Source organism: Pseudoxanthobacter sp. M-2, assembly GCF_046156265.1.
Classification (GTDB): Bacteria; Pseudomonadota; Alphaproteobacteria; order Rhizobiales; family Segnochrobactraceae; genus CAMDHY01.
Genome location: NZ_JAWDIR010000022.1, coordinates 624,068 through 673,215, shown reverse-complemented (window position 1 = coordinate 673,215; position 49,148 = coordinate 624,068). Strand labels below are relative to the sequence as shown.

The window sequence follows — 49,148 nt, the reverse complement described above, 5'->3', positions numbered from 1 at the left end:
AGTGCCACGCCGGCGTTTGCGCGCTGGATGGATCGCCCGGTCAAGCCGGGCGATGACGGATCGAAGGGTAAGCCGGGTCCGGGCGATGACAAATCGCGGGTGAGCGGGCGGCAGTCAGCCGCCGGCCAACAGCTCCGCCTTCGTCAGCGTGAAGTCCGAGGCGATCCAGCGGGCTTCGGCGTCGGCGAGCCTGCGGCCTAGCTCTGGTCCGGCCGGCAGGCCGGCGGCCATCAGGTCGCGGCCGGCAAGCGGAAAGCGCGGCGCCGTCCAGCGGTCCGGCAGCGACAGCAGCTGCCGCCACCGCACATCGTCCGCCGCCGCACCGGCATCGGCCCACGCGAGCAGCACGCCGTCGCGCCACGCCGCTGGTCCGAGGCGGTAGAGCAGCACGCGGGCGACGTGTCCGTCGGCCGCGCCGCTGCCACCGCCCGCCTCACGGGCCTGCTCGTCGGTGAGGTTGGCATCCGCGGATCCCCCTTCGGCGCCCGCCGGTTTCCCGACCGACGCCATCAGGCCAGCGATCGCCCGCCGCGCCGTCTCCGCCTCCACCATGCGGGTGCGCTCGGCGCCGGAGAGCTTCAGGCGCGCGGCCAGCCGCTCGACGTCCTCGGGTACGAAGGTCGACAGCGCCACCAGCGCCGGTGCGGGGGCGAGCGCGGTGTCGGTTGCGCGCACGAGATCCAGCCAGCGGGCGAAGCGGACGAGGCGCGGCACGCCGGCGAGCACGCGGTCGAGCACGCCGCATTCGGCCATGAAGCCGAGCGTTTCGGCCGCACCCGTGGCCTGCACGAGCTTGCGCATCTCCTGGGCGATGCGCTCGGCCGAGAGCTGCTGCAGGCCGGAGAGGTTGCGTGTCACCGCGTGCAGGCCCTCGCCGTCCGGCGCGCCGGTGCCGAAGCGGGCGTGGAAGCGGAAGAAGCGCAGGATGCGGAGATAGTCCTCGCGGATGCGCTCGTCGGCGATACCGATGAAGCGGACGCGGCGGGCGAGGCAATCCGCATAGCCGCCGACCGGATCGTGCAGCGTGCCGTCCGGTGCCAGCGACAGCGCGTTCATGGTGAAGTCGCGGCGGCGGGCGTCCTCCAGCCAGTCGCTGCCGAAGGCGACTTCGGCGCGGCGCCCGTCGGTGGCGACGTCGCGGCGCAGCGTCGTCACCTCGAACGGCCGCCCGTTCGCCACCACCGTCACGGTGCCGTGGTCGATGCCGGTCGGTACCACCTTGAGCCCGGCGGCGCGGGCGCGCTCGGAGACGACCTCCGGCAACAGCGGCGTCGCGAGGTCGAGGTCGCCGTCCATCGGCTCGCCGAGCACCGCATCGCGGACAAAGCCACCCACGAGCCGCACCTCGCCGCCATCGTCGGTAATCGCCTCGACGACGCGCCGCAGCGCCGGGTCGGCGAGGAAGGGCGCGCCGGCGAAGGAGGGCAGGGCCGGGTCTGCGCTCATTCGAAGCGGCCCGGCACGAGCACGCCGTCGCGCACCTCCGCCGGCCGGTAGGTGCCGCGCTCGGACTCGCCGAAGCTCGCGAGCAGCACGAAGCCGACGACCGTCAGGATGAGCCCGACGAGCGCCAGGACATAGACCGGTCCAGCGGTCCAGTTCGAGCGCGCGGCGCTGCCGCGGGTGAACCAGAGCCACGCCGCATAGATCGCGAAGGGGGCTAGAAACAGGGCGATCTCGATGAGGGCGAGGCGTAGCACCATCTAGTTTCCTTCTCAGCCGGCGCCGTAGAGGCGCGCATGCAGCGCATGCACGATGCCGGCGGTGACGCCCCAGATGCGGCGGCCGGCATAGGGCATCTCGAACGTCCGCCGCTCCATGCCGCGCCACTCGCGCCGCACCGCGACGTGGTTGGTCGCCGTCATCAGGAAGGAGAGCGGCACCTCGAAGACGTCGGCGACCTCGGCCGGGTTGGGCGCCAGCACCGGGTCGCCGGCGACCAGCGCCACCACCGGCACGACGCGGTAGCCGCTGGTGGTGATGTAGGGATCGCCATAGCCGAGCGGCGTCACCAGGAAGCGCGACAGCCCGATCTCCTCCTCCGCCTCCCGCAGCGCGGTGGCGGCGGGGTCGACGTCGCCGGCGTCGACCTTGCCGCCGGGAAAGGCGACCTGGCCGGCGTGGGCCGGCAGGTGGTCGGTGCGCTGTGTCAGGATCACGCCGGCTTCCGTGCCGCGCGCCACCACCGGGATCAGCACGGCGGCATCGCGCAGCCCGGTCGCCAGCGGCACGCTCGGGTCGATGACATGGTCTCCGGACGGCGGCAGCGACAGCACCGCCTCGCCGAGCCCGATCAGCCGGCCCCGCCGGGCGACGAGGTCGTCCGTCGAGAACGGCGCCGGGCCGCCGGCGCCCTCAGCGGAGAGAGGCGTCGAGCGCATCGGCCGCCATCATCGGAAAGAACATGCCGTCGCTCCAGACGCCGAGATGCTCGGTGCCGTCGACACTCGCCGTGACGGCGCGGGAAGCCAGCTCGTGCGCCAGCGCCCGCGTCAGCCGCGCCTCCAGCCGCCCGCGCACCAGTACATAGGGCACCAGCCCGCCATTGGCGGGATCATCGACGAAGCGTAGCGGCCGCTCGGGCCCGGCGGTGACGATGTCGCCGACATTGGTTCGGAAGACGAGGCGGGTCGCTTCCCCCTCACCCTCGGCGTGCATCTCGACGGCGAGGAAGGGCACGTCCTCGACGGTGATGCCGAGCTTCTCGACGGGCGTCACCAGCAGATAGCGGCCGTCCGCCTCGCGGCGCAGCACCGAGGCGAAGAGCTTGACGAGCGGCTCGCGGCCGATCGGCGAGCCGCCATAGTGCCAGCGGCCGTCGGCGGAGATCCTCATGTCGATGTCGCCGCAGAACGGCGGGTCCCAGCGCTCCACCGGCGGCGCGCGGCCGGCGGCGCCGGCGCGGGCGATCAGCGCGGCGAGCTGCGGGTCGGCCGCCGGCTCGTTCCTCTTGCTGGCGCGCGTCGTCTCGTCGGGCCGGCTCGTCACGGGGCGCACTCCTCGTCTGCCACCGGTCGCCGATGGCGCCTTCGCCACCGGGCGCCGCCGGGGGCGACCGTCTCCAAATGACGCGCGGGCGCCGGGGGTGCAAGGGCGCACGGCACCTTTCGGTTCCGGGCGCGTGTGGGCGCGGGAACGGGCCGGTGCTGCGTCGAATGCGCGCTGCGTGCGCCTCGCCGGCCCAGTGCGCCACGAAATAGCCGGTCTTCGCCGGTCCGATGGAACCACTGGTCGTCGTCGCGCTCGCCGCGATGGAACGAACATTGCACCGTTTTCGGGCAGCGGCGGGCGCCACAGGCGCCGCTCGGTTTCCGTGCACGGGGCGATTGTCGCGCGGGACGGGCGCGCCAGATAGCGTATCATCCGCTGGTCAGACGACGGGCGGGACGAGGCGAAGCGCAGGCGGAGAGGCACGCGAATGAGCGCCATGACGATCGAGGCGGTTGACCAGGACGCCATCGTGCGCGACGCGGAAGCCGCCGTCGCCCGCATCGCCGAGGCCCGCACCGAGATCGGTCGCGTCATCTTCGGCCAGGCGGCGGTGGTCGAGCGGACGCTGGTGACGCTGCTCTCGGGCGGCCACGGCCTGCTCGTCGGCGTGCCCGGCCTCGCGAAGACCAAGCTCGTCGTCACGCTCGGAACCGTCCTCGGCCTCGAGGCGCACCGCATCCAGTTCACGCCGGACCTGATGCCGAGCGACATCGTCGGCGCCGAGGTGCTGGAGCAGGGGCGCGACGGCAGCCGCTCCTTCCGCTTCATCGCCGGCCCGGTGTTCGCCCAGCTTCTGATGGCCGACGAGATCAACCGCGCCAGCCCACGAACCCAGTCGGCGCTGCTGCAGGCGATGCAGGAGGGCCACGTCACCGTCGCTGGGCAGCGCTACGACCTGCCGAAGCCCTTCCACGTGCTCGCCACCCAGAACCCGCTGGAGCAGGAGGGCACCTATCCGCTGCCCGAGGCGCAGCTCGATCGCTTCCTGCTGCAGATCGACGTGCACTATCCCGACCGCGACGCCGAGCGGCGCATCCTCGTCGAGACCACGGGTGCCGGCGAGGCCGAGCCGCGCGCCGTGCTCACCGGCGAGGAGCTCGCCCGCTTCCAGCGCCTGGTGCGCCGCCTGCCGGTCGGCGAATCCGTCGTCGAGGCGATCCTCGACCTCGTCCGCTCCGCCCGGCCCGAAGAGTCGCCAGAGGTGGCCGACGTCGTCGCCTGGGGGCCCGGGCCGCGCGCCAGCCAGGCGCTGATGCTCGCTGTGCGCGCCCGCGCCCTTCTGCAGGGCCGTTTTGCCCCCTCCGTCGACGACGTGGTGGCGCTTGCCGAGCCGGTGCTGCAGCACCGCATGGCGCTGACCTTCGCCGCCCGCGCCGACGGCAACACCGTGCGTGCCGTGATCGAGCGGCTCGTGCGAAAGATCGGGTGAGGACGGGCGGGTGGCGAGCCTCGCGCAGTCCACCGCCGCGAACCGATCGTCCTCCGCCCGCGGTGTGGCGCCCGCTCGCGCTGGCGGCGAGCTCGGCCTCGAGCGCCGCCTCGTCGACGCCAAGGGCCTCGCCGACGGCCTGCCTGATCTTCTGGTGGAGGCGAGCCGCGTCGCCCAGACGGTGATCGCCGGCTGGCACGGCCGCCGTCGTGCCGGCCAGGGCGAGACGTTCTGGCAGTTCCGCCCCTTCATCGACGGCGAGCCGGCCTCCCGCGTCGACTGGCGCCGCTCGGCGCGCGACGACCACCTGTTCGTCCGCGAGCGCGAATGGGAGGCGGCGCACACGCTCTGGCTCACCGCCGATCTCTCCGCCTCGATGGTCTACCGCTCGAAGCTGTCGCAGACGACGAAGCGCGACCGCGCGCTGGTGCTTCTCCTGGCACTCGCCGAGGTGGCGGCGCGTGCGGGCGAGCGTGTTGGCCTGCTCGGCCTGTCGCGACCGATCGCCAGCCGCAACGCCGCCGAGCGCCTCGCCGCGACGCTGGCGCTGGAGGCGGCGGAAGCCGAGGGCCGCACCGCGCTCCCCGAACCGAACGATGTCCGCCGCTTCTCCGACGTGGTGGCGATCGGCGACCTGCTCGATCCGCTGCCGGCCACCGTCGCCTGGGTCGAGATGCTCGCCCGCCGCGGGGTGCAGGGCACGCTGGTGCAGGTGCTCGATCCCGTCGAGGAAACCTTCCCCTTCGACGGCCGCACCGAGTTCCGCGATCCCGAGACCGGCGCGCGCATCGTCGCCGGACGGGCCGAGACCTGGGCCGAGGCCTACCGCACGGCGCTCGCCGCCCACCGCGACGCGCTGACGAACCTCTGCCGCCGCGTCGGCTGGTCGCTCGTCGTCCACCACACCGACCGGCCGGCGTCCGAGGTGATGATCGCCATCCACGCCCGCCTCGCCGGCGCCGCCACGAGGGCGGGCACATGATGGGATTCCTGCCGATCGGCTTCACGGCCCCCGCGGTGCTCGCCGCCCTGGCGCTGCTGCCGGTGATCTGGTGGCTCCTGCGGCTGACGCCGCCGCGCCCGCAGCGGGTGTCGTTCCCGCCGACGCGGCTGCTCGCCGAGATCGCCAAGCGCGAGGAGACGCCGTCGAAGAGCCCGTGGTGGCTGACGCTGCTCAGGCTGATCCTCGCCACCCTGGTCATCCTCGCCGTCGCCGGCCCGCTGTGGCGCCCGGTCGGACCGGTCGCGGCTGGCTCCGGGCCGCTCCTTCTCGTTGTAGACAACGGCTGGGCGGCGTCGCACAACTGGCCGTCGCGGCTCGTCGCGGCCGAGCGTGCGCTCGCCGAGGCCGAGGCGGCCGGCCGGCCGGTGGTGCTCGCCGCCACCGCCGAAGGCCCGCGCCAGCCACTCTCTCCCGATACCGCCGCGGCGGCGCTGGAGCGCCTCGGTGCGCTCAGCCCCCGGCCTTGGCCGAGCGACCGCGCCGGCCTCGTCGAGCCCCTCGGCGACGTGCTCGCGGCGACGCCGCCGGCGGCGGTGGTGTGGCTCTCCGACGGCCTCTCCGGCCGCGACGACGGTTTCTCCGACCTTCTCGCCGGCACCGGCGCGAGCGTCACCGTGGTCGAGGAGGCGACTCCGTCCACCGTCGGCCTCGCCGGTATCGACAACGGCGCCGAGGCACTCGACGTCGCCGTCCGCCGCCTGCCGTCGGCTGCGGTCGGCACGGTGACGGTGTCCGCTCACGATCTCCGTGGATTCCTGCTCGGCGAGGCGACGGCCACCTTCGAGCCCGGCTCCGGAGAGGCAACCGCCCGCTTCGAGCTGCCGGGCGGCCTGCGCAACGACATTGCCCGCCTCGATGTCGCGGCCAGCGAGACGGCCGGTGCCGTCCGCCTCGTCGACGAGCGCTGGCGGCGGCGCACCGTCGGCCTGATCAGCGGCGCCAACGCCGACCAGGCGCAGCCGCTGCTGTCGCCCTTGCACTACCTCTCCCGCGCGCTCGCCCCCTTCGCCGACCTGCGCGAACCCGTCGGCACCGACATCGCCGACACGGTGAAGCGCCTCGTCGACGAGGGCGTGTCGATCATCGTGCTCGCCGACGTCGGCACGCTGGTCGGCGAGGCCCGCGAGGAGATCGAGCAGTGGGTCGAGAACGGCGGCGTGCTCGTCCGCTTCGCCGGCCCGCGCCTCGCCGAGGGCGGCGACGACCTCGTGCCCGTGCGCCTGCGCACCGGCGGCCGCGTGCTCGGCGGCTCGCTGTCGTGGGAGGAGCCGCAGCCGCTCGCGAGCTTCACGCCGGAAGGGCCGTTCGCCGGCCTGCCGGTGCCCGACGACGTGACGGTGAACCGCCAGGTGCTGGCCGAGCCCGACGCCAACCTCGCCCAGCGCACCTGGGCGAGCCTCGGCGACGGCACGCCGCTCGTCACCGCCGCCCCCCTCGGCGACGGCACCATCGTGCTCTTCCACGTCACCGCCGACACGTCCTGGTCGAACCTGCCGCTCTCCGGCGGCTTCGTCGAGATGCTCAGGCGGCTGGTGGCGCTGTCGTCCGCGGCCGGCGAGACGGCCGGCACCGCGGCCGTGCCGCTGCAGCCGATGCGCGTCCTCGACGGCGAAGGCCGCTTCACCGCGCCGGGGCCGGAGGTGGAGCCGCTGTCGCCCGGTGCGCCGCTCGCCGGCGACGTCGGTCCCACCCGTCCGCCCGGCCTCTATGGCGCGGACGACTCGTTCCGCGCCGTCAACCTGCTCGCCGACGATGCCGTGCTCGCCCCGCTCGCCCTCGGCCCGCTCGCCGGCACCGCCACCCGCATCGGCTATGCCGTCGACGGGCCGGTCGATCTGAAGCCCTTCCTGCTGACGGCCGCCATGCTGCTGCTCATCGCCGACGCCATCGCCGTGCTGATCCTCTCGGGCGGCTTCCGCTTCCGCCGCTCGTCGGTGGCGGCACTCGCCGCCGGCGCGGTCCTCGCCGCGGCGCTCGGCGTCGCCGACCCGGCACGCGCGCAAACGGCTGACGCCGACGCCTTCGCGATGGAGGCCGCCAACGAGACGCGCCTCGCCTATGTCACCACCGGCGACGCCGCCGTCGACGAGGCAAGCCGGCTCGGTCTCGCCGGCCTGTCGCGCTTCCTCGCCGAGCGCACGGCGCTGGAGCCGGCCGAGCCGCTCGGCGTCGATCCCGGCCGCGACGAGCTCGCCTTCTTCCCGCTGCTCTACTGGCCGCTGACCGAAAGCCAGGCGAAGCCGTCGCCGCAGGCGATGGCACGCGTCGATGCCTACATGAAGAACGGCGGCACCATCCTGTTCGACACCCGCGACCAGCTGACCACCGGCGGCTTCGGCGGCGTCGGACCGGCGACGCTGAAGCTGCGCGAGATTCTCGACGGCCTCGACATCCCGCCGCTCGAGCCGGTGCCGGCCGACCACGTGCTGACGAAGGCGTTCTACCTGCTCGACGAGTTCCCCGGCCGCTGGTCGGGCGGGCCGCTGTGGGTCGAGGCGTCGGCGAGCGAGGCGGGCGAGGGGCGGCCGGTTCGCGCCGGCGACGGCGTCTCGCCGATCATGATCACCGCCAACGACTTCGCCGGTGCCTGGGCGGTCAGCGACGCCGGCGACTGGCTCTATCCGACGGTGCCAGCCGATCCCTTCCAGCGCGAGTTCGCGCTCCGGTCCGGCATCAACATCGTCATGTACGCGCTCACCGGCAACTACAAGGCCGACCAGGTGCACGTGCCGGCGCTGCTCGAGCGGCTCGGCCAGTAGGAGCGGCTGTTGAACTGGTCCCTCGCCTTCGATCCGCTGCTGCCCATCTGGGCGATCGTCGCGCTCGCCGCGCTGGCCGTGGCGCTGTCGCTGACGGCGCTGGCGCGGCGCGTGCGCGGCGCCGTGGTGCGTCTCGCTGCCGGCCTCTGCCTGGCGCTGGCCCTCCTCAACCCCTCGCTCGTCGAGGAGCAGCGGGCGCGGCTGACGAGCGTCGCCGCCATCGTCGTCGACCGCAGCCAGAGCCAGGGGATCGGCGAGCGCTCGGCGGAGACCGATGCCGCCCTCGCCGGTCTCGCCGAGCGCCTCGCCGCCGTCGACGGCATCGAGACGCGCATCATCGAGGCCCGCCCCGGCAACGGCGCGGCGGGCGACGGCACGCGCCTGTTCGAGGCGCTGGCGAACGGCCTCGCCGACGTGCCGCCGGACCGCGTCGCCGGCGCGGTGCTCCTGACCGACGGTCAGGTCCACGACATTCCCGAGGACGCCGCCCGCCTCGGCTTCCAGGCACCGGTGCACGCCCTCGTCACCGGTCGCGACGACGAGATCGATCGCCGCATCGTCATGGAGCAGGCGCCGCGCTTCGGTCTCGTCGGTACCGAGCAGAGCGTCGATCTGCGCATCGTCGACGACGGCCCGACGCCGTCCGGCGGCGACGTCCGCCTGACGGTGCGCCGCGACGGCGAGACCGTCGAGGAGATCACCGCCCCCGTCGGCACGGCCTTCTCGGTGCCGTTCACGGTGGCGCACGGCGGGCCGAACATCTTCGAGTTCGAGGTGGCGCCGCTCGAGGGCGAACTCACCACCATCAACAACACCGCCGTCGCCGTCGTCGAGGGCGTGCGCGAGAACCTGCGGGTTCTGCTCGTCTCCGGCGAACCGCACGCCGGCGAGCGCACCTGGCGCAACCTTTTGAAGTCCGACGCCTCGGTCGACCTCGTCCACTTCACCATCCTGCGGCCGCCGGAGAAGCAGGACGGCACGCCGATCAACCAGCTGTCGCTGATCGCCTTTCCGACGCGCGAGCTGTTCTCGGTGAAGATCGCCGAGTTCGACCTCATCATCTTCGACCGCTACCAGCGGCGCGGCATCCTGCCGCTCGTCTATTTCGACAACATCGCCCGCTATGTGCAGGAGGGCGGCGCCGTGCTCGTCGCCTCCGGTCCGGACTACGCCTTCGGCGACAGCCTGTTCGAGACGCCGCTCGGCGCCGTGCTGCCGGCCGAGCCGACCGGCAACACCCTCGACGAGCCCTACCGGGCGGAGCTTTCCGATCTCGGCCGCCGCCACCCGGTGACGCGTGACCTTCCCGGCGCGCAGTCCGAACCGCCGGAGTGGGGCCGCTGGTTCCAGCTCCTCGAGGCGGCGGCGAGCTCGGGCACGACGGTGATGAACGGCCCCGGCGAGCGGCCGCTATTGGTGCTCGGCCGCGAGGGCGAGGGCCGGGCCGCGGTGATGCTCTCCGATCAGGCGTGGCTGTGGGCGCGCGGCTACGAGGGCGGTGGCCCGCACGTGCCGCTGCTGCGCCGCCTCGCCCACTGGCTGATGAAGGAGCCGGAGCTCGAGGAAGAAGCGCTCCGCCTCTCCGTCCGCGGCGACCAGCTCGTCGTCGAGCGGCAGACCCTCGGCGACAGTGTCGGCCCGGTGACGCTGACGGGTCCCGACGGCGCCGAGCGCACCCTGACGCCGACGGAGGCCGAGCCCGGCCTGTGGCGGGCGACCGCCGATGCCACCGGCGTCGGCCTCTACACCGCCGTCGAAGGCGAGCGGCGGGCGCTCGCCCACGTCGGCCCGACAAATCCGAAGGAATTCCTCGACGTCCGCTCGACCGAGGAGCCGCTCGCGGCGCTCGCGGACGGGACCGGCGGCAGCGTCCGCCGCATCGTCGAGGACGGCTCCGTCGAGCTGCCCCGCGTCACGACGCTGCGCCGCGCCGGCCGCTATGCCGGCGACGACTGGATCGGTCTCAAGACCAGTGAGGCGACGGTGCTCGAGGGCCTGACGCGGGTGCCGCTGTTCGCCGGCTTCCTCGGCCTCGCCCTGCTGCTCGGCGCCGTGTCGGCGACGTGGATTCGCGAAGGTCGCTGAGGGCCCGGGCCCGCCTCGGGGACCGTTTCCCGAGGCGCTGGACCGGCCGGCGGGTCGGCCCCGCCGATCACGTCTGCGTCAGGTGATGGCCGGGGATATCCGGCTGGCAGCCCCGCGCGCCTCCGCCATCGCCTCCGGCACGAGGGCACAGACGAGCAGTCGTGCCGGATCGACGGGGCCCGGCATGGTGATCTGCCCGGGCGGCACCGGCTGGAAACCGAGCGGCCCGTAGTAGGGCCGATCGCCGACCAGCAGCACGATCCGGTGACCATCCACCCGCGCCGCGTCGAGTGACGTGCGCACCAGCTCGCGCCCGGCGCCACGGTTGGCGAAGTGCGGTGCGACGGCGAGCGGCCCGAGCAGCAGCGCCGGTTGGTCGCCGATGCGGATGCCGGTGAGCCGGACGGAGCCGACCAGCCGGTCGCCGGCGATCGCCACGAACGACAGCCGCGGATCATGCGGGACGCCTTCCCGCAGCCGATATGCCGTCTTGGCGAAGCGGCCTGGCCCGAAGGCCACGTCGAGCAGGCTCTCGATCTCGGGAGCGTCGGACGACGTCTCCGCGCGGACGACGAAGGGAAAGGACATCATGGAGGACAGACCCGTGGGAGTGGGCTCCCGCGGGGCGCGAGCGCGCGCTGTCAGGAGCCGGGGCAGGAACGTGCGGACACCGGCGGCAAGCCGCCCGTCTCGCGTCGTCGTCGCTGCCGAAGGGCCACGGTCGTCCTCCCGGAAGGGCCACCACGGGGGCCCCGACCTCGATCGCGTCGGGCGATAGCACGATGGCGGGTGTCGGACAAGCAGCGCGGTTGCGGCAGGGCCGGCGCACGCCGTCGCCTCATCACCACCGATGCGCGAAAAAGGAGATGCAATGGTCGATTGCCCCGCTTAAGAGGACGTTCACCGGCCCACGAAACCGCGAGGTCGGGCCGGATCCGGACAGGCTGGAGGGGCCACACCGCATGATGCTCGATGTCGGGACGATCCTCGTCGCGACGATCGCAGGTTGTGCCGTGCTCGGCTGTCTGATGCTCGTCGACTGGTGGCAGAGCAGGGACACCTACGAGCTCGCCTGGTGGGGCACCGCCTATCTTTTCGGAGCGCTCTCGCTCCTCGCCCTGATCGGCCGACGGACGATCGCGCCGGACCTCCTCTACTCCACCTCGGCCGCGCTGATGCTGTTCGGCTATGGTTGCCTGTGGATCGGCGTGCGCCGGTTCTTCCGGAGACGGCAGCCGATCGGGCGCGTGCTGACGCTCTGCATCCTGTGGCTCGCCCTCGCGCAGCTGCCCGTGGTGCAGGAGAGTGCGTCGGCCCGCACGGCCATCGTCTCCGGTCTGGTCGCGGCCCTCAGCTTCGCCATCGCCTACGACTTCTGGCGCAACCGTTCGGAGCGGCTCGCCTCGCGGGTTCCGGCGATGATCATCTGTAGCGTCCACGGGCTGTTCTTCGCCGCCCGCGTCCCGTTCGCAGAGGCGCTGTCGCTGCCGACCGATCTCGGCAGTGCTCCGGTGCTCTACGGCATCCTCGCCCTCGAGGGCCTCGTCTTCGTCATCGCCTCCGGCTTCACCTTCGTCGCGCTGACGAAGGAGCGCGCCGAGGTGGCGCAGCGGCGCGCGGCGACGATCGATTCCCTCACCGGGGTGTACAACCGGCGGGCCTTCCTCGACCGGGCGGAGCGGCTCGTCCGGCGGGCCGAGACCGACACCCGGCCGCTGGCGGTGCTGCTCTTCGACATCGACCGCTTCAAGCAGATCAACGACCGCTTCGGCCATCCAGTCGGCGACCGCCTGCTCATCGAGTTCACGACCCTCGCGACACAGTTGCTGCGGCCGACCGACCTGTTCGGCCGCATCGGCGGCGAGGAGTTCGCGGCGATCCTGCCCGGGGCGCCGCGCACCGCCGCCGTCGCCGCCGCCGATCGCGTCCGTGCTGCCTTCGCCTCCGTCATCGTCACCGAGGGCGAGGCCGACGTGCGGGCGACCGTCAGCGTCGGCGTCACCGTCGTCGATGGCGAGGAGGTCGGGCTCGACCGGCTGATCGCCATCGACGACCGCGCCCTCTACCGGGCGAAGCGCAATGGCCGCAACGTCGTCGAGGTCGAGCCGGGTACCGCCGACGCGGGCGCGTGACGGGCCGCGCGACTTGATCCGGATCAAGGCCTGATTGGACTCGTTCCAGTTAGCATCCCTGCGTTCTCCGATTGCAGAGGGGGTGCTGTCATGAAACCACTGGGACTGGCCGCGGTGGCCCTGGTCTTGGCGCTCGCCGCGCCGGCAGCCGCCGACGAATTGCGGGACGAGGCGGAGGCGCTGTTCAAGCCGCTGCCGTCGACCATCCCCGCCGTCAAGGACAACAGGATCACGGAGGAGAAGATCGACCTCGGCAAGGCGCTGTTCTTCGATCCGAGGCTGTCGGCTTCCGGCGTCTTCAGCTGCAATTCGTGTCACAACCTCGCCACCGGCGGCGATGACAACCTCGAGGTCTCGATCGGCCACGGCTGGCAGAAGGGGCCGCGCAATTCGCCGACGGTGCTCAACGCGGTGCTCAACGAGGCGCAGTTCTGGGACGGCCGCGCGGACGACCTGAAGGCGCAGGCGAAGGGGCCCATCCAGGCCGGCGTCGAGATGGCCAACACGCCCGCCAACGTCGAGAAGACGCTGAAGAGCATGCCGCAGTATGTGACATGGTTCGAGGGCGCCTTCCCCGAGGACGCCGACCCCGTCACCTTCGACAACATGGCCAAGGCGATCGAGGCCTTCGAGGCGACGCTGATCACGCCTGCCCCCTTCGACGCCTACCTGAACGGCGACGATGAGGCACTGACCGACGAGCAGAAGAAGGGCCTCGCGCTGTTCATGAGCAAGGGCTGCGTCTCCTGCCACAGCGGTGTCAATGTCGGTGGTCACGGATACTATCCGTTCGGCCTGATCGAGAAGCCCGGCGCCGACGTACTGCCGGAGAACGACAAGGGTCGCTTCGCCGTCACCGCCACCGCTGACGACTCCTACGTCTTCCGCGCCGCACCGCTGCGCAACATCGCGCTGACGGCGCCCTACTTCCACTCCGGCAAGGTGTGGGACCTGAAGCAGGCGGTGGCGATCATGGGCGCCTCGCAGCTCGGCGAGGACCTGAGCGACCAGGAGACCGACGAGATCGTCGCCTTCCTGCAGTCGCTCACCGGGAAGATTCCGGTCGTCACCTATCCGGTGCTGCCGGCGGAGACCGCCGACACGCCGCGGCCGAGTGGCGAGATCCTGCCGCAGTAGCGGTCACTCTTCTGCACCGCCCGAACCGAAGCCCCGGAGCGCACCTCCGGGGCTTCTTCGTCTCCCGCACCGCTACTTCAGCGCCTCCGCCGCCGCCCTCACCCGAGCGAGGAAACGGGCGCGGCTGTCGGCGGTCGAGCGGTTCATGTCGTAGTGGGCGTGATAGCGCACGCGGGCGCCGGGGCGGATCGTCGCCCGCAGCATGCGCGTCGCGAGCTTGCGCGGCGGGTCGCCGGCGAGGAAGGCGCGGACCCTGTCGGCGCCGTAGGTGGCCACCACCATCAGCGTGCCGATGTTGTGCAACGCCGGCTTCACCTTGCCCGCCACGATGCGGAAGGACACGTCCGGCAGGAAAACGCGGTCGAAGAAGCCCTTGAGGATCGCCGGGTAGCCGAAGTTCCAGACGGGATGGACGAGCACCACCGCGTCGGCTTCCTGGAGCCGGCGGACATAGTCCGCCACGCCCGCCTGGTTGTCGGGCGCCGTGTGATAGGCGAGGCGCTCGTCGCGCGACAGCACCGGCTCGAAGCCTTCGGCATAGAGGTCGCAGTCGTCGACGGTGTGGCCGGCGGCTGTGAGGCCCTCGAGCACGGCGGCGTGCAGCGCCGCCCCGTAGCTCGTCTCGACGGGATGGGCGTAGAGCACCAGCACGCGCATGACAGGCTTTGGTCCTAGCGCTGCTTCAGCTCGATCTCGACGAACGACATCATGCCCTCTCCGGCATTGATGACGTCGTGCTCGACGCCCTCGGGCCGGGCGTAGCTGCCGCCGGCGGTCAGCGGCACCAGCTTCTCGCCGTTGGCGTCGACGATCTTCAGGACACCGTCGACGAGCGGCACGACGACATAGGGCATGCCGTGGCGGTGCCAGCCGGTCGCCTCGCCGGGACGGAAGTCCCATCGGGTGATGCGGACCGCGTCGTCGTCGACCTGCAGCGTCGGCGTCGCCGAGCCGGCGCTACCATGTTCGTGGGCGTGGTCGGTCATCTGCGTCAGGCTCCGGTGGCGTCGGTGGTTTCTTCGAGGCCGGGGAAAAGATAGGTCCGCTGCGTGGCGAAGTCGAAGTCGGGGTCTTCCCAGGCGATCATCTTGCCGGGATTGAGCAGGCCCTTCGGGTCCGCCTCGCGCTTGAAGGCGAGCTGCACCGGGTCGGAGCGCTTCATGCCGCCCTCCTCCAGCGTGTAGCGGTGCGGGTTGAAGATCGGGCAGCCGTGCGCCTCGTGCAGGCGCATGATCTCCTCGAGCCGCTCCTCGGTGGTGTAGCGCACCACCGGCAGGCCGAAGCAGGTGATGGCGCCGTCGAAGCGGACGAACTCGAGATGCCCCGGCACCTCGTCGCCGAACATCGCCGTCATCTCCGCCACCCGCGCGAGATGGTCGGGCGCCGGATAGAGCACCTGCAGATAAGTGATCGACGGATCGACGCGCAGGCCGCGCAGCGTCGTGTGGTTCCAGGAGAGCTCGTAGGCCGGCGGCAGCGCCTTGCGGTCCTCGTCCGAGGCGAGGTCGGAGCGGTAGAGCAGGCTGGCGCGGTGGTGGCGGGCGACGAAGGCCTCGAGCGCCGGCATCGCGAACGGAGCCACCATCAGGATCGCCACCGACTGGTCGCGGCGGATGAACTTCTGGTGGCGGAGGAAATAGTCGTGCGGCAGCGGCGCGGCCACCGTGCCGATCTCCTTGGTCAGCAGTCCGTCCTGCTTGGCGAGGCCGTCGCAGAAGTGCGCGGCGTCGACGAAGTCGTCGAAGCCGACGAGCACGTCTACCCAGTCACAGGCAGCCGTCAGCGGCATCTCCACCTCGGTGATGATGCCGGTGGTGCCGTAGGCGTGCGCCGCCTTCTGGATCTCGTCGCCGACGAGCTCGATGACGCGCGGCTCCGCCTCCATCGTGACGAGGCGCAGGCGCAGCACGTTGCCGAGGTCGCGCAGGCCGCCCCAGCGGATCGAGCCGACGCCGCCGGAGCCGCCGGCGATGAAGCCGCCGATCGAGGCTGTGCGGTAGGTGGAGGGGTGCAGCCGGAGCTCCTGGCCCGACGGCCGTGCCGCGTCGTCGATGGCCGAGAGCAGCGCGCCGGCCTCGGCGACGACGACGCCGGGCTTCACCGCGGTGACCTTGTTCATCTCGGCGAGGTTGAGGATGAGGCCGCCCGACAGCGGCATCGCCTGGCCGTAGTTGCCGGTGCCGGCGCCGCGCGGCGTCACCGGCACGCCGTGGCGGAAGGCGGCCGCGAGCACGCGGATCACCTCGGCCTCGCTCCGGACGGTCACCACCGCGTCGGCCGTGACCGCCTCCAGCTGCCGCTTCAGCACCGGCGAGTACCAGTAGAAGTCGCGGCTCTTCTGGCGGACGAGGGCGGGGTTCTCCTCGAGGCTGAGGCCATCGAGATCGGACTTCAGCGCGGCGGAAATCGGCACGTCAGGCTCCTGTCGCGGCGCGGGCGGTGCGAGTGGCGCGGGATGGCACCGACATCAGGTCGTCGAGCTCGCGGTAGTCGGGCAGGCGCCGGTCGATCGGCCGGCCGTCGCGCAGCACGACGCGGTCCGACTGCGGCCTTGCGTGCAACTCCGTCCAGGTACGCGCGGGCGTCAGCACGAGGTCGGCCGGCAGGCCGACCGCGAGCCGCCCGCAATCCGGCCGGCCCATGATCTCGGCCGGTGCGGCGGTGACGACGCGCGGCCAGCCGCCGACGGGATGGTCGAGGTGGCCGATCCGCGTCGCCTCGCGGAACACCTCCAGCATGTCGAGATCGCCATAGGCATAGAACGGGTCGCGGGTGTTGTCGCTCGCCACCGCCACCGGGATGCCACGTGCCGTCAGCTCGTGCAGCAGCGTCACGCCCCTGCGACGGGGGGTGGCCGAGCCGCCGCGATCCTGCAGATAGAGATTGCACAGCGGCAGCGAGACGATGGCGAGGCCGGCGCGGGCGACCTTGTCCATGACGCGGCGGGCGTCGTCGTCGTCCATCACCGACAGCGAGCAGCAGTGGCCGCAGACGACCCGGCCGGTGAACCCCGTCTCCAGCACGGCTTCCGCGACCAGCGACAGGGTGTCGACGGAGGCGTCCATCGTCTCGTCGACGTGCAGGTCGACTCCCGCGCCGTGGCGGCCGGCGGCCTCGAGCACGCGGCGGATGTGGTGGGCGGCGTCGGGGGCGGGGATCGTGACGCCGCCGACCGCGCCCTGGCACGCGGCCGCATAGCCGGCGAGTTCGTCGAGCAGGGCATCACTGGTTCGCTCGTCGAGCGGCATGATCGAGCACGCCTGCAGGTCGATGCGGCCGGCCCAGCGCGCCCGCATGTCGAAGAACACGGGCCAGGAGATGCGCTGCTGCGGCGAGATGGAGTCGATGTGGGTGCGCAGCAGCCGCGTGCCGTGGGCGTAGGCGCAGCGCAGCGAGAAATCCATGCGCCGGGCGACATCCTCGGCCGTCCAGAACGCCTCGCGGTCGTCGCGGGTGGCGTTCAGGGCGCCATCGAAGCTGCCGTCGGGGTTCGGTCGGCGCGGCCAGATGTGGCCCTTGTCGAGGTGGGTGTGCATGTCGACGAAGCACGGCAGCACCAGGCCGTCGTCGAGCGCGATGCTCGCCTCCTCGGCACCGGCCTCGCAGCCCGAGGCCTCGATCGCGACGATGCGGCCGTCGGCGATGACGATGTCGGCCGAGGCGAGGCCATCGGCATCGGGCTCGAGTCCCGGCGCGTCGGTAACGCAGGCGACGACGGTGGCGCAGCTGAGCCTCAGCCGCGGCGCGAACGGGACGACGGTGAAATCGGCGGACATGGGACCCGTTGGTCTGGTTTCAGCGATCGCGGGATAGCGAGCTCTGTTTCAGCGGTCGCGCGGCAGCGCGCTTTCATGCCAGCGGCGGAGCAGCAAGTGGGAGACGAGGCTCGTCATGGCGAAGATGACGACGCCGGTGAGGGAGAGCAGGATCAGCGCCGCGAACAGGCGGGGAATGTTGAGGCGATATTGCGACTCGAGCAGCCGGAAGGCGAGGCCGGAGCCGGCACCGGCCGAGCCCGCGGCGAACTCGGCGACGACGGCGGCGATCAAGGCGAGGCCGCCGGCGATCTTCAGCCCGGCGAGGAAGAAGGGGAGGGCGGCGGGGATCTGCAGGTGCCAGAGGGTGCGCCAGCGCGAGGCGCCGTAGAGCTGGAAGAGGTCGAGCAGGTTGTGGTCGACGCTCTTCAGGCCCGCCGTGGTGTTCGACAGCACCGGGAAGAAGGCGACGATCCAGGCGCACAGCAGCAGCGCGAACTCGGTCGACGGCGCATAGATCAGGATCAGCGGTGCGATCGCCACGATCGGCGTCACCTGCAGGATGACGGCGTAGGGATAGAGCGCGAGCTCGATCCACTTCGACTGCGTCATCAGGATCGCGAGCGCCACACCCCCCGACAGCGCCAGTGCCAGAGCGGCGAAGGTGGTCCACAGCGTGTTGAGCAGCGAGCGCCCGAGGATCGGCCAGTCGGTGACCATGGCGATGGCCACGTCGGCCGGGCTCGGCAGGATGTAGCGCGGGATCTGGTAGGCGATGACGATGCCCCACCATGCGACGACGACGAGCGCCAGCATCACCACCGGCACGAGGATGCGCATCGTCCGCGAGACGCCGCCGGCCGGGGTGGCCGCTGCCTCGGCGGGCGCGTCGTCCCTCGCCGCCGCCGCCAGTGCGGGGGCCGTGCCGGTGTTGCCCGTCGCGCTCACAGGTGGCTGTCTCCGGCGGTGACGATCGCGGCCTGCAGGGCCCGCGAGGTCTCCTCGCAGGCCTCGTGATAGAGCGCGCTCATGCGGAAGTCCTGCCCGCGCGGCAGCGGCGCGGTGACGTCGATCGTCTCGAGCAGCCGGCCGGGCCGCGCCGCCATCACGACGATGCGGGTGGAGAGGTAGGCGGATTCGAACACCGAATGGGTGACGAAGACGACGGTCGTGCCGAGCCGGACCTTGATCGCCAGAAGATCGTCGTTGAGGCGCTGGCGGGTGATCTCGTCGAGCGCCGCGAACGGCTCGTCCATCAGCAGGATGCGCGGCCGGGTGACCAGCGCCCGGGCGATCGAGACGCGCATCTTCATGCCGCCGGAGAGCTCGCGCGGGTAGGCGTCCGCGAAGCGGTCGAGGCCGACGAGGGAGAGCGCGCCCATCACGTCGGAGCGGGCGCTGGCGCGCGACACGCCCTTCAGCCGCAGCGGCAGCCAGACGTTGGCGAATACCGTCGCCCACGGCATCAGCGTCGGCTCCTGGAAGACGAAGCCGATGTCGTGGACCGACGGCGCGCCGCCGCCGGTGTCGCGCGACCACTCCACGGTCCCGCTCGAGGGATCGGCGAGGCCGGCGATGATCCTGAGCGCCGTCGACTTGCCACAGCCCGACGGGCCGAGCAGCGACAGGAACTCGCCCTGGCGGACGGTGAGGTCGAGGCCGGCGAGCGCCGTCACGCCGTTGGCGAAGCGCTTGCTCACGCCGGCGAGCCGGACGATCGGCGCACCAAGGGGACCGTCCGCCGCGGCATGGCCCGCGGCGGACGGTGAAGACGCCAGGGCGGCGGCTTGACCGCCGCCTTGCATCACTTCGCGAGGTCCTTGCCGACGCCCTTGCAGACGAAGGCGAGCGTGTAGGACTTGGTGTAGTCGATGTCGGCCTTGACCACGTTCGCCGCCACCATCTTGTCGAAGAACGACTTCTGCCGCGCGTCGGTCATGCAGCCGATGCCGCCCTCGTCCGCCTCGCCGGAGACGACGATGCCGTATTCCTTCATCTTGGCGATGGAAAACGCGATCTGGCCGTCGGTGATCTCGGGGTTGTCGGCCTTGATCAGGGCGTTGGCGGCGGCGTTGTCGCCGTAGAGGTAGTTGTACCAGCCGATCGCCGAGGCATCGACGAAGCGCTGCACGAGGTCGGCCTTCTCGTCGACCATCGTCTGCTGCGTCTCGATCAGCGTCGAGTAGGTGTCGAAGCCGTAGTCGGCGAGCAGGAACTCCTTCGGCTTCCAGCCCGCCTGCTTCTCGATCTCGTAGGGCTCGGAGGTGATGTAGCCCTGCTGCGCCGACTGCTTGTCGGCGATGAAGGGCGCCGGGTTGAAGGTATAGGGCTTGTACTGCTCGTCGCGGAAGCCCGGGAAGGCCGACTTCATCCACTGGAAGTAGGAGGAGAAGCCATCCTTGCCCATGAAGATGGTCGGCAGCTTGGCGAGGTCCTCGAGGGTCTCCAGCCCCTGGTCGGGGTGGGTGAGGAGCACCTGCGGCTCCTTCTGGAAGATCGCGCCGACGACGAGCGTCGGGATGCCCTGCTCCACCGCCGAGAACGGCTCGAGCATGTTGCCGCCCATGTAGAAGTCGATCTTGCCGGCGATCAGCAGCGCCCGGTTGGCCGCCTGCGGGCCGCCCTGGCGGATCGTCACCTTCAGGCCGTGCTTCTCGTAGGTGCCGTCGGCGACCGCCTGGTAGTAGCCGCCGTGCTCGGCCTGGGCGAGCCAGTTGGTGCCGAACGTCACCTCGTCGAGCGCCAGCGCGGGGCCGGCGATCATCGTCGCGGCGAGCACCGGCGCCGCGAACAGCATCTTTCCTCGGTTCATGTCCACTTCCCCTCTCGATTCCGCCGGCCCGCGCCGCCGCCCGCCCCACGTGCCCCGACGCGATCGTCCGCCACCGGCGCACCTTGGCCGGAACGGAGCAGGCGAGGAGGCCGCGCCTCGGTTCGCAAGACATGTGCCATGGCGAAGCGGCGGCAAGGCCGTGTCGATCCCGTGACGGCAGCTTAGGGGATCGGCGCGGACCACGGAAGCGCCAGAGGTGGCCTGCGTTGCTCCCCCGCAACACTCGGCCCGCGCCGGAGGCAACACCGTACATCGGCCTTGTGGTGCAACCTCTGATCGTTGAATTTCGGCGTCGGAGACCCGGTGGGCGCTGCGGGCGGGTCCCGGAGGGATGGGGGAACACACGTGTTCAAAAGGCGTATCGCGGCGCTCTCGGCCGCATTGATCATGCTCGCGGGGCTGGCCGCTCCTGCGACGGCGGCCGACTTCAAGGTCGACGGCGAGCGGCTCACCATGTCCGGCCAGATCTACGGGCGTCACGAATTCGAGACGCTGTCGAAGCTCATCCGCGACAACCCCGCGGTGAAGATCATCGTCATGAAGAACTTCTATGGCGGCCGTGCCGGCACCGCCGGTTTCTTCAACTTCACGAAGTTCATCCGCGACAACAAGCTCGCGACCGAGGTCGACGGGGCGTGCGTCTCGGCCTGCGCCATCGCCTTCATGGGCGGGGTGAAGCGCGGCATCTCGCCGAAGGCCGATCCGAAGAAGAGCTTCGTCGCCTTCCACGGCCTCTACATCCGCGGCGGAAAGCTCGTGGAGGAATACGAGCCGACCTTCGTCGCGGCGCTGCAGCGCTATTCCGGCGGACGGATGCCCGCCAACGTGGCCAAGCTCGCCTACACGATGCCGAAGGACGGCTTCGTGGCCTTCTTCGATGGCCGCAAGGCCGGCGGCAAGGTTTCGGTGATCGTCTGCAAGGACGGCCGGAAGTTCAACTCCGGCGGTTGCACAGGCGTCTCCGACGTCGATTCCCACAAGGTCGGGGTCTACACCCACTGAGGCGACGGCGCCGCGCAACGACATCGCATCCGGAGGCCGGCTTGTGGCGCCGGCACCGCCCATGCGATCGTTGCACGAGGGCGCGACGGTGATGCCGGATCACGGCACCGATCCCGAGGGACTTGCATGATCCGACCGCTGGCGGTGGTTCTGAGTGGCGTCGTGTTCGCGCTGTCGGCGTTCGTGGCCGACGCCGCGCAATTCCGCGTCGAAGGCTCGCGCCTGTATGTTTCCGGCGAGATGCACGGTGACCGCGAGTTCGAGCGCTTCGCGGCGATGATCCGCAACAATCCGGCGGTGAAGACCATCGTCATGAAGGACTTCTACGGCGGCGCCGTGCAGTGGGGCTCCTTCACCACCATCACCAAGTTCATCCGCGACCAGAAGCTCGCGACCGAGGTGGACGGGCCGTGCGTATCGGCCTGCGCGCTCGCCTTCCTCGGCGGCGTGCGCCGCTCGACCGCTCCCGGCGCCGATCCGAAGCGCAGCTTCATCGGCTTCCACGGCATCTACAACAGCCTCGGCGGCACCCACGCCAGCGAGTTCCAGGGCACCTTCGTCAACGCTTTGCGTCGCTACACCGGCGGGCGGATGCCCGAGGCGGTGGCCCGCAAGGCGTTTTCGCTGCCCCGCGACGGCTTCCTCGCCTTCTTCGACGCCCGCAAGGGCAAGGGCAAGAACGGCGTCTCGGTCGTGCTGTGCGAGCACTTCGGGCGCGACGACGGCTGTATCGGCATCACCGGCATCGACGGTCTCTCGGCGGGCGTCTTCACGCACTGACGGACGCTGGCGGCCCCGGCGCCCGCACCGCGCCGCCGCGGTTCCTTCCGCACGGCAAATGCTCTAGCCTCCGGCGTCGTCCTCCTCCCCGGACCGCCCGATGCTGCGCCGTCACACGCCGCCGACGATCAGAGCGCCGTTCGCGAACTACGCCCACGCCGTCGGCGTGCCGGCGGGGGCGGAGCTCCTGTTCACCTCCGGCCAGCTCGGCATCGCGCCGGACGACACGGTTCCGGCCGACACCGAGGCGCAGGCGGATCTCTGCTTCGCCAACATCGCCGCGGTGCTGGCCGATGCCGGCCTCGGCGCCGCCGACGTCGTGCGCATCAACGCCTACGTCGTCGACCGGGGCGATTTTCCGGCCTACATGCGGGCGCGCGACCGCTTCGTCGGCGCGCTGCCAGGCCCCGCCTCGACGCTCGTCATCGTCGGCGGCTTCACGCGGGCGGAGTTCAGGGTGGAAGTCGAAGTGGTGGCGGCGCGTTTGCCCGCTGCTGGCTGAGGGGATCGAGGGGAACCGCATGCGGCTTTGGATCAGGGACCCGGTGGCGGTGCTCGCCGAGGGCGCCGAGCGCGGCCTCGTCGTCGAGGACGACCGCATCGTCGAACTGGTGCCGCGCGGCGCGCACGGCCCGGCCGCGCCGGTCGACGCCACGTTCGATGCGAGCCGCCACGTCGTGCTGCCCGGCCTCGTCAACACTCACCACCACATGTTCCAGACGCTGACGCGCGCCCATCCGGCGGCGATCAACAAGGAGCTGTTTCCCTGGCTGAAGGCGCTGATGCCGATCTGGGCGCGCAACGTGAAGCCGGAGCCGTTCCGGCTGGCGACGCGGCTGGCGCTGACCGAGCTGCTGATGTCGGGCTGCACCACCGTCTCCGACCACCAGTACCTGTTCCCCGCCGGCCTCGAGGACGCCATGGACATCCAGGCGGAGGAGGCGACCGCCATCGGCATGCGGATGACGCTGACGCGTGGCGCCCTCAGCCTGCCGCCAAGCGGCGACGGGCTGACGGTGAAGGAGGCGATCCAGGACGACGACGTCATCCTCGCCGACTGCGAGCGCGTCATTTCCCGCTACCACGACCCCTCCGAGGGCGCCTTCCTGCAGGTGGCGCTGGCGCCGTGTGCGCCCTTCAACGTGACGCGACGGCTGATGGTCGAGACCGCGGCGATGGCCGAGCGCTGCAACTGCCGTCTCCACACCCACTTGGGCGAGACCCACGACGAGAACGCCTACTGCCTGCACCACTACGGCATGCGGCCGGTCGACTATCTCGGCGAGCTCGGCTGGCTGAACGAGCGCGTCTGGCTCGCCCACGGCATCCACTTCAACGACGCCGAGGTGGAGCGGCTCGGCCGCCACAAGGTCGGCGTCTGCCACTGCCCGACGTCGAACATGGTGCTCGCCTCCGGCCACTGCCGCACCAAGGAGCTCGAGGCTGCCGGCGCCCCCGTCGGCCTCGGCGTCGACGGCTCGGCATCGAACGACAATTCGAACCTCATCGAGGGCGTCCGCCACGCCCTGATGATCGGCCGGCTCACCTATGACGCCGCCGCCGTCACCCACTTCGACGCCTTCCGCTGGGCGACGGAGGGCTCCGCGCGCTGCCTCGGCCGCGACGACATCGGCGCGGTCGCCGTCGGCAAGCAGGCCGACCTCGCGCTCTACACGCTCGAGGAGCTGCGCTTCTCCGGCGCCGGCGACCCGCTCGCTGCCCTCGTGCTCTGTGGCGCCCACCGGGCAGACCGCGTGATGATCGCCGGCGAGTGGAAAATTGAGGACGGCCTGCCCGTCGGCGTCGATGTCGGCCGGCTGCGCGCCGAGCACGGCGCGGCCGCCAAGGCCTTCCTGGAGAGCTTCTGATGCTGCCGCGCCGCCACTGGCGGGAAATGACGACGGAGGACTTCCGCGACCCCGACGTGGCGCGGTGGATCGCCGTGCTGCCGGTCGCGGCGATCGAGCAGCACGGCCCGCATCTGCCGGTTGCCACCGACACGATGATCGCCGAGGGCCAGATCGCCCGCGTGCTGGAGCTGTTGCCGGCGGACCTGCCGGTGACCTTCCTGCCGGTGCAGGCGATCGGCAAGTCGAACGAGCACGTCCTCTCGCCGGGCACGCTGACGCTGTCGTGGGAGACGGTCACGCGCGCCTGGATCGAGATCGGCGAGAGCGTCGCCCGCGCCGGCGTCCGCAAGCTCGTCATCGTCAATTCCCACGGCGGCAACGTGCCGATCGTCGACATCGTCTGCCGCGAGCTCCGGGTGCGCTTCGACATGCTCGCCGTGCAGACCCACTGGGCCCGCTTCGGCCAGCCCGACGACGTCTTCCCGCCGCACGAGTTCATCGACGGCATCCACGCCGGCGACATCGAGACCTCGCTGATGCTGCATCTCGCGCCGGAGCTCGTCCGCATGGAGCGGGCGGAAGTCTTCCGCTCGGCGCAGACCTCCTACATCCAGGAGTTCGTGCACCTGCGTGGCCACGGCCCGCACGCCTTCGGCTGGATGGCGCAGGACCTCAATCCCGCGGGTGCCGTCGGCGACGCCACCGCGGCGTCGGCCGAGAAGGGCGCGGCCTCGCTCGATCACGCCGCCCGCGGCTTCGTCGACCTCCTCGCCGACGTCGACCGCTTCGACCTCGCCCGCCTCTGGTCCCCGGCCGGCTGACCGTCGGTCAGGCCGGTGCGGCGAGTGCCCTGGCAAGCGGGCCGACGTCGGTGATCGCATAGACCTTCAGGAGCGACTGCCGGCCGCGCACGGTGATCTCCTCGACGCGGGTCGCGGCGAGTTCGACCTTGGCGGCGTGGACGACGGCGTGCGACACCACCAGCACGGCGCCGTATTCCTTGGTCAGCGTCTCCAGCCTGCTCGCCGTGTTGACGGTGTCGCCGAGCGCCGTGATGCCGGCCGTGGCGCCGCCGCCCGCCGCACCCACGCGCCCGAGGATCGCCGGGCCGACGTGGATGCCGATGCCGATCCGGAGCGGTGCGCCGAGCTGCGGCTCGAGCTCGCGGTTGAGCTCCGCCATCGCCTCCTGCATGCGGACGGCGGCGGCGAGCGCCGAGCGGCTGCCGGCGGCGACGCCCTCGGTCATGCCGAAGATCGCCATGACGCCGTCGCCGATGAACTTGTCGACATAGCCGCGCTCGGCCCGCACGGCGCGCGCCATCGCGTCGAGATAGCGATTGAGGATGAACACCACGTCGTAGGTGAGGCGGCGCTCCGACAGGCTGGTGAAGCCGCGCAGATCGACGAACAGCACCGCGACCGGCTGCTCGACACCCCAATGGTAGGCGTCCTGGCCATCGGCGGCGATCGCCGCGCCCGGCGTCTCGCGGGCCGGCAGCAGCGGCTGCACGGTGAGATCCGCGGTCGGGCGAAGCTGGCAGGCGAGCCGCACGCCCGGATCGGCGCCGATCCGCTCCAGCACGGCGCGCTCCTGCGCCCCCGCCTCCGGCTGTCCGTCGAGCCCGTCGAGGATGCGTGTCCGGCAGGTCGAGCAGCGCGCGCGGCCGCCGCAGACGGCGGCGTGCGGGATGCCGTTCATCCGGCTGATCTCGAGCACCGACGGGCCCGGCGCCACCCGCACCACCCGGTTGCCGGGATAGGTAACGGCGATGCGGCGCGCCCGGCCGATCGGCAGCAGGCGCACCGCCATCACCAGGAGCGTGACCGCCAGCACCGTGCCGTAGGCGGCGAGCGTCGCCTGGAAGACGGCGCCAGCGGTCGCCTGCTGGTCCGGTGTCAACGTGCCGGTGTCCTGGCCGAGGATCCACAGCCGCCGGGCGGCGTCGACGAAGCCCCATTCGGCCAGAAGCGGCACGGCGACGGCGGCGGTGAGGAGCACCGCCCGCCATCGCCGGTACCAGGCGTTGAGGCGCAGCCAGAAGTGCAGGCCGATGCAGGCGTGGATCCACACCGTCAGCATCGCCAGGGTCTGCAGGAACACCTCGCTCGGCCACTGCAGCGACAAGACGTGGGTGTAGCTGTCCTCGACGCCGTCGATCATGGCGAGGCCGGCGGTGCCGGCGACGTGCTTGGCGAGCAGCAACGGGATCGCGAGGCCGAGGACGAGCTGGGCGGCCTCGGCCGGCGGCATCCTGAGCGTCCGCCGCCGCGCCGTCTTCCACAGCGCCAGCGCGACGTGCACCACCAGCGCGCCGACGAGGAGGGCAAAGCCCGCCGTCGAGCGCCAGAAGCCGGTGCGCCAGTCCTGCACGTCCTCCATCAGTCCGACGGACCAGATGCCGAGGGCGTGGTTGAGGAAGTGGGTGAGCGCGAAGGCGAACAGCACGAGGCCGGAGGCGAGGCGCAGCCGCTGCGGGGCAACCCAGGGAGCGGCCCGGTCGCGCAGCCGCCGGACGAGGCCACCCGCCGGGTCGTCGGGTGCCGCTCCGCCGTCGGTCGTCGTCATCGGCTGCCTCGTTTCGCCGAGGCCGTCAGGCCGAAACCACCCCGTCCTCGGCCGCCGCCCGTGCGAACGGGTAGACGTAGTTGGGGTCGGGCAGTGCCACCTTCGCCCGCTTGCCCTCGTAGTCGCAGCGGGTGAGCAGGTCGCGGATCAGATTGAGGCGCGCGTGCTTCTTGTCGTTCGCCCGCACGATCGTCCACGGCGCCACCGGCGTGTGCGTGCGCGCCAGCATCTCGTCGCGGGCCCGCGAGTAGTCGTCCCAGTGCTTCAGCGCGACGTCGTCGATCGGCGACAGCTTCCACTGCTTCAGCGGGTCGCGGCGGCGGTCCTCGAGCCGGCGCTTCTGCTCGTCGTTGTCGATGTCGAGATAGTACTTGAACAGCTTGATGTTCGACTGCGCCAGCATCTGCTCGAAGAACGGCACCTGCAGGAAGAAGGTCTCGACCTCCGCCTCGGTGCAGAAGCCCATGACGCGCTCGACGCCGGCGCGGTTGTACCAGGAGCGGTTGAAGCAGACGAACTCCTGTCCGGCCGGCAGGTGCTCGATCCAGCGCTGATAGTACCACTGCGTCTGCTCGCGCTCCGTCGGCTTGCCGAGCGCCACCATGCGGCTCTCGCGCGGCGACAGGTGCTCCATGATGCGCTTGATGGTGCCGTCCTTGCCGGCGGCGTCGCGGCCCTCGAGCAGCACCAGCAGCTTCTCGCCGTTGGCGATGATGTGGCGGTGCAGCTTCACGAGCTCGACCTGGAGCTCGTAGAGCGCGTCCTTGTAGCCGCCGTTGCCCTCGTCGCCGACGACCGCATCGTCGTCGGCGCGCTTCGCCGCCTTCTTGCCCTTGCCCAAAAGCCGCTCCCCCGATGCCGCCTCGTCGTGCAGGCGCCTAGAGCGCCTGGACTTCCTTCACTTCCGGCAGGTAGTGCCGGAGCAGGTTCTGGATGCCGTGGCGGAGCGTCGCCGTCGAGGACGGGCAGCCCGAGCAGGCACCCCGCATCGACAGGTAGACGATGCCGTCGCGGAAGCCCTTGAAGGTGATGTCGCCGCCGTCCTGCGCCACGGCGGGGCGGACGCGCTCGTCGATCAGTTCCTTGACCACGGCCACCGTCTCGGCATCGGCCTCGTCGAAGAACTCGGCGTCCTCGGCCGGCGCGGCGGCGTCGGTGGCGAGCACCGGTGCGCCGGACTGGTAGTGCTCCATGATGGCGCCGAGCACCGAGGGCTTCAGGTGCTGCCATTCGCCGTGGCCCGTCGTCACGGCGACGAAGTCGGAGCCGAGGAAGACGCCGGCGACGTCGGGCAGCGAGAACAGCCGCTCGGCGAGCGGGGATTCGTGCGCGGCCTCGGCGTTGCGGTAGTCCCGCGGCTCGCCGTCGAGGACGACGCGGCCGGGCAGGAACTTCAGCGTCTGCGGATTGGGGGTCGTCTCGGTCTGGATGAACATGCTGGAATCCTGGTTCAAGGCCCGGTCCCTGCGGGAGGCGGAACGGCCCGGCGGGTGATCCGCCGGGGCGGCCGAAGCGAGGCGGCGCAAGTGGCGTCGCGGCGCGAGGGTCGCTGCCAACGTAATCCCTCCGCCGGTGGCTTCAAGGGCCGGGCGGAAACGGGGGGGCAGCCGGCCGGGGAGCGCCGCTCAGGCCAGCGCCACGATGTCCTGGTCGGAGAGGTTGCCCGGCACGATGGTGATCGGGATCGGGAAGCTGCCCGAAAGCTTGCCGGCGAGCGAGGAAACGAGCGGCCCCGGCCCCTCCTTCTCGGTGCCGGCGGCGAGCACGAGGATGGCGATGTCGGCGTCCTCGGAGATCAGCGCGACGATCTCGTCGGCGGGGCTGCCCTCGCGCACCACCGTCTCCGGCTTGACGCGGGGCGCCAGCGCGCGGGCGCGGTCGAGCGAGCGGGCGAGCGTCGCCTCCGCCTCCGCCATCGCCTCGGCGCGCATGATGTCCTCGACGCCGAGCCAGTGCTGAAACTCTTCCGGCTTGATGACGTAGAGCATCGTCAGGGTGCCGCCGGTGCGCTCGGCGCGCTTGGCGGCATAGACGAGGGCGCGGTCGCACTCCGGCGTCTCGTCGACGATGACGAGGAACTTGCGGGAGTGGCCGGTCTCGAAGGAGGTGCGCAGGGTGACCATGCGCGGGACATTGCCCCGCGCGGGGTCGCGGGGCAAGGCGGGGCAATCCCGGAAGGCGGGCGGGCCGATGCAGGCCCGCACCGCGTCTGGACGTGCGGCCGTGGCCGGCCGGGAGACGCCCTACTTCCGGCTCCAGATCTCCTGGTCGATCTCGCCCTTCAGCTCCGGCATCGTCTCGGCGAGGAAGACCGGCTTCCTGCCGGCCTTGCGCTGGGCGATGTAGTCGGCGGTGAGCCGCGAGACGAGGCCGGACAGGAGCACGATGGCGATCAGGTTGATCGTCGCCATCAGCCCCATCGAGGCGTCGGCGGCGTCGAACACGGTCGCCACGGACTCGTAGCCGCCCCATACCACCATCGCCATCAGGGCGAGCCGGAGCACGGCCTTGCCGATGCGGCCGCCGACGCCGAGGAAAACCAGCGCCCCCTCGGCATAGGCGTAGTTGCCGATGATCGAGGTGAAGGCGAAGAAGAAGATCGCCACCGCCACGAAATAGGGTCCGGCGGCGCCGATGTGCACCTGCATCGCCGCCTGGGTGAGCTGCGTGCCGGTGAGGCCGGAGTCCGGCACCAGCGTACCCGACAAGAGGATCAGGAGCGCGGTGGCGGTGCAGATCAGGATGGTGTCGATGAACACCCCGAGCGACTGCACGAGGCCCTGGCTGACCGGGTGGTGCGGGTCGGGCGTCGCCACCGCGGCGATGTTCGGCGCGCTGCCCATGCCGGCCTCGTTGGAGAACAGCCCGCGCTTGACGCCGTTCAGCATGGCGGCTGCGAGCGAGCCGGCGAGGCCGCCAGCGGCCGGTGCGAAGCCGAAGGCGCTGGCGACGATCATGCCGAGCATGCCGGGCACCTCGCCGATGTTCGCCGCCACGGCATAGAGGGCGACGGCGAGATAGGCCGCCGCCATGAACGGCACGACATATTCGGCGACGCGGGCGATCGCCGTGATGCCGCCGAAGATGATGACGCCCGCCATCAGCGCCAGCACGACGCCGGTGCCGAGCTTGGAGATGCCGAAGGCGCCGCTGAAGGCGTCGGCGATGGAGTTCGCCTGCACCGCGTTGAAGACGAGCCCGAACGACAGGATCAGGCAGACCGAGAAGATCGCCCCGGCCCACGGCGCCTTCAGGCCGCGGGCGATGTAGAAGGCCGGGCCGCCGCGGTAGCGCCCCTCGTCGTCCTTCACCTTGTAGAGCTGGGCGAGCGTGCTCTCGGCGAAGGCGGTGGCCATGCCGAGCGCCGCCACCACCCACATCCAGAAGATCGCGCCCGGCCCGCCGAGATAGAGCGCGACCGCAACGCCGGCGATGTTGCCGGTGCCGACGCGCGAGGCGAGGCTGGTGCAGAGCGCCTGGAAGGGCGTGATGCCGGAGCGGTCGGTGTCGGAAGACGACAGCACCGAGCGGATCATCTCGGGGAACTGCACGATCTGGATGAACTTCAGGCGGAGCGTGAAGTACACGCCGACGGCCAGCAGGCCGTAAATCAGCACGTAGCCCCAGAAGATCGTGTTGAGGAAATCGATCACGGCTGTCATGGCGCTGGCTCTGCCCCCGGTCCCGTCGCTATCGCGATCGCCGACCGATCGCCTCGGTCATGAGACGCCGATTTGCGCGATCTGCCAAGGGGTTGGGGAGCGGTCGGCTGCCCCCCCGACGTCGAAAGGTTGCGCGGCTCCGGCTACTCCTGGCGCCGGCCGAACGATTCCGCGTAGGCCTCCGTCCGGAGTTCGACCAGCGGGTCGTCGGAGAGGTCGATGCCGTCGGTGAGATTGGTCGGCAGGAACAGCAACTGGTTCTCGATCGCGGCGGTATCCAGCGCCTTGGTGACGGCGATCTCCCCGAGATCGATGATCGGCCGGTCATCGGGCCAGACCTTGGTGGCGTCGCCGGTCGGGTCGCCGTCGGCGGCCACCTGCACCTGCAGGCGGAAGCGGACGGGCGCCTCGGCCACAGCGGAGCGCAGCGTGTCGGCCAGCGCATGCGGCTCGCGCGCCGCCGCCTCCGCGTCGCTGACAAAGGCCTCGCCGGCCACCGGCACCACGCGCCAGCGCCCAAAGCGGGCCTCGCCGGCGGCGTTGGTGAACTGGAAGGCGTTGACGCCGAAATAGGACAGTGTGCCGAACGACACCGGCATCGGCTTCGGCGCCGTGACGAAGGCGAGCGCCGCCGGGTGGGCGCCGAGGAACTGCTCGATCGGCGTCGGCTTCGGCGCGTCGGGGCCGCTGTCGCCGACGGCGCGTAGCAGCCCGAGGAAGTCCTCGCCGGTGGCAACCGGGAAGCCGTTCTCCGAGATCATCACGAGGTCCATCTCGCCGCCGTCGGAGAGCTGGAACTTCACCGCCATGCCGCGGATGCCGCCAATCGCCGGGTTCTGGTCGGCGACGTCAGGGATGCCGCCGCCGTTCGAGAAGCGCACCGTCACCGGCGTCGGCGCGCCGGTGAGGAACAGCGCCGTGCTGAGGTCGCTCGCGCCCGGCGCCGGCGTGAAGGTGCCCTCGAACAGGGCGCCGGTCGCGTGATTGGCGCGGGTGTGCGGGTGCCTGCCGAACAGCGTGTTGAACTGGTCGACGATCTCGACCGCGACGCTCTCCTGCGCGGACGCCGATGGCGGAAGCGCCCAGACTGCTGCGGCGAGTCCCACGGCCGCAGCCGCGATGAGGCGAAAGGTCATGGTCGGTCTCCGTCGGGGGCACGCGGCCGTCCAGCCGGCGTGCAGTCTAGCGGATGCACGCCGGATCGTTGCTCACACTACCGTGGGTTGGCTCAGTTCCCGCCTTCGAGCAGCCGCCGGGCGATCACCTGCGCCTGGATTTCGGCGGCACCCTCGAAGATGTTGAGGATGCGCGCGTCGCAGAGCACGCGGGAGATCGCATATTCCAGCGCGAAGCCGTTGCCGCCGTGGATCTGCAGGGCGTTGTCGGCGTTCGCCCAGGCGATGCGGGCACCGAGCAGCTTCGCCATGCCGGCCTCGAGGTCGCACCGCCGGCCGGAATCCTTCTCGCGCGCCGAGAAATAGGTGAGCTGGCGGGCGATCATCGTCTCGACCGCCATCAGGGCGAGCTTGTCGGAGACGCGCGGAAAGGCGATCAGGCTCTTGCCGAACTGCTGGCGGTCGACGGCGTAGCGCCAGCCGAGCTCGAAGGCCGACTGGGCGACGCCGACGGCGCGCGCCGCCGTCTGGATGCGGGCCGCTTCGAAGGTCTGCATCAGCTGCTTGAAGCCCTGGCCCTCGACACCGCCGAGCAGGTTCTCCGCCTTCACCGTGAAGCCGTCGAAGCCGATCTCGAACTCCTTCATGCCGCGGTAGCCGAGCACCTCGATCTCGCCGCCGGTCATGCCGTCTGCCGGGAACGGCTCCTCGTCGCTGCCGCGCGGCTTCTCGGCGAGCAGCATCGACAGGCCCTTGTAGCCGGGCTCGGCCGGGTCGGTGCGCACGAGCAGCGTCATCAGGTCGGCGCGGACGGGATGGGTGATCCACGTCTTGTTGCCGGACACCCGATAGACATCGCCGTCACGCACGGCGCGGGTGCGCAGCGAGGCGAGGTCGGAACCTGTGTTGGGCTCGGTGAACACCGCCGTCGGCAGCACCTCGCCGGAGGCGATCTTCGGCAGCCAGTGCTCCTTCTGCGCCGGCGTGCCGCCGCACAGGATGAGCTCGGCGGCGATCTCCGAGCGCGTGCCGAGCGAGCCGACGCCGATGTAGGCGCGCGACAGCTCCTCGGTGACGACGCACATCGCCTCCTTGCTGAGGCCGAGGCCGCCGAACTCCTCGGGGATCGTCAGCCCGAAGACGCCGAGCTCGGCCATCTGGCCGATGATCTCCATCGGGATGTAGTCGTTGGCGAGGTGCCACTCGTGGGCGTGCGGCGTCACCTCGGCCTCGGCGAAGCGGCGCATCTCGGCGCCGATCGCCGTCATCGTCTCGTCGAGACCGCCGTCGCCGAAGGCTCCGGTGACGTCGCCTGCGAGCCCCGCCTCGACGAGCGCCCGCCGCGTCTCGGCGGTGTTGCCATCCGTGATCAGCGTCTCGACCGCGTCTGTGCGCGCCGCGGCCACCGCGGCGGCGGGCACGCCGAGGTCGGCGAGGCGGACGATCTCGCCCTGGCTCATCGGCAGCCCGCCGAACACCTGCGCGAGATACTCGCCGAAGCCGATCGCGACGATCAGCCGCTCGGCCGTGCCGAAACGGCCCTCGGCCTCGAGCCGCCGTCCCCACGCGGCGAGCTGGCGCAGGCTCTCGACATAGGTGACGAGCCAGGCGAGGCCGTGGGCGGCGCGCTGTTCGGCCTCGAGCTTTGCCGGGTCGATCCTGCCGCCGGCCCCGCCCACGCGCGCCGCCACCGAGGCGACTGCGGCGAGCCGCAGCCCGTCGAGGCTCGCCACCGCCGCGTCGGCGAGGTCGAGGGGGGCGAGGGGGATGGCCGGAGATCCCGTCTCGATCGCGCGCGCGCGTGCCACAGCCATTCCATCCTCCCGCAAGGTACCCATTTGATGTTGCACTGCAGGATGCGCGCGAGTCGAGTTGCCTGCAATGCGAACTTCGGCTACCGCGCGGCGGTGGACAGGCCCATATGGGCAGTGCTGCGGGACCGCCCATGCGGGCGGGACCGGGGGCGGGACGGTGTCGCCGGCGACCGGCGGCAGTGCGGAGGCGAGGAGTGACGCGCAAGCAGGCGCTCTACGAGGCGCTCGAGCACTTCATGAGCGACGACAACTGGGCGATCGCCAGCCACGTTGCGCTGTCGACGATCCTCGCGCTGTTCCCGTTCATCATCGTCGCCGCTGCCGTCGCCGGGTGGATCGGCTCGGAGAGCCTCGCCCAGGAGGTCGGTGCGCTGGTCTTCGACGCCTGGCCCGACGAGGTCGCCCGGCCGATCGCCCGCGAGGCCCACGAAGTCTTGATGCGGCCGCGAACCGGCGCCCTGACCATCGGCGTGGTGATCGCGCTCTGGTTCGCCTCGAACGGCGTCGAGGCGCTGCGCCTCGCCCTCAACCGCGCCTACCGCGACGAGGAGACGCGCGATTTCATCATGCGCCGGCTGCAGAGCCTCGCCTTCGTGGTGATCGGCGCCATCGGCCTCGTCGTGCTGGCGACGCTCGTCGTGCTCGGGCCCTCGCTGTGGGCGGCTGCGGTGCGCTTCGCGCCGCTGATCGAGCCGATGTCGGCGACCGTGCACGTGCTGCGCTTCTCGGTCGCCGCCGTCGTGCTCTTCGGCGTGCTGCTCGCCGCCCATCTCTGGCTGCCGGCCGGCCGGCGGCATCTGAAGGACATCCTGCCGGGCATCCTCACCACGCTCGTGGCCTGGCTCGTCGCCGGGACCGTCTTCGCCACCTACATCCGCGTCTTCGCCTCCTACAGCGCCACCTATGCCGGGCTGGCGAACGTGATGATCGCCATCGTCTTCCTCTATGTGGTGGCCGCGGTGGTGCTCCTCGGCGCCGAGCTCAACGCCGCGCTGATCCGCCGGCGGCGGGCGCGCGCCGCTGCCGCCTCGCTCGCCGAGGTGGCGGCGGAATAGAGAAAGCCTCGGCATCGCCCCGCGGCGACGCAATTCGGCCCGATTGCGCTGCAACCCATCCGCTTCGATCGAGTTTGGTAACCATGTGTGGTCACGATCGCGCACGGTTCGCGGCGGGGTCTGTCGTCCAACGCACCGCGGCGTCAAGGGGAATTGCGATGCGCTCTCTGTTGTCCACCCTGGTTGCCGTCGGCACCCTGATGGCCGGTCCGGCCCTCGCCGAAACGAAGTTCTTCGACGTCAGCACGCGCCAGTGGGTGACGGTGAAGCCGACCACGGCGGCGCGCAGCCGGACGATCCCCCCCGAATTCCGCCGCCAGCTCGTCTCGGTGGAGACGCGCGAGGTGCCCGGCACCATCATCATCGACGCCAACAAGCGCTTCCTCTACCTTGTGCAGCCGAACGGCGAGGCGATCCGCTACGGCATCGGCGTCGGCCGCGAGGGCTTCGGCTGGTCCGGTACCGAGCGCGTCACCCGCAAGGCGGAGTGGCCGGGCTGGACGCCGCCGGCCGAGATGCGCGCCCGCCAGCCGGGCCTGCCGTCCTACATGCCGGGCGGCCCTGACAACCCGCTCGGCGCCCGCGCGCTCTATCTTGGCAACACGCTCTACCGCATCCACGGTTCCAACGAGCCCTGGACGATCGGCCAGGCGGTCTCGTCCGGCTGCTTCCGCATGACCAACGACGACGTCACCGACCTCTACGACCGCGTCCGCGTCGGCGCCAAGGTCATCGTCGTCGGTCCGCAGGAGAGCGACAACCTGTTGTCGAGCCTCGGCTCGGGCTTTTCCAACGGGCTCTCGCAGGTGGGCTCCGGCGTCGCCGCCGTCGGCACGCAGGTCGGACAGGGCGTCAGCAGCGTCGCCACCGGCGTGCAGTCGAGCCTCGGCACGCTGCTGCCGCAGTACTGACGGTCGCATCAACTTTAGACGTTGCAGCGGCGCGGCTCGTCCGCGCCGTTTCCTCACGACCAGATCGCCATCCGCAATCCCCGCCCGTCGCGCGGCGGCGGGTCCGGAAACGGCCGCGCCTCGCCGCGCGCGATGCGCAGCGCGATCGCCGCGCTCGCGGCGGCGTCCACCGCATCGTCCCATCCGACCGTGCGCGGCCGAGGCGGTGCGAACAGGGTGACGGGGAAGCCGAGCGCAGCCAGAAGGTCCTGGCGCTCGGCGAGCCCGGCCGGATTGGGCGAACCCTTCACCTTCTTCGGCAGGCTCATCGCCTGGCCGCCGTTCAGGCGCCAGAACGCCACCTCCGGGTGGACCTCGTAGACGCGCGCCTCGAGCGCCGGTGTCATCAGCGCATCGATCTCGCGGATCTTCGGGAACAGGTGGAAGCACTGCTTGGCGACGGCGCGCGGCGGGTCCGACGTCTCGCGCGCCAGCCTGCAGGCGAGCGGATAGTCGTCGCCGCTCTCCGTCACCGCCGCCCGCGACGGCACCGAGAACACCGACGACTGGCGCATGCCGAGGAGTGGCCGCACCTCGCGCTCGGTCTCGCGGCCGCGCGCGCCGACGCGGTCCGGCAGGCCGATCGGCATGTCGACGGCGATGATCGCTGGCGCCTCCGGCAAGGCGAGCACCTCGCCAAAGCTGCCGACCTTTAGCAGTCGCGGCGGGACGGCGCCGTCCCGGTGCGCCAGCACGACCGCCCAGCCACCGGGGCAGCCATCGACGCCGGCCACGAAGCCACTCACAGCACCGCCGCTCATCGCGCTGCGGCCGCTCCCTCCACCATCCGCCGCACCTGGATGTGCGCCATCGGGTGGACGAAGCGGTCCTGGGCGGCAACGAGCATCATCTCGTCGGCCTTGGCCTTGGCGGAGACGGCGATCACCTCGAAGGTGCCGGCGGCGGCGTGCTTCAGCACCCCCTCCGAGCTCGCCCCCGACAGCAGTGCCGCCGTGACGAGGCCGCTGACGAGGTCGCCCGGCCCGCTCGACGGGCCGTCGAGCAGCGGGTGCTCGGCGACGAAGGCGCCATCGGGGCCGGCGAGCATCAGGGCGATCTGGCCGCGCATCAGCGCCGGCGCCGAGGTGACGAAGGTGCGCGCCGGCCCGAGCGCGCGGGCGGCGGCGAGCGCCTTCGTCGGCGTGTCGGTGTCCATGCCCGTCAGCCAGGCGAGCTCGAAACGGTTCGGCGTCGCCGCATCGGCGAGCGGCAGCAGGTGGTCGCGGATCGTGGTGGCGGTCGCCTCGGCGACATAGAGCCCCTCGGCATCCCCGATCACCGGGTCGCAGACGTAGATCGCCTTCGGGTTGACCTTCTTCACCGCCGTCACCAGCGCCTCGATCGCCGCCGCCTGCGCCGCATCGCCGATGTAGCCGGAGACGACGGCGCCCACCTCGGCGAGATGCGGGCTGCCGGCGAGGTCGGCGATCGCGGCGGTGAAGAGGTCGTCGGAGGGGACGATCTTCGTCGACGGGCTGTGGCCGGTGTGCCAGGGCAGGAAGATCGTCGGCACCTGCCAGACGGGAAAGCCGAGCCGCTCCAGCGCGAAGGCGGTGGCCCGCAGGCCGACGCCGCCGCGCGCGACGAGGGAGGAGACGACGATGACGGCGGGCTTCGACTGGGCGGGATCGACGGACATGGAACGCTACCGGTCGGGGATCGCGCCGCGGCCGCGGCGGGATTCCCTGCTAGCACCTTTGCGCCCGCCCGCCCATGCGACGGATGCAGGACAGGCCCTCGGGCGAACCGCCACGGGCGCCGCCCCGCTTGACCCGCCCGCCCGCCCGTCGCAAGACAGCAGCCGACGAAGACGCCGGGGCGCCGGCCCGACTGCCGCCCGTCCTGGCCGCTTGCGACCGATCGCTGAGGACCGCCCGCCATGCTGAAGTTCACCGAGCTCACCGGTGTCGCCGCGCCGCTGCCGCTGATCAATGTCGACACCGACATGATCATCCCCAAGCAGTACCTGAAGACGATCGCGCGCACCGGTCTCGGCAAGGGCCTTTTCTCGGAGATGCGCTACAACGACGACGGCTCCGAGAACCCGGACTTCATCCTCAACAAGCCGGCCTATCGCAAGGCGCAGATCCTCGTCGCCGGCGAGAACTTCGGCTGCGGCTCGAGCCGCGAGCATGCCCCGTGGGCGCTGCTCGACTACGGCATCCGCTGCATCATCTCGACCTCGTTCGCCGACATCTTCTACAACAACTGCTTCAAGAACGGCGTGCTGCCGATCGTCGTGACGCCGGAAGAGCTCGAGAAGCTGATGGACGACGCCTCGCGCGGCGCCAACGCGACGCTGTCGATCGACCTCGCCAGCCAGGAGATCCGCGGCCCGGACGGCGGCGTCATCCACTTCGACATCGACCCGTTCCGCAAGCACTGCATGATGAACGGCCTCGACGACATCGGCCTGACGCTCGAGAAGGCGACGTCGATCACGGCCCACGAGGGCCGCATCACCGAAGACCGCCCCTGGGTGTGACGCGCCCGGACGAGGCCTGGTCGGCTTGACGGGACTCCTGGACCCGTCATCGTCGCCGGCTGCCGTGTGATCCACGGCACAGACGGCGTGGCCGGTATGTGCGAGCCCGGTGCTGCCGTCTCCGGCCGTCCGAGTCCGCCCGATGCCCGCCAAGCCGTCCCGCTTCGATCTCCTCGTCGTCCTCGCTCTCGCGTGCGCCATTGCGCTCGCCGCCCTGCCGGCGCTGGCGGCTCCCGCCCGCCTGCCCGCCGCCGAACCGGTCCTCGACGTGCTCGACCCGGCGACGCTCGCTCGTCTCGAGGCGGACGGCTACGGCCTCGGCGATGTCCTGGGTGCCCCCGCGGCCAGGACGACCGCCGAACTCTCGGCCGCCTCGCCGGCCTTCCGCACCCTCGCCGACACCGTCACCGCCGACGTCGACGCGCTCCGGGCCGAGATGGCCGCGACCGGCCGGCCGCTCTTCGAGGTCACCGACGGCAATGTCGGCCGCGTCCTCGACCGGCGCTGGCTCGCCTCGCCGATCGCCGGCTTCCGCCTCGTCGCCGTGGTGAACCGCCTCGACCGCCGCGATTTCGCCGAGCTGACCAGCCCGGGCGAGAGCTGCGGCGAGGTGCGGCTGATCTACCGCCTCGCCTATTCCTTCGAGCGCAAGCCTCCCGGCGGGAAGGCGGCGACGCGCTACGCCTCGCGGATGCCGGTCGCCCTCAATGTCGTCTACGACGCGCCCGCCCCGGCCTGGGGCGACTGCGCCGCCTTCGCCCGCGCGACCGTCCCCGGCGCGCCGGTCGAGGGCCCCGAAGCCGTCGCCGCCTTCCTAAAAACCGGCCCCCTCGATCGCGCCCGGCTCGCGCTGAAGCAGATCGAGGTGAACGCCCAGATCGTCCGCTTTCCCTCCGGCCAGGAAACGACGTTCGGCGGCCAGGCGGTCTACCTCATGCGCATCTTCGCCGCCGACGACACCGGCGGCGCGCTGAGACTGAGGGAGGAGCCGCTCGAGAACACGCCCGACGTCGCCCGCATCGCCGCCGACGCCGGCCTGAAGGCCCGCCTCGTCGACTATGTCCGCTCGAACATCGCCGCGATCGACGAGGGCGTGTTTGCGCTGCCCGACGATCTCGCCGCCCGCCGCGTCTTCTCCTTCTCCACCTATGGCAGCGCGCGGGCCGCCAACCGGCCCTACGCGCAGGTGCTCTCGGACGCCGACCTCGCCGGCGCGCTGCCCGCGGACCCGGCCGCGACGCTCGCGCTGGTGCGCTCGCCCGCCGGCCTGATCGCCCGCCTCGACCAGGCGACCTGCACCGGCTGCCACCAGGCCGGCGCCACCGCCGGCTTCCACGTCCTCGGCCTCGACGACGCGGAGACCTCGCCGCTCAACCGTCTGGCGATCGGCCTGTCGCCGCACGCCTCCGCCGAGCGGCCCCGCCGCCTCGCCTATGTGGAGGCCGTCGCCGAAGGTCGGGCGCCGAGCCGCTTCCGCCCGCCGTCGGCGGCGCCCCCGGCCGATTGGACGGCGGACACTCCCGTGCACGTGCCCGCCGGCGCCGGCATGATGTGCCCGCTCGACGCGGCGGGTGGCGACCTGGCCGCGACGTGGTCGTGCGCCGTGGGCCTCGCCTGCACGGCGATCTCGACGGACGAAGGCAGCGGCGTCCGCTTCGGCCAGTGCCTGCCGCCGCCCGAGAAGGTTTTCTCCGGCCTGCCGTGCCTCGAGGGCGCCATCGTCGCCGGCAAGGAGCCGTGGCTCGACCGTTTCACGGCCGGCCGGCAGCTTTCATCCTTCGACAGGCGCGCGTCGCCCACCGGCTACACCTGCCGCCCGCCCGTCGGCGGTGCCCCGGGGGGCCTCGCCTATCGCCAGTGCGACGCCGCCGACAAGGCGTTCAAGGGCTTCTCCGGCGGTGCGATGGCGAACGAGGTCTGCGCGCTCGCCGGCGGCAAGGCCTTCGACCGCTGCGTCGCCTCCAACAACTTCGCCGACTGCCTCGCCGCCAGCGTGCTCCGCGGCAACCGCATGGCCTGCGGCGGCGACCGCTTCTGCCGCGAGGACTTCCTCTGCCAGGCCTTCCCGCCGGACGTGGCGAACGTCGGCCGGCTGCCGGCCGGCACCGGCTTCTGCTCGCCGACCTACTTCCTCTTCCAGCTCCGCCTCGACGGTCACCCGGACCCGGTGAAGGGCCTCGGCTGAGGCCCTCGGCGGCTCAGCTCGGCGAGGAAGGAGCAACGCGGTTGCGGTCGGCTTCCTTGGCGGCATAGAGCGCTGCGTCGGCGCGCTCCATCAGAGCCGTGGCGCTCTCGCCCGCCGCCAGTTCCGCGACGCCGATGCTCACCGTCACCGCCACGTCGGCATCGGGCCCGCTGCCCCGCGCCGCGGCGATAGCGGATCGCACGCGCTCGGCGGTGGCGATCGCCTCCGCTAGGGGCGCGCCGGCCATCAGCGCGGCGAATTCGTCACCGCCCAGCCGCCCGACGATGTCGTTCGTCCGCAGCCCCCGCCGCAACTCCGCGGCAACGAGGCGGATCGCCGTGTCGCCGCCGGCGTGGCCGTGGCGGTCGTTGATCGCCTTGAGGTCGTCGACGTCGAGCAGCAGGACGCTGAGCCGCCCGCCGCCGCCACCCGCCTCGGCAACGGCCCCCGTGAGGGCGGCGACGAACACCTCGCGGCGAAGGCAGCCGGTGAGCCCGTCCACCGACGCCGCCTCCCACAGCGCCGCGTAGCGCCGCTGGTTGCGGGTCGTCAGCAGGAAGGTCACGACGCCGGCACCGATCGTCAGGGCGAGGAGCGCGACGACGACGCTCGGCGACAGCGCCGCCTGCAGCAGGTCCGGTCGCGGCTCGGTCTCGACCACCGTGACTTCGGTGGCAATGTGGTCGCCGCGTTCGTCGAAGCGGGGGCGGAGGACCACGAGGCGCGGGCTCTCGTTGACGATGTGGCCGACCGTCTGCTTCTGCTCGCAGAGGGTCTGGATCGCCGGGTTCGTGGCGGCGTTCGGGCCGAGCAGCACGCCGACCCGGTCCACCAGCCGGTCGATGCATCCGGCCGATCCGCCCTCGGCCCCATGCTTGACGATCTGGGTCGTCGCGACGACGTAGTTCGACAGCTGCATGGAGCGCTGGCCGTCCTCCATCGTGTCCGGGTCGTCGGCGAGATGCGCCATCGAGGCGATGTCGTTGTTCTCCCGCGTCCAGACGCTGACGGCCTCGATGTAGGCGGCCGTGACGCCGCCGCAGAGGACGATGATGCCGATGATCACGGCATAGAGCAGCGGCCGGCCGGTCGAGGCCCGCTTCGGCCGGGGCGGCAGCTTGCCGGCGGCGGCCATCAGGCGCCTCCCGCGCGCCGGCGTGCCGGCGTCTCGCAACCAGGCCCGGGGGCAGCCACCTGCGGCACTGTCGTCGCGTCCCCCTCGCCAGCCTCGCGCCAGGAGTCCCGGCATACGACCGCCGCACCGCCGGGGCAAGCACGGCGGCCCGGCCGTCTTGCCGGAGGGTGAACTCATTGCGAAGACCGGCGCGGAGGGCGCCTGACGGTAGGTCGCGGCGCCAGCGCATCGGGGCGCGGTGCCAGCGTCTCAGCCCTGGGCGAGGCCGGAGCGGTGGGCCCAGCCGGTCATCCGCCGCTCGATCCAGGCCATGATCGCGTACATGGCGATGCCCTCGACGGCGAGCACGACGAGCCCGGCGAAGACGAGCGGCACCTGGAACTGCGCCTGCGCCTGCAGCATCATGTTGCCGATGCCGACATTGGAGGCGACGCTCTCGGAGATCACCGAGCCGACGAAGGCGAGCGTGATCGCCACCTTCAGCGAGCCGAAAAAATAGGGCAGGGCGCGGGGGATGCCGACCTTGCGCATGATGTCGAGCTTGGAGGCGCCGAGCGCCTTCAGCACGTCTTCCAGTTCCGGCTCGATGGTGGCGAGGCCCGTCGCGACATTCACGACGATCGGGAAGAACGAGATCAGGAAGGCGGTGATCACCGCCGGCACCGTGCCGATGCCGAACCACAAGACCAGGATCGGTACCACCGCCACTTTCGGTACGGCGTTGAAGCCGATCAGGATCGGGTAGACGCCGGCATAGACGAAGCGCGACCAGCCGACCGCGAGCCCGAGCGCCAGCCCGAAGCCGATGGCGAGCAGGAAGCCGACGACGGTCGTGTAGAGCGTCCATAGCGAGTTCTTCCAGATCGCCCCCCAGAACTCGACGAAGGCGCCGGCCACCACCGTCGGCGGCGGCAGGAAGAACACGGGGATGGCGAGCACGCGCACCGCCGCTTCCCACAGCACCAAGAGCGCCAGCGTGAAAATCCACGGCGCCAGGCGGACGAAGAGGGTGGCGCTCACCGGGCCCTCCTCACGCCGCCTGCCGGGCGCGCACGATGTGGGCGCGCAGCTCGTGGACGACGTCCTGGAAGGGCGCCGTGTAGGTCACCTCGAGGTCGCGCGGCCGCGGGAAGTCGACCACCCGCTCGGCGATGATGCGGCCCGGCCGCGCCGACATCACGAAGATGCGGTCGGCGAGGAAGGCCGCCTCGCGCAGGTCATGGGTGACGAGGATCACCGTGATGCGGCTTGCCGCGTGCAGGTCGCGGATGACGCACCACAGCTCCTCGCGGGTGAAGGCGTCGAGCGCGCCGAAGGGCTCGTCGAGCATCAAGAGCTTCGGCTCGTGGATGAGCGCCCGGCAGAGCGAGGCGCGCTGCTGCATGCCGCCGGAGAGCTCCCACGGGAACTTCGATCCGGCGCCGGCGAGCCCGACCGAAGCGAGCAGCCGCTCGGCCTTTGCGACATAGGCCGCCTTGTCGCGGCGGATGCGGCTCCGGTGCGGTTCGACGATCTCGAGCGGCAGCAGCAGGTTCTCGAGCGTCGTCCGCCACGGCAGCAGCGTCGGCGCCTGGAAGGCCATGCCGGCGATCTTGACGGGCTTCGAGACGCGCACACCGCCCACCGCGACGGTGCCCGCGGCCGGGAACTGCAGCCCGGTCGCGAGCTTCATCAGCGTGGACTTGCCGCAGCCCGACGGCCCGACGACGGCGGCGAACTCCCCCTCCTTGACCGACAGGCTGAGGCCCTCGACGGCGGGCAGGCCGACGCCGCCACGCCCGTAGACGTGGCGCACGCCGTCGAGCGTCACGAACGCCATCGGCCGCCCCCGTCCCCGTCGTCCCCCGCGGCGCCGGTCACTCGACTTTCAGAACCGCCTCGTCCGGCAGGAAGGAGGCATCGAACACCGTCGCGGCATCGGGCTTCGCCTTGAACTCATATGTCAGGCCGATCTGGTCGATCGCCTCGGCGAGCCGCGCCGGGTCGACCTTGCCGAGGCCGTTCGCCTTCACCGCGTCGGTGAGGATGTTCTCGGCGAGCGCCATCTTCAGGCGTTCGAGTTCGGTCGCGGGCTTCGCCACCTCGTTGCGGGCGATGACGTAGGCGACCGCGCCCTCCGGGTCGGCGATGGTGTCCTTCAGCCCCTTCACGAAGGCGCGCAGGAAGCCCTTCACCGCCTCCGGATGCTCGGCCGCGAAGGCCGGGCTGACCAGGATCGAATTGCCGTAGAGCGCCACGCCGTTGTCGGCCATCAGCTGCACGACGATGTCGTCCTCCGGCACGCCGTTGGCCTTGAGGTTGATGTAGGAGGAGAACGAGAAGCCGAAGATCGCGTCGACGTCGCCCTTCGCCAGCATCGGCTCGCGGACCGGGAAGCCGACGTTCTCCACAGTGATGGCGCCGTCGTCGATGGCGTTGACCGACTTGTAGATCGGCCACTTGTCCCAGGCGGCATCCGGTGCCGGCGCACCGAGCTTCTTGCCCTCGAGGCTCTTCGGATCGTCGGTGATGCCGAGGCTCTTGCGGCCGACGACGGCGAAGGCCGGCTTGTCGTAGACCATGAACACCGGCTTCAGGTCGACGCCCGGGTTGGCGTCACGGAACTTGATGACGGCGTTGAGGTCACCGAACCCCATGTCGTAGGTGCCGGCGGCGACGCGGTTGATCGGCTCCAGCGAGCCGCCGGCCGAATCGATGGTGACGTCGAGGCCCTCGTCCTTGAAGTAGCCCTTCTCGAGCGCCACCAGGAACGGCGCCGACGGGCCCTCGAACTTCCAGTCGAGCGAGAACTTCACCGGCGTGTCGGAGAGGGCGGGCGGGGCGACGCCGGCGGCGAGCGCCGCGGCGATGATCAACATGCGGGCAAAGGGTGACACGATGCGGGCACTCCGAGCGTTCGCCCGCGCGAGCCTGGCGCGCGGGCGGCTGAACCATGCCGTTCGCGCAGCAAGGACCGTGCCGCCGCTCGTCCCTCACATGTTGAGCTTGTCCTGCCAGCGGTACCAGGCGACCGCCGCGCCGAGGAACCACGGCTTGCCGGTGTAGAGCGGCCGGGTCGGGAAGGGCAGGTCGTCGAAGGCTGTCTTGCCCTCGGGCTTGCCGAGGATCTTCTGGCCGATCCGCATGCCCATGTAGCTCGCCATCGACACGCCGGAGCCGCAGTAGCCCATCGCGTACCAGGCGCCCTCGTGCTGGCCGGTGTGGGCGAGCGTGTCGAAGGTGTAGGCGACGAAGCCCATCCACGAGTGGCTGATCTTGGTGGTCGCGAGCTCGGGGAACAGCCGCACCATGTCGGCGTGCAGCTTCGGGCCGCTGACGCGCGGGTCGGTCTCCGCCGCCGAGACGCGGCCTCCGAACAGGATGCGGCGGCGGTCCGGCGATGCCCGGTAATAGTAGACCACCTTGCGGGTGTCGGAGAGGATGCGGTCGTTCGGGATGAGCCGCGCGACCAGCGCCTCGTCGAGCATCTCGGTGGCGATGATGTAGCTGCCGATCGGGATGACGCGGCGCTGGTGCCACGGCGTCACGGCGCCGGTGTAGCCGTTGGTGGCGACGACGAGTTCCTTCGCGCGCACCATCCCCTTCGGCGTCGTCACCTCGAAGCCGCCCGCCTCGCGGCGGATGCCGGTCGCGGGACAGTACGGCACCACCGTCACGCCGGCGGCGAGGCAGCGCTCCAGCAGGCCCTGGTGGTAGCGCCCCGGGTCGATCGAGGCGTGATGGGGATAGACGAGGCCGCCGTGATAGCCGTCGGTGCCGATCTCGCGGCGCTGCTCGCTGCGCGGCACGGCCCAGGCGCCGGTCTCCAGCCCCTTCGGCTCCTGGCCGACCGAGCGGGCGAGCTTCTCGTACTGCACGGCATTGTGGGCGGCGTGGAAGCGGCCGACGACGGCGAAGTCGCAGGCGATCTTCTCGCGGGCGACGAAGTCCTCGATCCAGGCGAGCGCGTTGCGGCCCTCCTTCAGCATCCCGTAGGCGCGCTCGCTCTCGCCGTAGCGGGCCTTGAGGTCGTCGAAGTCCGACTTGATGCTGGTCGAGATCTGGCCGCCGTTGCGCGTCGAGCAGCCGAAGCCGGCGGCCTCGGCGTCGATCACTACCGTCGCGCGCCCGCCCCTGGCCGTCTCCAGCGCCGCGTTGAGGCCGGTATAGCCGGAGCCGATGACGAGCACGTCCGCCGTCGCCGGCGGCGCCACCTGCGGCAGGTCCGGCCGCGGGACGTGGTCCCACCAGTAGGCGGTGGTCTTGAAGTCGGCGGCGAAGAGATCGGACACGCGCGGGGCTCGCTGACTGGTAGGCGACTCGATCGTTAGCACACCGGCGGCGTCACTTCCTTCTCCCGCCGAAGGGGGGAGAAGGTGCCCGATGGGCGGATGAGGGCGCGCCGCGAAGCGGCGCGAGCGTCGCTCCGATTGGCCTCACGGCGCGCCGTGCGCGCCGCCCTCATCCGGCGCTGCGCGCCACCTTCTCCCGGCAGGCCGGGAGAAGGAAGATGCACCTACAGCCGCACCGCCACGCTCTTCAGCTTGCAGTAGCTCGTCACCGCCTGCAGCCCCTTCTCGCGGCCGAAGCCGGAGAGGCGGTTGCCGCCGAACGGCACCTCGATGCCGCCGGCGAAGTACTCGTTGACGTAGACCTGGCCCACGTCGACGTCGCGGGCGAAAGTGAGCGCCTTCGAGAGGTCGCGGGTGTAGATACCGGCGACGAGCCCGTACTGCGTGCCGTTGGCGGCGGCCACCGCCGCCTCGAAGCCGTCGACCACCTGCACGGCGAGAACCGGGCCGAAGATCTCCTCCTGCACGATCGGGTCGTCGGCGGCGAGGTCGTCGAGCACGGTCGGCTCGTAGAACCAGCCGAGGCCGGTCTCGGGATCGGTCGTGCGCTTGCCGCCGACGGCGACCGCGAGCCCCCGCGCCTTCGCCGCCTCGACGAAGCCCTCGACCTTGGCGAGCTGCGCCGCCGAGTTGACCGGCCCGACCTGCGGGTTCCGGAGCCCGTGGCCGATCGTCAGCGCCGCCGCCCGCGCCACCAGCTTCTCGACAAACGCCGCATGGACGCTCCGCTCGATGACGAGCCGCGAGCCGGCCGAGCAGATCTGGCCGGCGTTCTCGTAGATCGCCCCGAGCACGCCTTCCAGCGCCGCGTCGAGGTCGGCATCCGCCAGCACCACCAGTGGCGACTTGCCGCCGAGCTCCAGCGTCAGCCGGGTGACGTTGTCGGCCGCCGCCTTCATCACCCGCTGCCCGGTCGCAACCGAGCCGGTGAAGGTGATGTGCCGCACCGCCGCGTGAGCGACGAGCGGCGCGCCGGCCTCCCCGCCGAAGCCGGTGACGACGTTGACGACGCCCGCCGGCAGCCCCGCCTCGACGAGCAGCGCTGCCAGCATCAAGGCCGTTGCCGGCGTCGTCTCGGCCGGCTTCACCACCGCCGTGCAGCCGGCGGCGAGCGCCGGCGCCAGGCTGCGGGCGGTCGTCGAGATCGGGTAGTTCCACGGCACGATGTGGGCGGTGACGCCGACCGGCTCGTTCACCGTGAAGGCGAAGGTGTCGCGGCCGAGCGGGATCGTCTCGCCTTCCAGCTTGTCGGCCGCGCCGGCGTAGTACTCGAACGCCCGCGCGGCCCCCATCACGTCGCCGAGCGCCTCGCCGATGGGCTTGCCGACGTCGAGGCATTCCGCCACCGCCAGCCGGTGCGCGTTCGCCCGGATCAGCGCTGCCGCGGCGGTGAGGATGCGGCCGCGCTCGGCCGGCTTCATCCGGCCCCACGGCCCGGCGAGCGCCCGCTCGGCCGACGAAACCGCGTCCGCCACGTCGTCGGCGTCGCCGGCGGCGAAGCGGGCGAAGGCCTTGCCGGTGCCGGGGTCGACGCTCTCGAACGAGCCTCCCGCCCGCGCGGCCACAAAGGCGCCGTCGATGAAATGTCCGTCCGGCAGGCCGTCAATGCCGCCGCGCGACAGGGCCTCGGCGGCGAGCCGCTGCAGATCCGCGTTCAACTCAGGAAACCTCGCTCTTCTGGTAGGTCGAGCGTTCCAGCCACGCCGGCTCGATCTCGACGCCCCAGCCCGGCGCGTCGGTCACGGTCACGCGGCCGTCCTCGACCCGGTAAGGGTCGTTGCGGAACAGGCCGTACTGCCAGGGATAGTAGTCCGCCTCCTCGATCGAGAACTCGAGGTAGGGGCCGGCGTTCGGGATGGTCCGCAGCAGGTGCATGGTGAACAGCGTCACCATCGACAGGTTCGCCGCGTGCGGCGTGATCGGCAGGCCGGCGGCCGCCGCCATGCCCGCCACCCTGAGCGTCCGCACCATGCCGCCGAGATAGCAGACGTCCGGCTGCACGACGTCGACCGCCCCCATCTCGATCATGTGGCGGAAGGTCGGGATCATGTTGTCCTGCTCGCCACCGGTGACGTCGAGCGACAGCGCCTCGCGCACTTCGCGCGTCTGCTCGAGCTCCCACCACGGACACGGCTCCTCGAAGTGGACGACGCCGTTGTCCTCGAGCATCCGCCCGACCTCGATGGCACGCGCCGGCGAGAAGCCCGAATTGCCGTCGACGAGCAGCGTCGCGCCCGCGCCCAGCGCCTTGCGCACCGTCGGCACGATCGCCTCCGACCTGCCCGGCCACTCGTCGATGTCGTGGCCGAACTCGGCGCCGACGCGGAACTTGAAGGCGTCAAAGCCGTGCGCGTCGCGCAGCCGCACGAACCGTGCCGCCTCGTCGTCCGGCGTGATGTCGCGCTTCATCGAGGAGGCATAGGCGCGCAGCTTCCCCGGCGTGCCGCCGAGGAGCGCGCACACGGGCTTGCCCTCGCGCTTGCCCTTGAGGTCCCACAGTGCCGTGTCGAGGCCGCACATCGCCCGGAACAGATAGGAGCAGGGGAACTTCAGCTCCTTCTCGGGGATGCGGTCGATCAGCGCCGCGATGTCGTCCGCGTCGGCGCCGAGCGCCCACGGCGCCACCTGCCGGTGCACGACCAGCGCCGTGATGTCGGCGTTGTAGGCCGACACCTGCCCCCAGCCCTCGGCCCCGTCCTCCGCCGTGACGCGCAGGAACGCGACGTCGCGCGTCGCGAAGGTCTCGATCGCCTTGATCTTCATGGGGCCCGGTCCCGTGCCGCGGCGGGCCCGTCATGCGGCCCGTCTTCCGTCCTTGGCGAACAGACACCGCCCAAATGGTCTAGGCGGAAGGTCCATTTTCGATAATCTGCCAGTCCGCTTTGCCGGCTGGGCCCGTGGCGCGGCGCGGCCGGCGGCAACCGAAGGTGGGGACCGGCGATGGTGAAGAAGACGGGCGGCGTGCTGCTGTCGGCGCTGAAGCTCGACGCGGCCGCCGACAAGCCGCTGTCGGCGCAGCTCGCCTCGGGCATCCGCGACCTCGTGCTGAACGGCGCGCTGCGCGCCGGCGACCGCCTGCCGGCCACCCGCACGGTCGCCGACGATCTCGGCGTCTCCCGCACCACTGTCATCGAGGCGTTCGCGCGCCTGACGGAGGAAGGCCTCGTCGTCTCGCGCACCGGCGCCGGCACCTATGTCAGCCAGGCGCTCGCCGACCACCGCCCGCAGGCCACGGCTGCGCCCGCACCGCCGCGCGCGCCCGGCATCTCCGCTGCCGCCGAGCCGCGGCTGTCGCGCGTCATCGCGCAGCGGTCGGAAGCCTTCGACGAGCGCCTCGTGCACGCCCCGCGCGCCTTCACCACCGCCATGCCGGCCTTCGATGCCTTCCCGATGGCGCTGTGGTCGCGCCATGTCGCCAAGCACTGGCGGGCCCGCCGCGATATCGTCATGGGCTATGGCGACGTTCGCGGCTACGGCCCGCTGCGCCGGGCGATCGCCGCCCACCTGCGTGCCAACCGGGCGATCGCCTGCGAGGCCGACCAGGTCTTCATCGTCAACGGCGCCCAGCACGGCTTCCAGCTCGTCGGCAACCTGCTGCTCGATCCCGGCGACGCCGTCTGGTTCGAGAACCCCGGCGCCATCGGCGCCCGCAACTGCTTCACCGCCGCCGGCGCCCGCCTGGTGCCGGTGCCGGTCGATGCGGAGGGCCTCGTGGTCGAGGAGGGGGTGCGTCGCGCCGGCGACTTCCGCCTCGCCTTCGTCACGCCCTCGCACCAGCAGCCGCTCGGCAGCACCATGAGCCTCGCCCGCCGTCTGGCGCTGCTGTCCGCCGCCGACGCGGCCGACGCCTGGATCGTCGAGGACGATTATGACGGCGAGTTCTGCCACCGCGGCCGCCCGCCGCCGACCCTGAAGTCGATCGATGTCGCCGGCCGCGTCATCTACGTCGGCACCTTCTCGAAGACGCTGTTTCCCGCACTCCGCCTCGGCTACCTCGTGGTGCCGCCGGGGCTGGTACCCGTGTTCGAGAAGCTGATGAGCGCGTTCGCCCCCGGCGTGCCGTCGAACCCGCAGGCGGTGCTTGCCGACTTC

The 49,148-nt window shown here is 71.4% G+C and carries 43 protein-coding genes and 1 pseudogene (1 of these 44 cut by a window edge); 16 read left to right on the top strand and 28 right to left on the bottom strand.

Going from position 1 to position 49,148, the window contains the following annotated elements; all coding sequences use genetic code 11:
* Window positions 1-114: 114 nt before the first annotated feature.
* The 4 genes from RUR49_RS14740 to RUR49_RS14725 are packed head-to-tail and all read right to left on the bottom strand — an operon-like array spanning window position 115 to window position 2,913.
* Window positions 115-1,446 carry a CCA tRNA nucleotidyltransferase gene (locus tag RUR49_RS14740; protein ID WP_409147129.1) on the bottom strand — a complete coding sequence of 444 codons (1,332 nt, stop codon included), beginning with the start codon at window positions 1,444-1,446 and terminating at the stop codon, window positions 115-117.
* Window positions 1,443-1,703, bottom strand: coding sequence for a DUF6111 family protein (locus RUR49_RS14735; protein WP_409147128.1), 261 nt, complete (start codon window positions 1,701-1,703; stop codon window positions 1,443-1,445). The genes RUR49_RS14740 and RUR49_RS14735 overlap by 4 nt, the downstream gene beginning before the upstream one ends.
* A gap of 12 nt (window positions 1,704-1,715) precedes the next feature.
* Window positions 1,716-2,381, bottom strand: a complete 666-nt coding sequence (locus tag RUR49_RS14730; protein WP_409147127.1) for a CoA pyrophosphatase — start codon at window positions 2,379-2,381, stop codon at window positions 1,716-1,718.
* Complete coding sequence (locus tag RUR49_RS14725; RefSeq protein WP_409147159.1) at window positions 2,356-2,913, bottom strand: DUF1285 domain-containing protein; 558 nt, start codon at window positions 2,911-2,913, stop codon at window positions 2,356-2,358. Before RUR49_RS14725 ends, RUR49_RS14730 begins: the two co-directional genes overlap by 26 nt.
* A gap of 505 nt (window positions 2,914-3,418) precedes the next feature.
* Here RUR49_RS14725 and RUR49_RS14720 point away from each other — a divergent pair.
* From RUR49_RS14720 to RUR49_RS14705, 4 genes are all read left to right on the top strand, one after another.
* Window positions 3,419-4,420: an AAA family ATPase gene (locus tag RUR49_RS14720; protein WP_409147126.1), complete on the top strand. Its 1,002-nt coding sequence runs from the start codon at window positions 3,419-3,421 to the stop codon at window positions 4,418-4,420.
* A gap of 64 nt (window positions 4,421-4,484) precedes the next feature.
* Window positions 4,485-5,402 (top strand): DUF58 domain-containing protein, encoded by a 918-nt coding sequence (locus RUR49_RS14715; RefSeq protein ID WP_409147158.1) that lies wholly within the window; start codon window positions 4,485-4,487, stop codon window positions 5,400-5,402.
* On the top strand, window positions 5,402-8,182 hold the full coding sequence (locus RUR49_RS14710; protein ID WP_409147157.1) for a DUF4159 domain-containing protein: 2,781 nt from the start codon (window positions 5,402-5,404) through the stop codon (window positions 8,180-8,182). The genes RUR49_RS14715 and RUR49_RS14710 overlap by 1 nt, the downstream gene beginning before the upstream one ends.
* Before the next feature lie 9 nt (window positions 8,183-8,191).
* On the top strand, window positions 8,192-10,267 hold the full coding sequence (locus RUR49_RS14705; protein ID WP_409147125.1) for a hypothetical protein: 2,076 nt from the start codon (window positions 8,192-8,194) through the stop codon (window positions 10,265-10,267).
* A gap of 78 nt (window positions 10,268-10,345) precedes the next feature.
* On the opposite strand, the gene RUR49_RS14700 is transcribed toward RUR49_RS14705, so the two are convergent.
* Entirely contained in the window at window positions 10,346-10,858 is a 513-nt protein-coding gene (locus RUR49_RS14700; RefSeq protein WP_409147124.1) for a GNAT family N-acetyltransferase, read from the bottom strand.
* 371 nt (window positions 10,859-11,229) lie between these two features.
* Here RUR49_RS14700 and RUR49_RS14695 point away from each other — a divergent pair, with 371 nt between their 5' ends.
* Together RUR49_RS14695 and RUR49_RS14690 are read left to right on the top strand one after the other, a co-directional pair.
* Window positions 11,230-12,399 (top strand): GGDEF domain-containing protein, encoded by a 1,170-nt coding sequence (locus RUR49_RS14695; protein WP_409147123.1) that lies wholly within the window; start codon window positions 11,230-11,232, stop codon window positions 12,397-12,399.
* Between the two features lie 90 nt (window positions 12,400-12,489).
* Window positions 12,490-13,536 carry a cytochrome-c peroxidase gene (locus RUR49_RS14690; protein ID WP_409147122.1) on the top strand — a complete coding sequence of 349 codons (1,047 nt, stop codon included), beginning with the start codon at window positions 12,490-12,492 and terminating at the stop codon, window positions 13,534-13,536.
* A 72-nt stretch (window positions 13,537-13,608) separates the two neighbouring features.
* Here RUR49_RS14690 and RUR49_RS14685 read toward each other — a convergent pair whose 3' ends face one another.
* From RUR49_RS14685 to RUR49_RS14655, 7 genes are all read right to left on the bottom strand, one after another.
* Window positions 13,609-14,193, bottom strand: a complete 585-nt coding sequence (locus tag RUR49_RS14685; protein ID WP_409147121.1) for an NAD(P)H-dependent oxidoreductase — start codon at window positions 14,191-14,193, stop codon at window positions 13,609-13,611.
* Window positions 14,194-14,207: 14 nt separating this feature from the next.
* On the bottom strand, window positions 14,208-14,522 hold the full coding sequence (locus RUR49_RS14680) for a cupin domain-containing protein (RefSeq protein ID WP_409147120.1): 315 nt from the start codon (window positions 14,520-14,522) through the stop codon (window positions 14,208-14,210).
* A 5-nt stretch (window positions 14,523-14,527) separates the two neighbouring features.
* The gene (locus RUR49_RS14675) at window positions 14,528-15,949 is read right to left on the bottom strand and encodes an FAD-binding oxidoreductase (protein WP_409147119.1); all 1,422 of its coding nucleotides are present in this window, start codon (window positions 15,947-15,949) and stop codon (window positions 14,528-14,530) included.
* Between the two features lies 1 nt (window position 15,950).
* Window positions 15,951-17,312, bottom strand: coding sequence for a cytosine deaminase (locus tag RUR49_RS14670; RefSeq protein ID WP_409147118.1), 1,362 nt, complete (start codon window positions 17,310-17,312; stop codon window positions 15,951-15,953).
* Between the two features lie 48 nt (window positions 17,313-17,360).
* The gene (locus tag RUR49_RS14665; protein WP_409147156.1) at window positions 17,361-18,131 is read right to left on the bottom strand and encodes an ABC transporter permease; all 771 of its coding nucleotides are present in this window, start codon (window positions 18,129-18,131) and stop codon (window positions 17,361-17,363) included.
* 104 nt (window positions 18,132-18,235) lie between these two features.
* A complete protein-coding gene (locus tag RUR49_RS14660; RefSeq protein ID WP_409147155.1) occupies window positions 18,236-19,096 on the bottom strand; it encodes an ABC transporter ATP-binding protein in 861 nt (286 codons plus the stop codon).
* Complete coding sequence (locus RUR49_RS14655; RefSeq protein ID WP_409147117.1) at window positions 19,096-20,103, bottom strand: ABC transporter substrate-binding protein; 1,008 nt, start codon at window positions 20,101-20,103, stop codon at window positions 19,096-19,098. Before RUR49_RS14655 ends, RUR49_RS14660 begins: the two co-directional genes overlap by 1 nt.
* Window positions 20,104-20,469: 366 nt before the next feature.
* On the opposite strand from RUR49_RS14655, the gene RUR49_RS14650 reads away from it, so the two are divergent.
* From RUR49_RS14650 to RUR49_RS14630, 5 genes are all read left to right on the top strand, one after another.
* Complete coding sequence (locus RUR49_RS14650; protein ID WP_409147116.1) at window positions 20,470-21,126, top strand: hypothetical protein; 657 nt, start codon at window positions 20,470-20,472, stop codon at window positions 21,124-21,126.
* 126 nt (window positions 21,127-21,252) lie between these two features.
* Entirely contained in the window at window positions 21,253-21,906 is a 654-nt protein-coding gene (locus RUR49_RS14645; protein ID WP_409147115.1) for a hypothetical protein, read from the top strand.
* Between the two features lie 100 nt (window positions 21,907-22,006).
* The gene (locus RUR49_RS14640; RefSeq protein ID WP_409147114.1) at window positions 22,007-22,408 is read left to right on the top strand and encodes a RidA family protein; all 402 of its coding nucleotides are present in this window, start codon (window positions 22,007-22,009) and stop codon (window positions 22,406-22,408) included.
* Between the two features lie 19 nt (window positions 22,409-22,427).
* The gene (locus tag RUR49_RS14635) at window positions 22,428-23,774 is read left to right on the top strand and encodes an 8-oxoguanine deaminase (protein ID WP_409147113.1); all 1,347 of its coding nucleotides are present in this window, start codon (window positions 22,428-22,430) and stop codon (window positions 23,772-23,774) included.
* Window positions 23,774-24,577, top strand: coding sequence for a creatininase family protein (locus tag RUR49_RS14630; RefSeq protein WP_409147112.1), 804 nt, complete (start codon window positions 23,774-23,776; stop codon window positions 24,575-24,577). Before RUR49_RS14635 ends, RUR49_RS14630 begins: the two co-directional genes overlap by 1 nt.
* A 7-nt stretch (window positions 24,578-24,584) precedes the next feature.
* Here RUR49_RS14630 and RUR49_RS14625 read toward each other — a convergent pair whose 3' ends face one another.
* The 7 genes from RUR49_RS14625 to RUR49_RS14595 form a co-directional block, all read right to left on the bottom strand.
* Window positions 24,585-26,324, bottom strand: a complete 1,740-nt coding sequence (locus RUR49_RS14625; RefSeq protein WP_409147111.1) for an adenylate/guanylate cyclase domain-containing protein — start codon at window positions 26,322-26,324, stop codon at window positions 24,585-24,587.
* 25 nt (window positions 26,325-26,349) lie between these two features.
* Window positions 26,350-27,165: a polyphosphate kinase 2 gene (gene ppk2 / locus RUR49_RS14620; RefSeq protein ID WP_409147110.1), complete on the bottom strand. Its 816-nt coding sequence runs from the start codon at window positions 27,163-27,165 to the stop codon at window positions 26,350-26,352.
* A gap of 37 nt (window positions 27,166-27,202) precedes the next feature.
* Window positions 27,203-27,760, bottom strand: a complete 558-nt coding sequence (locus RUR49_RS14615) for a NifU family protein (RefSeq protein WP_409147109.1) — start codon at window positions 27,758-27,760, stop codon at window positions 27,203-27,205.
* Between the two features lie 189 nt (window positions 27,761-27,949).
* The gene (locus RUR49_RS14610; protein WP_409147108.1) at window positions 27,950-28,447 is read right to left on the bottom strand and encodes a universal stress protein; all 498 of its coding nucleotides are present in this window, start codon (window positions 28,445-28,447) and stop codon (window positions 27,950-27,952) included.
* A gap of 120 nt (window positions 28,448-28,567) precedes the next feature.
* Window positions 28,568-29,986 (bottom strand): alanine/glycine:cation symporter family protein, encoded by a 1,419-nt coding sequence (locus RUR49_RS14605; protein WP_409147107.1) that lies wholly within the window; start codon window positions 29,984-29,986, stop codon window positions 28,568-28,570.
* A 143-nt stretch (window positions 29,987-30,129) separates the two neighbouring features.
* A complete protein-coding gene (locus tag RUR49_RS14600) occupies window positions 30,130-31,122 on the bottom strand; it encodes a catalase family peroxidase (RefSeq protein ID WP_409147106.1) in 993 nt (330 codons plus the stop codon).
* Between the two features lie 92 nt (window positions 31,123-31,214).
* Window positions 31,215-32,915 carry an acyl-CoA dehydrogenase family protein gene (locus RUR49_RS14595; RefSeq protein ID WP_409147105.1) on the bottom strand — a complete coding sequence of 567 codons (1,701 nt, stop codon included), beginning with the start codon at window positions 32,913-32,915 and terminating at the stop codon, window positions 31,215-31,217.
* Window positions 32,916-33,109: 194 nt separating this feature from the next.
* On the opposite strand from RUR49_RS14595, the gene RUR49_RS14590 reads away from it, so the two are divergent.
* On the top strand, window positions 33,110-33,970 hold the full coding sequence (locus tag RUR49_RS14590) for a YihY/virulence factor BrkB family protein (RefSeq protein ID WP_409147104.1): 861 nt from the start codon (window positions 33,110-33,112) through the stop codon (window positions 33,968-33,970).
* A gap of 158 nt (window positions 33,971-34,128) precedes the next feature.
* A pseudogene (locus RUR49_RS14585) lies at window positions 34,129-34,710 on the top strand (L,D-transpeptidase); the annotation flags it as partial.
* A gap of 224 nt (window positions 34,711-34,934) precedes the next feature.
* Here RUR49_RS14585 and RUR49_RS14580 read toward each other — a convergent pair.
* Together RUR49_RS14580 and pdxY are read right to left on the bottom strand one after the other, a co-directional pair.
* A complete protein-coding gene (locus RUR49_RS14580) occupies window positions 34,935-35,681 on the bottom strand; it encodes a DUF429 domain-containing protein (RefSeq protein WP_409147103.1) in 747 nt (248 codons plus the stop codon).
* Window positions 35,678-36,559 carry a pyridoxal kinase gene (gene pdxY, locus RUR49_RS14575; RefSeq protein WP_409147102.1) on the bottom strand — a complete coding sequence of 294 codons (882 nt, stop codon included), beginning with the start codon at window positions 36,557-36,559 and terminating at the stop codon, window positions 35,678-35,680. The genes RUR49_RS14580 and pdxY overlap by 4 nt, the downstream gene beginning before the upstream one ends.
* 240 nt (window positions 36,560-36,799) lie before the next feature.
* Here pdxY and leuD point away from each other — a divergent pair, with 240 nt between their 5' ends.
* Window positions 36,800-37,405, top strand: a complete 606-nt coding sequence (gene leuD, locus RUR49_RS14570; RefSeq protein ID WP_409147101.1) for a 3-isopropylmalate dehydratase small subunit — start codon at window positions 36,800-36,802, stop codon at window positions 37,403-37,405.
* A 142-nt stretch (window positions 37,406-37,547) separates the two neighbouring features.
* A complete protein-coding gene (locus RUR49_RS14565) occupies window positions 37,548-39,590 on the top strand; it encodes a hypothetical protein (protein ID WP_409147100.1) in 2,043 nt (680 codons plus the stop codon).
* 13 nt (window positions 39,591-39,603) lie between these two features.
* Here RUR49_RS14565 and RUR49_RS14560 read toward each other — a convergent pair whose 3' ends face one another.
* The 7 genes from RUR49_RS14560 to RUR49_RS14530 all read right to left on the bottom strand — a co-directional run bounded on the left by RUR49_RS14560 (window position 39,604) and on the right by RUR49_RS14530 (window position 47,819).
* Window positions 39,604-40,725 (bottom strand): GGDEF domain-containing protein, encoded by a 1,122-nt coding sequence (locus tag RUR49_RS14560; protein ID WP_409147099.1) that lies wholly within the window; start codon window positions 40,723-40,725, stop codon window positions 39,604-39,606.
* A 249-nt stretch (window positions 40,726-40,974) separates the two neighbouring features.
* Entirely contained in the window at window positions 40,975-41,745 is a 771-nt protein-coding gene (locus tag RUR49_RS14555; protein ID WP_409147098.1) for an ABC transporter permease, read from the bottom strand.
* Window positions 41,746-41,755: 10 nt separating this feature from the next.
* Entirely contained in the window at window positions 41,756-42,544 is a 789-nt protein-coding gene (locus tag RUR49_RS14550) for an ABC transporter ATP-binding protein (protein ID WP_409147097.1), read from the bottom strand.
* Window positions 42,545-42,581: 37 nt separating this feature from the next.
* Window positions 42,582-43,601, bottom strand: coding sequence for an ABC transporter substrate-binding protein (locus RUR49_RS14545; protein WP_409147096.1), 1,020 nt, complete (start codon window positions 43,599-43,601; stop codon window positions 42,582-42,584).
* Between the two features lie 96 nt (window positions 43,602-43,697).
* Window positions 43,698-44,996 carry an NAD(P)/FAD-dependent oxidoreductase gene (locus RUR49_RS14540; RefSeq protein ID WP_409147095.1) on the bottom strand — a complete coding sequence of 433 codons (1,299 nt, stop codon included), beginning with the start codon at window positions 44,994-44,996 and terminating at the stop codon, window positions 43,698-43,700.
* A gap of 224 nt (window positions 44,997-45,220) precedes the next feature.
* Window positions 45,221-46,714, bottom strand: coding sequence for an aldehyde dehydrogenase family protein (locus tag RUR49_RS14535; protein ID WP_409147094.1), 1,494 nt, complete (start codon window positions 46,712-46,714; stop codon window positions 45,221-45,223).
* 1 nt (window position 46,715) lies between these two features.
* A complete protein-coding gene (locus RUR49_RS14530; RefSeq protein ID WP_409147093.1) occupies window positions 46,716-47,819 on the bottom strand; it encodes a mandelate racemase/muconate lactonizing enzyme family protein in 1,104 nt (367 codons plus the stop codon).
* Between the two features lie 177 nt (window positions 47,820-47,996).
* Between RUR49_RS14530 and RUR49_RS14525 the strand changes: the two genes are divergently transcribed.
* Window positions 47,997-49,148, top strand: partial view of a PLP-dependent aminotransferase family protein gene (locus tag RUR49_RS14525; protein ID WP_409147092.1) — the 5' portion only. Its footprint extends 363 nt past the window's final position; the window shows 1,152 of its 1,515 coding nt (coding positions 1-1,152); the start codon lies at window positions 47,997-47,999; its stop codon lies off the right edge, out of view.

Excerpts from the sequence above, each read along its gene's own strand:
- RUR49_RS14730 (WP_409147127.1), bottom strand. The coding sequence starts at position 2,381 with ATGCGCTCGACGCCTCTCTCCGCTGAGGGCGCCGGCGGCCCGGCGCCG.
- RUR49_RS14580 (WP_409147103.1), bottom strand. The coding sequence starts at position 35,681 with ATGAGCGGCGGTGCTGTGAGTGGCTTCGTGGCCGGCGTCGATGGCTGC.
- RUR49_RS14600 (WP_409147106.1), bottom strand. The coding sequence starts at position 31,122 with ATGACCTTTCGCCTCATCGCGGCTGCGGCCGTGGGACTCGCCGCAGCA.
- leuD (WP_409147101.1), top strand. The coding sequence starts at position 36,800 with ATGCTGAAGTTCACCGAGCTCACCGGTGTCGCCGCGCCGCTGCCGCTG.
- RUR49_RS14595 (WP_409147105.1), bottom strand. The coding sequence starts at position 32,915 with ATGGCTGTGGCACGCGCGCGCGCGATCGAGACGGGATCTCCGGCCATC.
- RUR49_RS14550 (WP_409147097.1), bottom strand. The coding sequence starts at position 42,544 with ATGGCGTTCGTGACGCTCGACGGCGTGCGCCACGTCTACGGGCGTGGC.
- RUR49_RS14685 (WP_409147121.1), bottom strand. The coding sequence starts at position 14,193 with ATGCGCGTGCTGGTGCTCTACGCCCATCCCGTCGAGACGAGCTACGGG.
- RUR49_RS14635 (WP_409147113.1), top strand. The coding sequence starts at position 22,428 with ATGCGGCTTTGGATCAGGGACCCGGTGGCGGTGCTCGCCGAGGGCGCC.
- RUR49_RS14610 (WP_409147108.1), bottom strand. The coding sequence starts at position 28,447 with ATGGTCACCCTGCGCACCTCCTTCGAGACCGGCCACTCCCGCAAGTTC.
- RUR49_RS14615 (WP_409147109.1), bottom strand. The coding sequence starts at position 27,760 with ATGTTCATCCAGACCGAGACGACCCCCAATCCGCAGACGCTGAAGTTC.
- RUR49_RS14655 (WP_409147117.1), bottom strand. The coding sequence starts at position 20,103 with ATGAACCGAGGAAAGATGCTGTTCGCGGCGCCGGTGCTCGCCGCGACG.
- RUR49_RS14700 (WP_409147124.1), bottom strand. The coding sequence starts at position 10,858 with ATGATGTCCTTTCCCTTCGTCGTCCGCGCGGAGACGTCGTCCGACGCT.
- RUR49_RS14695 (WP_409147123.1), top strand. The coding sequence starts at position 11,230 with ATGATGCTCGATGTCGGGACGATCCTCGTCGCGACGATCGCAGGTTGT.
- RUR49_RS14740 (WP_409147129.1), bottom strand. The coding sequence starts at position 1,446 with ATGAGCGCAGACCCGGCCCTGCCCTCCTTCGCCGGCGCGCCCTTCCTC.
- RUR49_RS14640 (WP_409147114.1), top strand. The coding sequence starts at position 22,007 with ATGCTGCGCCGTCACACGCCGCCGACGATCAGAGCGCCGTTCGCGAAC.
- RUR49_RS14630 (WP_409147112.1), top strand. The coding sequence starts at position 23,774 with ATGCTGCCGCGCCGCCACTGGCGGGAAATGACGACGGAGGACTTCCGC.
- RUR49_RS14625 (WP_409147111.1), bottom strand. The coding sequence starts at position 26,324 with ATGACGACGACCGACGGCGGAGCGGCACCCGACGACCCGGCGGGTGGC.
- pdxY (WP_409147102.1), bottom strand. The coding sequence starts at position 36,559 with ATGTCCGTCGATCCCGCCCAGTCGAAGCCCGCCGTCATCGTCGTCTCC.
- RUR49_RS14665 (WP_409147156.1), bottom strand. The coding sequence starts at position 18,131 with ATGCGCATCCTCGTGCCGGTGGTGATGCTGGCGCTCGTCGTCGTCGCA.
- RUR49_RS14645 (WP_409147115.1), top strand. The coding sequence starts at position 21,253 with ATGATCCGACCGCTGGCGGTGGTTCTGAGTGGCGTCGTGTTCGCGCTG.
- RUR49_RS14660 (WP_409147155.1), bottom strand. The coding sequence starts at position 19,096 with ATGCAAGGCGGCGGTCAAGCCGCCGCCCTGGCGTCTTCACCGTCCGCC.
- RUR49_RS14605 (WP_409147107.1), bottom strand. The coding sequence starts at position 29,986 with ATGACAGCCGTGATCGATTTCCTCAACACGATCTTCTGGGGCTACGTG.
- RUR49_RS14670 (WP_409147118.1), bottom strand. The coding sequence starts at position 17,312 with ATGTCCGCCGATTTCACCGTCGTCCCGTTCGCGCCGCGGCTGAGGCTC.
- RUR49_RS14720 (WP_409147126.1), top strand. The coding sequence starts at position 3,419 with ATGAGCGCCATGACGATCGAGGCGGTTGACCAGGACGCCATCGTGCGC.
- RUR49_RS14690 (WP_409147122.1), top strand. The coding sequence starts at position 12,490 with ATGAAACCACTGGGACTGGCCGCGGTGGCCCTGGTCTTGGCGCTCGCC.
- RUR49_RS14680 (WP_409147120.1), bottom strand. The coding sequence starts at position 14,522 with ATGACCGACCACGCCCACGAACATGGTAGCGCCGGCTCGGCGACGCCG.
- RUR49_RS14560 (WP_409147099.1), bottom strand. The coding sequence starts at position 40,725 with ATGGCCGCCGCCGGCAAGCTGCCGCCCCGGCCGAAGCGGGCCTCGACC.
- RUR49_RS14735 (WP_409147128.1), bottom strand. The coding sequence starts at position 1,703 with ATGGTGCTACGCCTCGCCCTCATCGAGATCGCCCTGTTTCTAGCCCCC.
- RUR49_RS14710 (WP_409147157.1), top strand. The coding sequence starts at position 5,402 with ATGGGATTCCTGCCGATCGGCTTCACGGCCCCCGCGGTGCTCGCCGCC.
- RUR49_RS14565 (WP_409147100.1), top strand. The coding sequence starts at position 37,548 with ATGCCCGCCAAGCCGTCCCGCTTCGATCTCCTCGTCGTCCTCGCTCTC.
- RUR49_RS14530 (WP_409147093.1), bottom strand. The coding sequence starts at position 47,819 with ATGAAGATCAAGGCGATCGAGACCTTCGCGACGCGCGACGTCGCGTTC.